This is a genomic window from Microvirga sp. GN3, from assembly GCF_055792825.1.
On record NZ_JBVVAK010000009.1, the window covers coordinates 57,041 to 112,290 of the forward strand.

General features: G+C 61.2%; 59 protein-coding genes (2 of these 59 running past the window's edge). 41 read left to right on the forward strand and 18 right to left on the reverse strand.

Annotated elements, in window-relative coordinates; genetic code table 11:
• On the forward strand, positions 1 to 899 hold the 3' portion of the coding sequence (locus ACS5Q1_RS06935; protein WP_473097476.1) for a M20 aminoacylase family protein. It extends 271 nt beyond the left edge of the window; 899 of the gene's 1,170 nt are visible here — the last part of the coding sequence; its start codon lies beyond the left edge, outside the window; the stop codon is at positions 897 to 899.
• Positions 900 to 958: 59 nt separating this feature from the next.
• Here ACS5Q1_RS06935 and ACS5Q1_RS06940 read toward each other — a convergent pair whose 3' ends face one another.
• Positions 959 to 1,678, reverse strand: a complete 720-nt coding sequence (locus tag ACS5Q1_RS06940) for a DUF4198 domain-containing protein (protein WP_473097477.1) — start codon at positions 1,676 to 1,678, stop codon at positions 959 to 961.
• A 204-nt stretch (positions 1,679 to 1,882) separates the two neighbouring features.
• Entirely contained in the window at positions 1,883 to 2,995 is a 1,113-nt protein-coding gene (gene ribA, locus ACS5Q1_RS06945) for a GTP cyclohydrolase II RibA (protein WP_473097528.1), read from the reverse strand.
• 255 nt (positions 2,996 to 3,250) lie between these two features.
• Here ribA and ACS5Q1_RS06950 point away from each other — a divergent pair, with 255 nt between their 5' ends.
• Positions 3,251 to 4,210, forward strand: a complete 960-nt coding sequence (locus ACS5Q1_RS06950; protein ID WP_473097478.1) for a hypothetical protein — start codon at positions 3,251 to 3,253, stop codon at positions 4,208 to 4,210.
• Here the strand turns inward: ACS5Q1_RS06950 and ACS5Q1_RS06955 are convergent.
• Positions 4,173 to 5,129 (reverse strand): DMT family transporter, encoded by a 957-nt coding sequence (locus ACS5Q1_RS06955; protein WP_473097479.1) that lies wholly within the window; start codon positions 5,127 to 5,129, stop codon positions 4,173 to 4,175. The two genes, ACS5Q1_RS06950 and ACS5Q1_RS06955, sit on opposite strands and share 38 nt — an antisense overlap.
• 153 nt (positions 5,130 to 5,282) lie before the next feature.
• On the reverse strand, positions 5,283 to 6,038 hold the full coding sequence (locus ACS5Q1_RS06960) for a hypothetical protein (protein WP_473097480.1): 756 nt from the start codon (positions 6,036 to 6,038) through the stop codon (positions 5,283 to 5,285).
• Positions 6,039 to 6,246: 208 nt separating this feature from the next.
• Here ACS5Q1_RS06960 and ACS5Q1_RS06965 point away from each other — a divergent pair, with 208 nt between their 5' ends.
• Positions 6,247 to 6,498, forward strand: a complete 252-nt coding sequence (locus ACS5Q1_RS06965; protein ID WP_203441573.1) for a hypothetical protein — start codon at positions 6,247 to 6,249, stop codon at positions 6,496 to 6,498.
• 64 nt (positions 6,499 to 6,562) lie between these two features.
• On the opposite strand, the gene ACS5Q1_RS06970 is transcribed toward ACS5Q1_RS06965, so the two are convergent.
• Both ACS5Q1_RS06970 and ACS5Q1_RS06975 read right to left on the reverse strand, forming a co-directional pair.
• Positions 6,563 to 8,341 carry an SLC13 family permease gene (locus tag ACS5Q1_RS06970; RefSeq protein ID WP_473097481.1) on the reverse strand — a complete coding sequence of 593 codons (1,779 nt, stop codon included), beginning with the start codon at positions 8,339 to 8,341 and terminating at the stop codon, positions 6,563 to 6,565.
• 60 nt (positions 8,342 to 8,401) lie between these two features.
• Positions 8,402 to 8,866 (reverse strand): CAP domain-containing protein, encoded by a 465-nt coding sequence (locus ACS5Q1_RS06975; protein ID WP_203441575.1) that lies wholly within the window; start codon positions 8,864 to 8,866, stop codon positions 8,402 to 8,404.
• A gap of 151 nt (positions 8,867 to 9,017) precedes the next feature.
• Here ACS5Q1_RS06975 and ACS5Q1_RS06980 point away from each other — a divergent pair, with 151 nt between their 5' ends.
• Entirely contained in the window at positions 9,018 to 10,289 is a 1,272-nt protein-coding gene (locus tag ACS5Q1_RS06980; protein WP_473097482.1) for a BaiN/RdsA family NAD(P)/FAD-dependent oxidoreductase, read from the forward strand.
• Positions 10,286 to 12,088, forward strand: a complete 1,803-nt coding sequence (gene recQ, locus ACS5Q1_RS06985; protein ID WP_473097483.1) for a DNA helicase RecQ — start codon at positions 10,286 to 10,288, stop codon at positions 12,086 to 12,088. The genes ACS5Q1_RS06980 and recQ overlap by 4 nt, the downstream gene beginning before the upstream one ends.
• A gap of 8 nt (positions 12,089 to 12,096) precedes the next feature.
• Here the strand turns inward: recQ and ACS5Q1_RS06990 are convergent, their stop codons facing one another.
• From ACS5Q1_RS06990 to ACS5Q1_RS07010, 5 genes are all read right to left on the reverse strand, one after another.
• Entirely contained in the window at positions 12,097 to 12,537 is a 441-nt protein-coding gene (locus ACS5Q1_RS06990) for an SRPBCC family protein (protein ID WP_473097484.1), read from the reverse strand.
• Positions 12,538 to 12,549: 12 nt separating this feature from the next.
• The gene (locus ACS5Q1_RS06995; protein WP_473097485.1) at positions 12,550 to 13,689 is read right to left on the reverse strand and encodes a Gfo/Idh/MocA family protein; all 1,140 of its coding nucleotides are present in this window, start codon (positions 13,687 to 13,689) and stop codon (positions 12,550 to 12,552) included.
• A gap of 146 nt (positions 13,690 to 13,835) precedes the next feature.
• Entirely contained in the window at positions 13,836 to 14,621 is a 786-nt protein-coding gene (locus tag ACS5Q1_RS07000) for an ATP-binding cassette domain-containing protein (protein ID WP_203441580.1), read from the reverse strand.
• Positions 14,621 to 15,763: an ABC transporter permease gene (locus ACS5Q1_RS07005; protein ID WP_246776679.1), complete on the reverse strand. Its 1,143-nt coding sequence runs from the start codon at positions 15,761 to 15,763 to the stop codon at positions 14,621 to 14,623. Before ACS5Q1_RS07005 ends, ACS5Q1_RS07000 begins: the two co-directional genes overlap by 1 nt.
• Positions 15,764 to 15,835: 72 nt before the next feature.
• Positions 15,836 to 16,777 (reverse strand): sugar ABC transporter substrate-binding protein, encoded by a 942-nt coding sequence (locus tag ACS5Q1_RS07010; protein WP_473097486.1) that lies wholly within the window; start codon positions 16,775 to 16,777, stop codon positions 15,836 to 15,838.
• A gap of 280 nt (positions 16,778 to 17,057) precedes the next feature.
• Here ACS5Q1_RS07010 and ACS5Q1_RS07015 point away from each other — a divergent pair, with 280 nt between their 5' ends.
• Positions 17,058 to 17,903, forward strand: a complete 846-nt coding sequence (locus ACS5Q1_RS07015; RefSeq protein WP_246776680.1) for a MurR/RpiR family transcriptional regulator — start codon at positions 17,058 to 17,060, stop codon at positions 17,901 to 17,903.
• A 254-nt stretch (positions 17,904 to 18,157) separates the two neighbouring features.
• Here ACS5Q1_RS07015 and iolG read toward each other — a convergent pair whose 3' ends face one another.
• Positions 18,158 to 19,147 (reverse strand): inositol 2-dehydrogenase, encoded by a 990-nt coding sequence (gene iolG / locus ACS5Q1_RS07020; protein WP_473097487.1) that lies wholly within the window; start codon positions 19,145 to 19,147, stop codon positions 18,158 to 18,160.
• 146 nt (positions 19,148 to 19,293) lie between these two features.
• Between iolG and ACS5Q1_RS07025 the strand changes: the two genes are divergently transcribed.
• From ACS5Q1_RS07025 to ACS5Q1_RS07045, 5 genes are all read left to right on the forward strand, one after another.
• The gene (locus ACS5Q1_RS07025) at positions 19,294 to 21,207 is read left to right on the forward strand and encodes a bifunctional 5-dehydro-2-deoxygluconokinase/5-dehydro-2-deoxyphosphogluconate aldolase (protein WP_473097488.1); all 1,914 of its coding nucleotides are present in this window, start codon (positions 19,294 to 19,296) and stop codon (positions 21,205 to 21,207) included.
• Positions 21,208 to 21,309: 102 nt separating this feature from the next.
• The gene (iolD, locus tag ACS5Q1_RS07030) at positions 21,310 to 23,157 is read left to right on the forward strand and encodes a 3D-(3,5/4)-trihydroxycyclohexane-1,2-dione acylhydrolase (decyclizing) (RefSeq protein ID WP_473097489.1); all 1,848 of its coding nucleotides are present in this window, start codon (positions 21,310 to 21,312) and stop codon (positions 23,155 to 23,157) included.
• A gap of 21 nt (positions 23,158 to 23,178) precedes the next feature.
• Complete coding sequence (gene iolE / locus ACS5Q1_RS07035; protein ID WP_473097490.1) at positions 23,179 to 24,063, forward strand: myo-inosose-2 dehydratase; 885 nt, start codon at positions 23,179 to 23,181, stop codon at positions 24,061 to 24,063.
• A gap of 12 nt (positions 24,064 to 24,075) precedes the next feature.
• Positions 24,076 to 24,879, forward strand: a complete 804-nt coding sequence (gene iolB, locus ACS5Q1_RS07040) for a 5-deoxy-glucuronate isomerase (protein WP_473097491.1) — start codon at positions 24,076 to 24,078, stop codon at positions 24,877 to 24,879.
• A gap of 69 nt (positions 24,880 to 24,948) precedes the next feature.
• Positions 24,949 to 25,146, forward strand: a complete 198-nt coding sequence (locus ACS5Q1_RS07045) for a hypothetical protein (RefSeq protein ID WP_473097492.1) — start codon at positions 24,949 to 24,951, stop codon at positions 25,144 to 25,146.
• Between the two features lie 15 nt (positions 25,147 to 25,161).
• On the opposite strand, the gene ACS5Q1_RS07050 is transcribed toward ACS5Q1_RS07045, so the two are convergent.
• The gene (locus ACS5Q1_RS07050) at positions 25,162 to 25,614 is read right to left on the reverse strand and encodes a baeRF12 domain-containing protein (RefSeq protein WP_246776681.1); all 453 of its coding nucleotides are present in this window, start codon (positions 25,612 to 25,614) and stop codon (positions 25,162 to 25,164) included.
• A gap of 189 nt (positions 25,615 to 25,803) precedes the next feature.
• Here ACS5Q1_RS07050 and ACS5Q1_RS07055 point away from each other — a divergent pair, with 189 nt between their 5' ends.
• The 22 genes from ACS5Q1_RS07055 to ACS5Q1_RS07160 all read left to right on the forward strand — a co-directional run bounded on the left by ACS5Q1_RS07055 (position 25,804) and on the right by ACS5Q1_RS07160 (position 43,170).
• Positions 25,804 to 25,971, forward strand: a complete 168-nt coding sequence (locus ACS5Q1_RS07055; protein ID WP_036371238.1) for a YqaE/Pmp3 family membrane protein — start codon at positions 25,804 to 25,806, stop codon at positions 25,969 to 25,971.
• Positions 25,972 to 26,126: 155 nt separating this feature from the next.
• On the forward strand, positions 26,127 to 26,315 hold the full coding sequence (locus ACS5Q1_RS07060; protein WP_473097493.1) for a hypothetical protein: 189 nt from the start codon (positions 26,127 to 26,129) through the stop codon (positions 26,313 to 26,315).
• A gap of 199 nt (positions 26,316 to 26,514) precedes the next feature.
• A complete protein-coding gene (locus ACS5Q1_RS07065; RefSeq protein WP_473097494.1) occupies positions 26,515 to 27,753 on the forward strand; it encodes a tyrosine-type recombinase/integrase in 1,239 nt (412 codons plus the stop codon).
• Positions 27,754 to 27,857: 104 nt separating this feature from the next.
• Positions 27,858 to 28,721, forward strand: coding sequence for a hypothetical protein (locus tag ACS5Q1_RS07070; protein ID WP_473097495.1), 864 nt, complete (start codon positions 27,858 to 27,860; stop codon positions 28,719 to 28,721).
• Between the two features lie 112 nt (positions 28,722 to 28,833).
• Positions 28,834 to 29,046 (forward strand): helix-turn-helix transcriptional regulator, encoded by a 213-nt coding sequence (locus ACS5Q1_RS07075; protein WP_473097496.1) that lies wholly within the window; start codon positions 28,834 to 28,836, stop codon positions 29,044 to 29,046.
• Positions 29,047 to 29,126: 80 nt separating this feature from the next.
• Complete coding sequence (locus ACS5Q1_RS07080) at positions 29,127 to 29,528, forward strand: hypothetical protein (RefSeq protein WP_473097497.1); 402 nt, start codon at positions 29,127 to 29,129, stop codon at positions 29,526 to 29,528.
• The gene (locus ACS5Q1_RS07085) at positions 29,521 to 29,910 is read left to right on the forward strand and encodes a hypothetical protein (RefSeq protein WP_473097498.1); all 390 of its coding nucleotides are present in this window, start codon (positions 29,521 to 29,523) and stop codon (positions 29,908 to 29,910) included. Before ACS5Q1_RS07080 ends, ACS5Q1_RS07085 begins: the two co-directional genes overlap by 8 nt.
• Positions 29,907 to 30,140, forward strand: coding sequence for a hypothetical protein (locus tag ACS5Q1_RS07090; protein ID WP_473097499.1), 234 nt, complete (start codon positions 29,907 to 29,909; stop codon positions 30,138 to 30,140). Before ACS5Q1_RS07085 ends, ACS5Q1_RS07090 begins: the two co-directional genes overlap by 4 nt.
• Entirely contained in the window at positions 30,137 to 31,939 is a 1,803-nt protein-coding gene (locus tag ACS5Q1_RS07095) for a DUF927 domain-containing protein (protein WP_473097500.1), read from the forward strand. Before ACS5Q1_RS07090 ends, ACS5Q1_RS07095 begins: the two co-directional genes overlap by 4 nt.
• On the forward strand, positions 31,939 to 32,427 hold the full coding sequence (locus tag ACS5Q1_RS07100; RefSeq protein ID WP_473097501.1) for a hypothetical protein: 489 nt from the start codon (positions 31,939 to 31,941) through the stop codon (positions 32,425 to 32,427). The genes ACS5Q1_RS07095 and ACS5Q1_RS07100 overlap by 1 nt, the downstream gene beginning before the upstream one ends.
• 11 nt (positions 32,428 to 32,438) lie before the next feature.
• Complete coding sequence (locus ACS5Q1_RS07105; RefSeq protein WP_473097502.1) at positions 32,439 to 32,750, forward strand: hypothetical protein; 312 nt, start codon at positions 32,439 to 32,441, stop codon at positions 32,748 to 32,750.
• Positions 32,751 to 32,831: 81 nt separating this feature from the next.
• Positions 32,832 to 33,056, forward strand: a complete 225-nt coding sequence (locus ACS5Q1_RS07110; protein WP_473097503.1) for a hypothetical protein — start codon at positions 32,832 to 32,834, stop codon at positions 33,054 to 33,056.
• A 1-nt stretch (position 33,057) separates the two neighbouring features.
• A complete protein-coding gene (locus ACS5Q1_RS07115) occupies positions 33,058 to 33,357 on the forward strand; it encodes a hypothetical protein (protein WP_473097504.1) in 300 nt (99 codons plus the stop codon).
• Complete coding sequence (locus ACS5Q1_RS07120; RefSeq protein WP_473097505.1) at positions 33,354 to 34,478, forward strand: hypothetical protein; 1,125 nt, start codon at positions 33,354 to 33,356, stop codon at positions 34,476 to 34,478. Before ACS5Q1_RS07115 ends, ACS5Q1_RS07120 begins: the two co-directional genes overlap by 4 nt.
• A 9-nt stretch (positions 34,479 to 34,487) precedes the next feature.
• Complete coding sequence (locus ACS5Q1_RS07125; protein ID WP_473097506.1) at positions 34,488 to 37,976, forward strand: hypothetical protein; 3,489 nt, start codon at positions 34,488 to 34,490, stop codon at positions 37,974 to 37,976.
• 26 nt (positions 37,977 to 38,002) lie between these two features.
• A complete protein-coding gene (locus tag ACS5Q1_RS07130) occupies positions 38,003 to 38,521 on the forward strand; it encodes a hypothetical protein (RefSeq protein WP_473097507.1) in 519 nt (172 codons plus the stop codon).
• Positions 38,518 to 38,907: a hypothetical protein gene (locus ACS5Q1_RS07135; protein ID WP_473097508.1), complete on the forward strand. Its 390-nt coding sequence runs from the start codon at positions 38,518 to 38,520 to the stop codon at positions 38,905 to 38,907. The genes ACS5Q1_RS07130 and ACS5Q1_RS07135 overlap by 4 nt, the downstream gene beginning before the upstream one ends.
• A gap of 147 nt (positions 38,908 to 39,054) precedes the next feature.
• Positions 39,055 to 39,390 (forward strand): hypothetical protein, encoded by a 336-nt coding sequence (locus ACS5Q1_RS07140; RefSeq protein WP_473097509.1) that lies wholly within the window; start codon positions 39,055 to 39,057, stop codon positions 39,388 to 39,390.
• Complete coding sequence (locus ACS5Q1_RS07145; protein WP_473097510.1) at positions 39,391 to 41,745, forward strand: hypothetical protein; 2,355 nt, start codon at positions 39,391 to 39,393, stop codon at positions 41,743 to 41,745.
• A gap of 201 nt (positions 41,746 to 41,946) precedes the next feature.
• On the forward strand, positions 41,947 to 42,411 hold the full coding sequence (locus ACS5Q1_RS07150; protein WP_473097511.1) for a DUF5681 domain-containing protein: 465 nt from the start codon (positions 41,947 to 41,949) through the stop codon (positions 42,409 to 42,411).
• A gap of 274 nt (positions 42,412 to 42,685) precedes the next feature.
• Positions 42,686 to 42,967, forward strand: coding sequence for a hypothetical protein (locus ACS5Q1_RS07155; protein WP_473097512.1), 282 nt, complete (start codon positions 42,686 to 42,688; stop codon positions 42,965 to 42,967).
• Positions 42,964 to 43,170, forward strand: coding sequence for a hypothetical protein (locus ACS5Q1_RS07160; RefSeq protein WP_473097513.1), 207 nt, complete (start codon positions 42,964 to 42,966; stop codon positions 43,168 to 43,170). The genes ACS5Q1_RS07155 and ACS5Q1_RS07160 overlap by 4 nt, the downstream gene beginning before the upstream one ends.
• A gap of 438 nt (positions 43,171 to 43,608) precedes the next feature.
• Here ACS5Q1_RS07160 and ACS5Q1_RS07165 read toward each other — a convergent pair whose 3' ends face one another.
• Positions 43,609 to 44,310 (reverse strand): calcium-binding protein, encoded by a 702-nt coding sequence (locus tag ACS5Q1_RS07165; RefSeq protein WP_473097514.1) that lies wholly within the window; start codon positions 44,308 to 44,310, stop codon positions 43,609 to 43,611.
• Between the two features lie 165 nt (positions 44,311 to 44,475).
• Between ACS5Q1_RS07165 and ACS5Q1_RS07170 the strand changes: the two genes are divergently transcribed.
• Together ACS5Q1_RS07170 and ACS5Q1_RS07175 are read left to right on the forward strand one after the other, a co-directional pair.
• The gene (locus ACS5Q1_RS07170) at positions 44,476 to 44,775 is read left to right on the forward strand and encodes a hypothetical protein (protein ID WP_473097515.1); all 300 of its coding nucleotides are present in this window, start codon (positions 44,476 to 44,478) and stop codon (positions 44,773 to 44,775) included.
• A gap of 56 nt (positions 44,776 to 44,831) precedes the next feature.
• The gene (locus ACS5Q1_RS07175) at positions 44,832 to 44,990 is read left to right on the forward strand and encodes a hypothetical protein (protein ID WP_473097516.1); all 159 of its coding nucleotides are present in this window, start codon (positions 44,832 to 44,834) and stop codon (positions 44,988 to 44,990) included.
• A gap of 22 nt (positions 44,991 to 45,012) precedes the next feature.
• Here ACS5Q1_RS07175 and ACS5Q1_RS07180 read toward each other — a convergent pair whose 3' ends face one another.
• Both ACS5Q1_RS07180 and ACS5Q1_RS07185 read right to left on the reverse strand, forming a co-directional pair.
• Positions 45,013 to 45,216 (reverse strand): hypothetical protein, encoded by a 204-nt coding sequence (locus tag ACS5Q1_RS07180; protein WP_473097517.1) that lies wholly within the window; start codon positions 45,214 to 45,216, stop codon positions 45,013 to 45,015.
• A 629-nt stretch (positions 45,217 to 45,845) separates the two neighbouring features.
• Entirely contained in the window at positions 45,846 to 46,070 is a 225-nt protein-coding gene (locus ACS5Q1_RS07185; RefSeq protein ID WP_473097518.1) for a hypothetical protein, read from the reverse strand.
• A 251-nt stretch (positions 46,071 to 46,321) separates the two neighbouring features.
• Between ACS5Q1_RS07185 and ACS5Q1_RS07190 the strand changes: the two genes are divergently transcribed.
• From ACS5Q1_RS07190 to ACS5Q1_RS07215, 6 genes are all read left to right on the forward strand, one after another.
• Entirely contained in the window at positions 46,322 to 47,470 is a 1,149-nt protein-coding gene (locus ACS5Q1_RS07190) for a calcium-binding protein (protein ID WP_473097519.1), read from the forward strand.
• Between the two features lie 1,632 nt (positions 47,471 to 49,102).
• On the forward strand, positions 49,103 to 49,327 hold the full coding sequence (locus ACS5Q1_RS07195; RefSeq protein WP_473097520.1) for a helix-turn-helix transcriptional regulator: 225 nt from the start codon (positions 49,103 to 49,105) through the stop codon (positions 49,325 to 49,327).
• A 326-nt stretch (positions 49,328 to 49,653) separates the two neighbouring features.
• Entirely contained in the window at positions 49,654 to 50,151 is a 498-nt protein-coding gene (locus ACS5Q1_RS07200) for a cupin domain-containing protein (RefSeq protein WP_473097521.1), read from the forward strand.
• Positions 50,152 to 50,274: 123 nt separating this feature from the next.
• Positions 50,275 to 51,756 (forward strand): carboxypeptidase M32, encoded by a 1,482-nt coding sequence (locus ACS5Q1_RS07205; RefSeq protein WP_473097522.1) that lies wholly within the window; start codon positions 50,275 to 50,277, stop codon positions 51,754 to 51,756.
• A 68-nt stretch (positions 51,757 to 51,824) separates the two neighbouring features.
• Entirely contained in the window at positions 51,825 to 52,565 is a 741-nt protein-coding gene (locus ACS5Q1_RS07210) for a phosphodiester glycosidase family protein (protein WP_473097523.1), read from the forward strand.
• A gap of 69 nt (positions 52,566 to 52,634) precedes the next feature.
• Entirely contained in the window at positions 52,635 to 53,708 is a 1,074-nt protein-coding gene (locus ACS5Q1_RS07215) for a synaptic vesicle VAT-1 family membrane protein (protein WP_473097524.1), read from the forward strand.
• A 602-nt stretch (positions 53,709 to 54,310) separates the two neighbouring features.
• Here ACS5Q1_RS07215 and ACS5Q1_RS07220 read toward each other — a convergent pair.
• Together ACS5Q1_RS07220 and ACS5Q1_RS07225 are read right to left on the reverse strand one after the other, a co-directional pair.
• Entirely contained in the window at positions 54,311 to 54,577 is a 267-nt protein-coding gene (locus ACS5Q1_RS07220; protein ID WP_473097525.1) for a hypothetical protein, read from the reverse strand.
• Between the two features lie 522 nt (positions 54,578 to 55,099).
• On the reverse strand, positions 55,100 to 55,250 hold the 3' end of the coding sequence (locus tag ACS5Q1_RS07225) for a protein adenylyltransferase SelO (protein WP_473097526.1). The gene runs 1,328 nt beyond the window's last position; only the last 151 of its 1,479 coding nucleotides appear in the window; the start codon falls outside the window, past its right edge; its stop codon occupies positions 55,100 to 55,102.

The following is a 55,250-nucleotide window of genomic DNA, read 5'->3' on the forward strand; positions in this document are numbered from 1 at the left end:
TTCCCCACAAGTCCAAGGTGCCCGGTAAGATGCACGCCTGCGGCCATGACGGCCACACGGCGATGCTGCTCGGGGCTGCGAAATATCTGGCCGAGACGCGCAATTTCGACGGCACGGCAGTCGTGATCTTCCAGCCGGCCGAGGAAGGCGGCGGCGGCGGCAACGAAATGCTGAAAGACGGCCTGATGGAGCGCTTCGGCGTGCAGGAGGTCTACGGCATGCACAACATGCCGGGCGTCCCCGTGGGCCAGTTCGCCATCCGGCCCGGCGCCATGATGGCAGCAGCCGATCGCTTCACGATCACCATCGAAGGCAAGGGAGGCCACGCGGCGCGTCCGCATGACTGCATCGATCCGGTGGTCATCTCGGCCCATGTGATCACGGCCCTGCAGACCATCGCCTCGCGCAGCGCCGATCCACTCGATTCGGTGGTCGTCTCGGTCTGCACCGTGAAAGCGGGCGAGGCCTTCAACGTCATTCCGCAGACGGCTATGCTGCTCGGCACCGTGCGTACTCTTTCTCCGGACGTGCGCGACCTCGCCGAGACGCGCATCCGCGCCATCGTCGGGAATGTCTGCGCCGCCTTCGGGGCCAAGGCGGAGGTCGATTACGACCGCGGCTATCCGGTGACCATGAACGATCCCGACAAGACCGAGTTCATGGCCAATGTCGCCCGTGCGGTTGCCGGCGAGAACGCCGTCGACACGACGGTGCTTCCACTCATGGGCGCGGAGGATTTCTCCTACATGCTGGAGCAGCGTCCCGGCGCCTACATCTTCCTCGGCAACGGCGACACCGCCGGCGTCCACCATCCGGCCTATGACTTCAACGACGAGGCGAGCCCCTACGGCGTCTCGCTCTGGGCGAAGATCGTCGAGACCGGCATGCCGGCTCGCTAAAACAAAGGCCGGCCTCCACCGCGGCCGACCTTCATTTCAGGATTGATCGGCAGGCCCGATCAATCCTCTTCGTGCGGCAAGGTGAAGGATAACGTCGCGAAATAGCTCACCTGATCGATCTCGGCATTGTCGGGCGTGCTCTTGGCATGAGAGACGCCGATCACGTTGAGGCCGTCGTTGCGGACGAAGAGTATCACCTTTCCATCCGCATCCGTCTTGCTGCTCTTGGCATGCCCGTCGTTGATGTAGTCGACATAGAGCGGAACGCCCGCGAGCGGCTTGCCATCCGCGAAGACCTGAACCGGAAGGTCGTCTCCCATCTTCAAAGTCATCGGATCGACAAGGGCCACGATCTCGAGGCTCTGTCCTGTCGGCTTCGGCGCAGCACCGGTTTTCAGAATCGTCGTGTTAATCTTGATGGAATGGCTCGCCGATTGCGCTCCCGTCACCTGGCTTTTCGGCCTGTTGACCGACTTGCCGTCTGCGCCCTTCGTCCAGATGTCATTGTCGAGGATTACAGTCAGGGCCACCGCATCGGTTGCGGGCTCGACCAGTGCGTTCTTCGCCTGGTGCAAAATCTTGCTGTCCCTCTTCTCTCCCGACTCCAGATGCGAGATGGCACTCTTCACCTTTTCCGGCTTGTAGGCATCGTCCCCGGCGCCATGGCCATAGACGATGGCGAGGTCGCCATGGCGTTGAGCCGTCCAGATTCCATGGGCCTGGGCAGTACTCGTCAGAATTCCGGCGGCGGCCACAGCAAGTGATAATTGTCGCAGCATTCGTTGATGTCTCCCTACATTCATGAACTAGGTATAGTATACTATACGCATACCATTTACGTCGCAAGAATGGGGATGTAGGGGACTCAAATTTCAACGATTGCAGTGGCTTACGTCGACATCGTCGTGCGATACCCGCACAGAATCCACAGGAACCTTCGGATCCTGTGGGCAATCAAACGACGTGTCCGATGAACGGAGGGCTCAATCCTTGTTCGAGCAGGCGAGCATGCCCTCGAGATCGATATAGTGCCCGGCGCGATCGCGCTTGGCGGCAAGGTAGCTGACGTTCTCCGCCGTCGGGCGACCCAGCACGCGATGATCGGAGATCACCTCGAGACCCGCCTTGGTCAGAGCCGCGATCTTTTCCGGGTTGTTGGTCATGAGGCGGACCTTGCTCACGCCCAGTTCCTGCAGCATCACGGCCGCGAAATCGAAGCGGCGCTGATCGGCCTCGAAGCCCAGAACCTCGTCGGCGTCATAGGTGTCGTAACCTTGCGACTGGAGCTTGTAGGCCCGGATCTTGTTGGCGATGCCGTTCCCGCGTCCTTCCTGGTCGAGATAAAGCAGGATGCCGCCCTCGGCTTGCGCCATGAAGCGCACGGTCTCGCGCAGCTGGTCGCCGCAATCGCATTTCAGGCTGCCGAAGAGATCGCCCGTCAGGCACGCCGAATGCAGCCGCACGGTCACCGGCTTGGAGAAATCCGGCTTGCCGACCACGATCGCCACCTGATCGCGCAGGCCCTCGCCACCGCGGAACACCACGAACTCGCTGGTGGGCGCGCCTTCCAGCGGCACCGGCGCCCGGCTGACGATCTTCAGGTCGGCCGCCTTGGCGCGCCGATAGCCGCGAATGGCCTCTCCGGAAACCCGCACGAGCGACGAATCGATCTCGACGCCCTTCGTCAGCGGCACGACAATCACGGCCGGCAGAACGAGCGACAGGCGAGCCAGTTCCAGAGCCTCCCCGTCCAGCGTATCGGTGGGCCGGACCGGCGCATCGATGCGGCTGTCGACCTTGAGGGCCAGAGCCTCCACGCGGCTGCGGTCCACCACGGGCAGAGCCACCCGGCCGGGGACCTCGCGCTCGAGGCCGAGGCGGCGGAGCCTTGCCGCCGGCAGGACGAGATAGGCGTGACCTCCCGCGATGGCCTCGATTTCGGTGCTCATGGCCTCGCCCAGATCCTCGACACCGACCACGAGCGCGCTGCCCTCCGACCCGTCGATCACCACGGGACGGGCGCTGCGGAACTCCATGATCGCCCGCTCGACCGAAGTCGTGGCGGGATTGTCGGACAGGCTCAAGGTCAGGCGCATCATCGAAAACTCAAGAAAAACGGCCTCAAATCCGGCGAGAAGGGGGTTGTTCGAGGGTCATTCGCCCCTGAAGCCACGCTTCAGGGCGCTTTCACCCTATCACAGGCCTCCCCCGATCCCTAATCGCATAGATGCGATGGCAGCCATGTCGAATCAACAGGCTCGCCTGCAAAGGTGTCTTGGCTCGACGGCATAGTCAGGGCGCGCTATCTCTGGCGCTTCCCGCCGCTTTAGCTTCCGTAAAGATTATTGACGATGCCCCAATTCTTGTCCCGGCTCATCGCCCTTGGATTCCTTGGTCTTGCCTCCACGGCAAGCGCCGCCACCCTCGACGGGCTGGCCGTGGATGTGACGAATACCAGCGAGCCGGTGCTCTGCGCGGAAAAGGACAACGTGGCGATCAATTTCGCTTCGCCGGAGGTGAAGCATTTCCAGATCGAGGCCGTGCATCCAGCCTATATGGGCTCCCTCCGCCAGGATCGCTGGGAGCCGGACTGGACCGCCTGCGAGGACATTTCCGAGGAGACCTCGACCAAGCCGCATCCGACCATGTCGACCCTCTATGAGGACGCGAATGTCCGCATCATGGGCTTGTCCTTCACCGAGTTCTGGCGCCCGAGCGACGTCACGGTGACCATCGGCGACAAGGTCACGCACAGGATCCATCTCCTCCAGCTGCTCAAGAAGCGCGGCGACAAGGCGATCGAAGTGCTCGTGATCTATCCGGGCGACGGCTATTGGCGCATCAAGCCGCTTCCGCCCGAGCATCTGGATTGGACTTCTTATGGTTCTTCCTTCCTCGTCGGCCCGGTGGAATTCGACCAGCGGCCGGTGGTCAATCTGAAGGATATCGCCTTCGATCCGAAGACCATGACCTTCACGCTGACACTGGCGAAGGGCGGCAAGACGAGTGTCGCCGTCAAGGCCCTCAACGAGGAGCGCATGACCCTGGACATCGCCTTCGATCAGGGCGTATCCGGCCTGCCCTTCGCAGGGCTGCGTTCCATGTACGTGACCGAATTCAACGCGGATGTGGCGCGCATCGCCGTGCGTGAGGAAAAGGCCCGCTCCTGGCGCGAGGAGATGATCATGAACTTTCAGGGCGCGAAGGCGACCGATGCGTGGATGGGCCGCCTTCTTCCCTCGCGCCACAATACCAGCGCGCCCGACATGATGTTCAACCGTTTCCGCGCGTCACCGGCTCCTTCGCGGTAAATCGCGCCAGCGTGGAGACGAGACGCCCGTCGATCAGGACGAGCCCCGCGCCGATCAGGACCATCCCGACGATGTGACGCGCAGCCAGTGTCTCGCCGAGGATCAGCACGCCGAGAAGGATGGCGCTGACCGGGATGAGGAAGGTCACGAGGCCGACATTGGTGGCGCCGGCCCGCGCAAGCAGGCGGAAGAAGATCAGATAGGCGAAGGCTGTCGAGACGAGGCCGAGGGCTGAGAGTGACAGGATCGCCCCGGTGCTCGGCATCGTGAGCGCCCAGGGCCGGTCGACAATCAGTGCCGTGGGCAAAAGAATCGCGCTCGATACCGTGACCTGCCCGGCGGCGGTGGCGAGCGGCGGAATGCCCATGGTCTTGAAGCGCCGCCCGAACACGCCTGAAAAGGCATAGGACAGGGCAGCGCCCAGAACCGCGATCTGCGCCAGGATGCTCGCATCCAGCGAAGCGAAAGCCGCAGCTCCGATCATCACTGCGACACCGACGAAGCCCACAATGACACCTGCGAATTTCTGCCCCGTCAGGCGCTCGTCGGCTGTCAGGTAATGCGCCACGATCACGGTGAAGAGCGGCGTGGTCGCATTGAGAATGGAGGCAAGGCCGCTCGCGATATGACTCTGTCCCCAAACGATGAGCGTGAAGGGGATGACGTTGTTGAGAATCGACATGCCGAGAAAGGCAGCCCAGACCTGACGGGTGCGCGGCAACTCCACGCCCATGATCCGCAAAACGAGGAGAAGCGCCAAGGCGGCCGTCGCCACCCGCAGCGCCACGATGGTCAAAGGCGGCAGTTCACGCACCGTGACACCGATGAAGAGGAAGGAGCCACCCCAGACGATCGAGAGAATGGTAAGCAGCGCCCAATCGGACGCGGTCATGGTTTTTTGGACGGAGGCTTGTGTCATGTCTGCGCTTTCAGAATCGGCTTACGACATGCCATACGGATGATGATGTGACGACCCGTTTTCTGCTTAAGCATCGGATGTGAAAAGTGGAAAGCACGATTGGACCCGCCCGATGCTTCCTTTTTCAAACCGCGCATCGACCGGGGCGAAGCGCTATGAAAAGGCGTACCATTCACCTTTGTTGCGGCAGGCCAGCATATCGCCTCGGCGCAATGTTGAACCGCTTCTCCATTCCCGCTGAATCGAGCGGCAATCGAGGCCACCGAACATCCTCTTGTCCATGACTTTGAGGGTCACCCTTCCGGACGCGCCGGTGGCGGGGTTCTGCCACGAGGCGCTGGTCCCGGAAGAGCCGCCGAGGATGGACAACACAGCCTGAGCTTCCGAGGGCCGGTCCGCATCCGGGACGAGCTGTTCGGCCCTCTGCTGAGCCTCCGCCCTTGCGACATCGGCACTTGCCTGCGCCCTGGCGCCAGCCATTTGAGCCGCCAGCATGGCGTTGCCGGCGCCCTGCATGGCGAGGCCGTAGCCCGAACCCACAAGGCTCGTCCCGCCGCTCAAGGCCGCGCCCACGGCAGCATCCACGGCTGTGTTGCGGGCGGATTGAGCCATCTTGGCCGATTGCCTGGCCATCGTGAGCGCGATCTGACGGTCGAAGGAAGCCATGTAGTTCGGGCCCGACGTGTTGCCGGCCGCGATATCCGCAAGGCGGGGGGCAAGGGCGCTGAAGTCCACCCCACCGGAAGCCGCTTGGCTGGTCTCGGCGATTTCCATGGCGGCGCCGGAGATCCCTGTCGGATCCAGAGCGGCGGCAATCTCACCGGCGGCCGAACCTGCGTCCGTTTGATTGCACGCGGACAATATCAGCCCCAGCGCAACGATTGCTCCCAAACCCGATACTTTGCCCACGGGCCTCTCCATGACGAATACGATACTACGTAACGCAATCGACGTCCCATGAAAAGCGGGGTCTGAAGCGGACCTGAGCGGCTTTCGGCAGCAGTCCTTCGGAAAGGTTTGGTTTACGACGATGGGAAAAGCTTGGCGCCTTTACCACTCCTTCACGCCTTTGAGGCGAATCTCTCGCTCGCAATCCTGCCCTGTGTAGCGTCCCGCCATGACCCCGCCGCTCTCCCGCGAAACGTCCTACAGCGTCCGCCAACAGACGGTGCGGTCGAGCTTCTGCGTGTTGCCGCACGATCCCCGGCCGGCGCGGAACACCAGCTTCATCTTCGGCCGCTCTGATTCGCGCTATCGCCCCTTGCTCAACCAGGAGGAGCGGGACCGGCTGCACATTTGGGCCATGATCGTGGCTCTCTCGACCTCGATCGCAGGCACCACCCTGCTCCTCACGGCAATCTTCCGCTGACGGGAATGAAGACGCATCGATCGGATCGATCCCAAAAGCGCTGCTCCCTTTTGGGTCTGATGCTCTACTGCAGCGGCCAGACCAGCATGATGAGCGGCACGCCGATCACCACCACCAGGATCGAGAGCGGCAGCCCGAGCCGCCAATAGTCGCCGAATCGGTAACCGCCCGGCCCCATCACCAGCGTGTTGCATTGATGGCCGATAGGGGTGAGGAAGTCGCAGGCAGCGCCGATCGCGACCGCCATGAGGAAAGCATCGGGCCTGAAGCCGAGCTGGGTGGCGAAGCTCGCCGCGATGGGCGCCATCACCAGCACCGTTGCGGCATTGTTGAGGAACGGCGTCACCGCCATCGCGGCCACCATGATGAGCACGAGGGCTCCGGTCGGCGGCAGCATGTTGGCGGCGGATGAGAGCCAGCCTGCGATCAGATCCGTGCCGCCGGTCGTGCGGATCGACTCGCTGACCGGGATCAGCGCGCCGAGCATGACGATGATCGGCCACTCAATGGTCTCGTAGACCTCGCGCAGGGTAAGCGAGCCGAAGATGATGAGGAGGACGCCTGCTCCGAAGAAGGCAATGGCCACGGGCAGGATGTTGAGGGCGACCAGCATCATGGTGACGGCGAGAATCGCCGCGGGAACGAGGCTCCGGCGCGCGCTGCCGAGGCGAATCTCGCGGGCCGCCAGGGGAAGGCAGCCGAGTTCGCGCAAGGTATCCGGCAGCTTCTTGAGATTGCCCTGGAGCACGATGACATCGCCCGAACGCAGGGCAATCTTGCGCAGCCTCTCCTTGAAACGCTCGCCGCTGCGGCTGACGGCGATGAGATTGACGCCGTATCGCTCATAGAGGCCGATCTCCTCCGCCGAAACGCCTGCAAGCGCGGAGTTCGGCCCGACGATGGCCTCGATGACGCCGATCTCGTCCGTGGCCTCGTCCGTTTCGGGCTGGCGATGCTCCCGACTGAGCTTCAGTCCGGCCCGGGCGACAGTGCTCTCGAGCGCATCCGGCTCGCCTTCGAGCATGAGCAGGTCGTTCTCGCGGATGGCCGCATCCGGGAGCGGACGTGAGCTGCGAGTTTCATTGCGGATGATGGCCGCGACCTTCACCTCGCCATTGGCGAGCCTGTGCAGATCCGCCACGGTTTTCCCGACCACGTCGGAATTGGACGTCACGCGCGCCTCGGTCACGTAGTCCTTGATGTTGAGCGCTTCATCCAGCGATGCAGCGCCCTTCCGGCCTTGTGGGAGCAGGCGATAGCCGAAGGCGAGGAAGACGACGCCCGCCAACGCGATGCCGAGCCCGACCGGCGTGAAATCGAACATCCCGAAGGGTTCGCCCAGAAGCTCCTCTCGGACCCGCGACACGATGATGTTGGGTGAGGTGCCGATCAGGGTCACGATGCCGCCGAGTAGGGAGCCGAAGGCCATCGGCATGAGGAAGCTCGAAGGCGGCGTGTTCGTGCGCCGGGCGATCTGGAATGCGACGGGAATCATCATCGCCAGCGCGCCGATGTTCTTCACGAAGGCGGAGAGAACCGTCACCACGGCGACGAGCACGACGACCTGAATCTGCGTAGTGCGCAAATAGGGCCCGACCCGGTTCAGCCCGGCCTCGAGCACCCCCGATTTCGCCATGGCCGCACTGACCAGGAGCGCGCTCGCCACGATGATGACGATGTCGTCGCTGAAGCCCTCAAAAGCCTTGTCGGCTGGAACGATGCCGACCAGCACCGCGGCAAGGAGCGACAGAACCGCGACGAGATCGTAGCGGAAGCGACCCCATACGAAGAGTGCCATCATCCCGGTGACGATGGCAAAGGCGAGCATTTGCTGATGGGTCATGCGGGCCGCGAGCGAGAGGAACTCGATTCCTAACGCTCCAGGCCTCTATGAGTGCCACGCTTACTGACCGAGAACGAGCGCCCAGTAGCGGCCGTAGCGGTTGTTCGCGTCCGCGCGGGCGAGCCCGATCTTGCGGGCCTGGGGCATCAGGAGATTGCTGTTGTGGCCGGGCGAGGCCTTCCAGCGCCCGATGGCGCCGTCAACCGAGTCCGAGCCGGCCGAAAGGTTTTCCGCGGAATAGCCGATGATGCCGTATTCATCCATGCGGCTGGCGAAGCTGCCATGGCTGAGCCGGCCCGCCGCCGCCACTGCCCGGGCCTGATGCTCCGCCGCCTTGTTGAGAGAGGAATCCACCGTCACCGGGCTCAGGCCCTTCGAGACGCGGTAAGCCGAGATCAGCCTGGCAGCCTCGGCGGCATCGTTCGTGGAACTCGCCAGGACGGCATCCTTGGGGGTCAGCGCCCAGTCGCCGGCGCAGCCGGCCAGCCCCAGGGCCACCAAGCCCACAATGAAAAGAACCCGCATGAAAAATCCCCTTCGGGCGGCGTTGAGCGCCGCTCCCCTTGCAAAAATAGCCCGTGGCGTTCATGTGCAAAAGCCATGAACCCGATGACGCTGCATGCCATGCTGAAGCGTGGGGGTCCAGAATTCACCTTCTCCCGCGTCAGCTGACCGCATGTCCTCAAGTCCCTCCTCTTCTGATGTCGCCATCGTCGGCGGCGGCCCCGCCGGCCTGATCGCCGCGGAGGTTCTGGGACGTGCGGGCCTCAAGGTCACTCTCTACGACCAGATGCCGTCCGTCGGACGGAAGCTCCTCATGGCGGGAAGGGGCGGGCTGAACCTGACGCATTCGGAGGAATTCGAGCGCTTCGTCACTCGCTATGCCGAGGCCGAGCCGCAGCTGCGCCCCCTGATCGAGGCCTTCCGTCCGGACGATCTGCGCGCCTGGAGCGAGGGATTGGGACAGGAGACCTTCGTAGGCTCCAGCGGACGCGTGTTTCCAAAAGCCTTCAAGGCCTCGCCCCTTCTGCGCGCCTGGCTTTCGCGCCTGGAGGGCCTCGGAATCCGCCTCAGTCTGCGCCATCGCTGGCAGGGCTGGGACGAGGACGGCCATCTGGTCTTCACCGATGCGGCCGGCCAGAAAGTCCAGGTCAAGCCCTCGGCTACCATCCTGGCGCTCGGCGGCGCAAGCTGGCCCCGCCTCGGTTCCGATGGAACCTGGGTGGCGCTTCTGTCCCGACGCGGTATCCAGGTCTCGCCCCTCCGGCCGGCCAATATGGGCTTCACCCTTCCCTGGTCCGACATCATGCGCAGCCGCTTCGAGGGTGAGCCCCTGAAGCGAATCGCCCTGACCTTCGAGGACAGAACCGTGAAGGGCGAGGCCATCCTCACAGCGAACGGGATCGAGGGCGGCGCGGTCTATGCCCTCTCGGCCAGGCTCCGCGATGCCATCGAACAGCTGGGCAGCGCCACCCTGCACCTCGACCTGCGACCCGACCTGTCCGAGGAGGCTCTCGCCAAGCGCCTGAGTGCGCCACGAAAGGGCCAGTCCGCCTCCACCTTCCTGCGGAAAAGCGCCGGCCTCAGCCCGGTCGGGATCGCGCTGCTGCGAGAGCTGTCCCCTGCCCTGCCGTCGGACCCCTATTCGCTCGCCCGCCTGATCAAGGCCGCGCCCCTGACACTGACGGGCACGAAGCCTCTTGACCGCGCCATTTCCAGCGCCGGCGGCGTGCCGTTCGACGAGGTGGACGAGCACCTGATGCTGCGCCTGATTCCGGGCACCTTCGTGGCCGGCGAGATGCTGGACTGGGAGGCGCCGACCGGCGGCTACCTGCTCCAGGCCAGTTTCGCCACCGGCTTTGCCGCTGCGAAAGGCGTCCTAGCCCGCTTAGGGATTCCCGATGACGCATTGACCTTGAATCCGTCATCGGCCACACGGCTTTTGTGATCGATCCCGCCAAGATTCTCCACGACGTTTTCGGCTTTCCCTCCTTCCGCGAAGGACAGGAGGAGATCGTGCGCGCCGTGCTGGCCGGCGAGGACGTTCTCGCCATCATGCCGACCGGTGCAGGAAAATCCCTGTGCTACCAGTTGCCGACGCTCGCCCGCGAGGGCCTGACCCTGGTCGTCTCGCCGCTCATCGCCCTCATGCGCGATCAGGTGGCCGCACTTCGGCATTTCGGCATCGAGGCGGGCAGCCTCAACTCCGCCAACGACCCGGCCGAGAACCGCCGCGTGGTCGATGCGGTGCGCGACCGCAGCATGCGCATTCTCTACGCCTCGCCGGAACGCCTCGCGAATACCGGCACCACGGAATGGCTCGGACGCGCCGGCGTGAACCTGCTTGCCATCGACGAAGCACACTGCGTCTCGCAATGGGGCCACGACTTCCGGCCGGAATACGCCATGCTCGGCGAAGTGCGCCAGCGCCTCGGCAACGTGCAGACCATCGCGCTCACCGCCACCGCCGACGTGGCGACGCGCGGCGACATCATGCATCGCCTGTTCGAGGAGGAGCCGCGCCTCTTCATTCACGGCTTCGACCGGCCGAACCTGCGTCTTGCCATGCAGGCGAAGGAACATTCGAGGCGTCAGCTCTTTGCCTTCCTCGACAAGCACCGGCATGAGAGCGGCATCGTCTATTGCTCGTCCCGCGATGCCACCGAGAAGCTCGCCGATTCCCTGAGCCAGGCCGGCTACCGCGCCCTGCCCTACCACGCCGGCATGCCGCAAGCCGACCGCGCCAAGAATCAGGACATCTTCCTGCAGGAGGATGGCGTGGTGATGGTGGCGACCGTGGCCTTCGGCATGGGCATCGACAAGCCCGACGTTCGCTTCGTCGCCCATGCGGCTTTGCCGAAATCCATCGAGGCCTATTACCAGGAAATCGGCCGCGCAGGCCGCGACGGCGCACCCGCCGACACGCTCACCCTCTACGGCCTCGACGACATGCGCCTGCGCCGGCTGCAGATCGAGGAGAGCGACGCGGCAGACGAGCAGAAGCGTGTGGAACGTCAGCGCCTCAACGCACTCGTCGCCTTATGCGAAGCGCCGCGCTGCCGCCGCCAGACCCTGCTCGCCTATTTCGGTGAGAGCACCGAACCGTGCGGCAATTGCGATCTGTGCATCGATGGCGTGATGTCTTTTGATGGCACCATCGAGGCGCAAAAGATTCTCTCCGCCATCGTGCGCACGGGCGAGCGCTTCGGCACCGAGCATCTCATCAGCATCCTCGTGGGCGAGGAGACGGATTCGATCCGTCGCTTCGGCCACGACAAGCTGAAAACCTTTGGAGTCGGCAACGACCGTTCGAAAACCGAATGGCGCTCGCTGCTGCGACAGATCTATGCGGCGGGATTGATCGGACTCGAACTCGCCGAATACGGCCGCTGGACGCTGACCGACAAGGGCGTCGCGGTGCTCAAAAGTCAGGAGCGGATCGAGTTGCGCTCCGACGTGCTCATGAAGCCCGCCGAGCGCCGCCGCAGACGCTCGCGGATGGAAGCGGAATCCGTCGTGCCCTCCGACGATCCGCTGCTCCTCGATCTGAAGGCCCTGCGCACGCGGCTTGCCAAGGAAGAGGGCGTACCGGCCTACGTGATCTTCTCCGACCGCAGCCTGATCGACATGGTGGCCAAGCGGCCGACAACCGTGCGCGCCTTCGGTGAAATTCATGGCGTCGGACAGGCCAAGCTCGACCGCTATGCGGATGCCTTCCTTGAGGTGGTGAAGGCGCACGCGGCCTAAAGAGAATCTCAACGGCCCAGATAAGCCTCGAGATCCCGCAAGTGATGATGCCAGCCCGCTGCATGCTGCTCGATCAGCCGCTGCCTCTTGTCTGCGGGCAATACCGACCAGCCGCGATGCTCAAGCCGCAGGAGCGTTTTTGTCTCCGCGACGGGATCGAGAACCATGGACACCTGGGTGGGCTGAGGCCAATCCTCGTCAGCCCAGGTGAGTTCGAGGAATTCCGGCGGCTCGAATCGGCTCACGGTTCCGGTGGTGACCACTCTCCGTCCGGTTTCGTCGGTCCATTCTTCACGGAAAGCACCGCCGGCTTTCGCATCCAGGCTCACGTGGTTACCCCACCAGGCCGTAATCGCTTCCGGCGCGGTCAATGCGGCCCAGATCTGCTGCGGCGCCTGCCTGATATCGTACTCGATGATGATCCGATCCGCTGTTGTCCCGACTTTCATGGTCGAACCTCCTTAAGCGGCTTGTCTATCCTCACTCGCTGGGACATCTACCCAGACGCCCGAATGCGCGCTCCTCGCGATCGCATCCACGACCCGCTCGATGCGGATGCCATCCTCGAACGTAATCAGATGGGCGGCCTTCCCATCGATGCGGCGGATCAGTTCCCGGCACTCGACGATCTTCAGGTCGTTGAAGCCGAGTCCATGTCCCGGCGCGGGAATGAATTTATCATAAGGCGGATGATGCGGGGAGGTCAGGATGGTGCGAAAGCCTTGGCGATCCTTCGCTCCATCGGCCGTATAAAGCTGCACCTCGTTCATCCGCTCCTGGTCATAGACGATGGTGCCTTTCGAGCCGAAGAGCTGGACGAAGATGCGCCCCTTGCGGCCCCAGGCTGAGCGGTTGAGCGCGATTATGCTGGAAGCGCCATTGTTAAGCTCGATCAGGGTCGTGGCGATGTCGTAGGTCTCGACGGCGCGACGACCACCATCCTTCACCGGGCGGTCCGCGTAAGGCTTGGCCATATGCCCGCAGACACGGCGCACGCCGCCGAACAGAACCCAGATCAGGCTCAGCGCATGGACGCCGAAATCGTCGAGCGCACCGTGGCCGGAACTCGCCTCGCTCTTCCAGAAGAAGAGCTCCCCCGGATCGGCCATGAAATCCTCGTCCATCTCGAGACGCACATGATTGACCTCGCCGATTTCTCCCTCGTCGAGGAGGAGGCGGATCAGGCGCATGATCGGATTCTGGATGTAGTTATAGCCAAGCACCGCAACCTTGCCCGAGGCGCGCGCAGCAGCCAGCATCCGCTCCGCATCAACCAGCTTCGTCGCCATCGGCTTCTCGCACCAGACATGCTTGCCCGCCTCCAGCGCCGCAATCGCCATCTCGGGATGGAAGGCGTTGGGCGTGGTGATCGACACCACATCGACGTCAGGATCGGCAACCAGCGTGCGCCAATCGCCGGTGGCACGCGCAAAGCCGAGCTCGCGCGCTTTTCTCTCGGCAAGTTCCTGAGACGTTTCAGCCAGCACCGCGAGACGCGGCCGATCCACATCGCCGAAGACGGCAGCAACGGCATTCCAGGCAAGCGCATGGCACTTGCCCATATAGCCCGTGCCGATGAGACCGATGCCGAGTGTTGTCATGCGTCATGCTCCAGTGTTGATGAACTATTCTCCGCACTCATCCCGAGAGTCAGGTCCACAAATGAAAGATGGCGCCCGATGCCCTCCTCCGCCTTGTGGGGAGGGAAAAGCGCCTACATCCTATGGGAAATCGCCAGTGATCGCGACTACACCATCCCACCCAGTTCCTCTGACACCGCCTGCAATTCCTTGCCGCCGGCCATGAGATTCTGCAGCTCATCGATCTGGATCTCGGATTTCTTGTAGGTGCCGAGCGTCTTGCCGCGATTGAGCACGGTGAAACGGTCACCCACCGCATAGGCATGGCGCACATTGTGCGTGATGAAGATCACGCCAAGGCCCTTACTCCGCACCTGGTGGATGTATTTCAGCACCATGGAGGTCTGTGCCACGCCGAGCGCCGATGTCGGCTCGTCGAGGATCAGCACCTTGGCGCCGAAATAAACCGCGCGGGCAATCGCCACGCATTGCCGCTCGCCGCCGGACAGAGTACCGACGGCCTGGTGCGGATCGCGCACGTCGATGCCGATCTTGTGCATCTCCTCGCGGGTGACCTCGTCACAATGGTCGAAATCCACATTGCGGAACGGCCAGATGCCCTTCACCGGCTCGCGACCCATGAAGAAGTTGCGCGTGACCGACATGAGCGGAATCATCGCAAGGTCCTGATAGACCGTCGCAATGCCCGCATCGAGTGCATCGCGCGGGCTGGTGAAGGTCACCGGCTGGCCTTCGACGAAGAACTCGCCCGAGGTCGGCTTGTGGACGCCGGCGAGCGTCTTGATCAGCGTCGACTTGCCGGCGCCGTTGTCGCCGAGCAGACACATGACCTCGCCGCGATGGACGGTGAGCGACACGCCGGAGAGTGCGATCACCGAGCCGAAATGCTTGACGAGATTACGGATATCGATGAGCGGAGCTTGCTTGTCCATCAGCGCTCTCCCGTCACTTTGCGGCGGATGAAGTTGTTGAACAGCACGGCCAGCAGCAGCATGGCGCCGAGGAAGACCTGGAACCAGTCGGAATCGAACCGCGTATAGGTGAGGCCGATGGACACCATGCCGAAGATGATGGCGCCGAAGAACGCCCCGATGGCCGAGCCGTAGCCGCCGGTGAGCAGGCAGCCGCCGATCACTGCGGCGATGATGGCCTCGAACTCCTTCTGGAAACCGCGCCGCGCATCGGTCGATCCGGCATCGAGCACGGTGAGGATGGCGACAAGGGCGGCGGCGGCGGCGGTGAGCATGAAGAGCGCCGTTTTCACCCGGTCGACCGGCACGCCGGAATTGCGCGCCGCATTGGCATCGCCGCCGGCGGCAAAGATCCAGTTGCCGGCGCGTGTGCGCAGAAGAAGCCATGTGGCTGCCAGCGCGAAGAGAATGAACCAGACGATGGAGACTGGCATTCCCGTCACGGTCGGCGTGCCATTCGGGAACTTGGCGATGATGTCATTCGCCGCGAGCCAGGAGAACACGCCCTCGAAGGCGACGCCCGAGAAGAGTTCGCGGATGAGGCCCTCGCCCGCCTGATCGCCGATGCCGCGCATCTGGGTCGATCCGCCGGTTGCCCATTTCAAGCCGACGAGCGAGAGGCCGCGCAGGATGAACAGGAAGGCGAGCGTGACGATGAAGGAAGGAAGCCGTGTGCGGATCACCATCTGGCCGTTGAGCCCACCGAGCACCGCCGCCACGACGAAGGTCGCAGCGATCGCGACAAGGAGCGGCCAGCCGCTCAGCGTGATGAAAGCGCCGAAGACGAGGCCAGTGAAGGCCACCATGGAACCTATGGAGAGATCGAACTCGCCGCCGATCATCAGGAGAGCAGCCGCGATGGCGAGGATGCCGAGCTGCGAGGCAGGCGAGAGAATGTTCATGATGCCCGCAAGGGTGAACATCGAGGCATCGGCGGTCGACAGAAAGAAGATCGTGACGAGGATGAGACCGGCCAATGCGCCGAGCTCGGGCCGCCGCATGATCTTCGTGAGGAGGGAGACCTCCCGCAGGCGCTCGTCCTGAATTTTCTTGACGGCCGCGGCCGGTGCGAGATTGGCGGTCGGCTGGGTGGTGTCGACCATGAGCGCCTCCCCAAATGAATCCAAAAATGGAGGAGCCTGCGGTCGCTGCAACCGCAGGCTCCGATCGATGTGTTAGCGAATGCCCTTGGCGGACAGATCGATCACCTGGCTGGCCTTGTCCTTCGTGATCAGGTTCGGGCCGGAGGGCACATTGCCGCCGGGCATCAGGCCGTATTTGGCGTAATTCGCCAGGAACACCACCGGCAGATAACCCTGCAGATATTGCTGCTGGTCGATGGCGAAGAGCGCCTCGCCGCTCGCCACCGACTTGAGGAAGCCGGCCGACATGTCGAACGTGGCGACGCGGATGGCGCCGGTCTTGCCGGCCTCCTTCACGGCCGCCACCGACGGCTCGCCCGCCGTGCCGGCGCCGAGCGCGAGGATGGTATCAATCGAGGCATCGGCAGCAACCGCCGCCTTCACCTTGGCACGTACATCCGCCGGATCGTTCGTGACGGGAAGCACCGTCACCTTGCCGCCGAAGCCTTCCATGAAGCCCTTGCAGCGCAGATCGAGCGACACGTTGCCGACCTCCTGGTTCACGCACAAGCCGACCTTGCCGCCCAGCTCCTTCAGCTTCGCGCCGGCGATGCGCCCGGCCTCGACCTCGTCCTGGCCCACATGGAGCAACGCGCCGAGCTTCTTCGATACGTCGGAGCCCGAATTCATCGAGATCACCGGAATGCCGGCGGCGACCGCCTTCTGGATCGCCGGGCCGAGCGCCGAAGAATCCGGGATCGAGACGATCAGGCCCGCCGGCTTCTGATTCACTGCCGCATCGATGAGCTGGGCCATGGCGACCATGTCGAAGGTCTCAGGTGCCCGATAATCGACCTGGATCTTCATATCCTGGCCACCCGCCGTCACGCCGTTTTTGACCACCGACCAGAACGGATCGTTGGCCTGGCCGTGGCTGACGACGATGATGCGGGTATTCTGCTGCGCCGCGACCGGGGCAGCAGTGGCAAAGGTCAGAGCCGCTGCGGCGGCCAGACCGGTAACGAGTGATTTCATACTCTTCCTCCCAGATGGTTCTCATGCGAGCACCGCAACGCCTGTGCGCTGCGGCGACCGCCGCGGCCTTGCCGCTTGCCTCACCGGGCAGAGAGAAAACAAATGAGCCGAAGGGCGAATCACCGTCCGTACAGCGTTCCCTCTGCCGGTCCGATCGTCCGTCAAAACGGAACGTCAGAACCTTTTTGTTTCTATATTGGAATTTTTATTCCATTTTTGTAGGATTGGGTCAAGGCCCGATCTGGAGCCCAGGGTCGAGCACATGGAGCAACGGAACAGCATGGGTGGTGCAGAAGCGGTCACGACAGAGGTTCCTGACGATTTCGACGGGTTGCGGACACTGCTGCTTAGCCGCCGCGAATCGATGCCGAAGCGCCTGAAGCAGCTCGCGGCCTTTGCGCTGGAGCATCCCGAAGACATGGCCTTCGGAACGGTGGCGGGCATCGCCGAACATGCCGGCGTGCAGCCCTCCACACTGGTGCGCTTCGCCAAGAGCCTCGGCTATGACGGCTTCTCCCATCTGCAGCAGATCTTTCGCGATCGCCTGCGCGAGCGCTTTCCCGATTACCGCGAGCGCCTCAAGGGATTGCGCGACGCGGAAGGGCATCACGTGCATGCGGCCTCCCTGCTCGAGGGCTTCACCCATGCCGCGGCCGTCTCCCTCGATCGGATGCAGGCCTCGGTGCGCCCGGAAGAGCTGTCCCGCGCCATCGAGACCCTGGCCAAGGCCGATACGGTCTATCTCCTCGGCGCCCGCCGGGTGTTCCCGGTCATCGCCTATTGCGCCTATGCGTTCGGCAAGCTCGGAGTGCGGGCGATCCTCATCGATCATGTCGGCCAGCTTGGCCCCGAACAGCTCGCCATTGCGACGAAGCGTGACGCGGTGCTCGCCATCAGCTTCACGCCCTACGCGCCTGTCACGGCCGACCTCGCCGCAGCGGCCGCGCAGCGCGATGTGCCGGTGGTGGCGATCACGGATTCCGCCTTCAGCCCGCTGGTGACGAATGCCGATGTCTGGCTCGAAGTCGCAGAAGCCGATTTCGGCGCCTTCCGGTCGCTCTCCGCCTCCTTTGCGTTGGCGATGGCGCTGGCTGTGGGAACGGCAGAGAAGCGGGCGGAAGGTTAGCCCGTCATCCCGGACGCCTCGGGCGATCCGGGATCGTCGGCAGAATAAAGCACTGGAACCTCGACACCATCATCCCCGCGCAGGCGGGAATCCATAACCACGACGGTGGGAGAAAGGTGCAGCGGCCTCCCCTTCGCTTGCTCCGGAGCGTCAGCGTTTATGGATCCCGGGCTCCGCTGCGCGGCCCCGGAATGGCAGCGCTTCAATGATTCAACGCTCCCGGATCGGCTTACGCCGTCCGGGATGACGTCTGCTTACACCCGTACCGGCTTACCGCTCTGCGCTGATTCCGCCGCCGCATCAGCGAGACGCTGGGCCATCAGCCCATCGCGGCCGGTCGGGTTGCATGGCTTGCCGTCGCGGATGGCGTTCAGGAACGTGGTGAGTTCGTCGCGATAGGCTTCGGCATAGCGCTCCAGGAAGAAGTCCTGCACCGGATCGGCGGTAATGCCGGAGGCATTCGCCACCTCCACCGTCGTGCGGTGGATATTGCCGGCGCGGATCATGCCCTTGGAGCCGTGTACCTCGACACGCTGGTCGTAGCCGTAAGTGGCGCGGCGGGAATTGGAGATCTGCACGATCTTGCCCTTGGCGGTCTTCAGCATCACGGCGGCGGTGTCCACATCGCCGGCCTGGCCGATGGCCGGGTCGACGAGAGACGAGCCCACCGCATGCACTTCCACCGGCTCGTCGCCGAGCAGCAGGAAGCGGGCCATGTCGAGATCGTGGATCATCATATCCCGGAAGAGACCACCGGAGGTGGCGATGTAGCTCACCGGCGGCGGACCGGGATCGCGCGACAGAATGGTGACGAGTTCGACCTCGCCGACCTCGCCGTCGGCAAGGCGACGGCGCAAGGATGCGAAATTCGGATCGAAGCGGCGGTTGAAACCGATCATCAGCGGCGTACCGGCCTTCTCGACCGCCGCAAGGCAGGTCTCGATGCGCGCGCTCGACAGATCGACCGGCTTCTCGCAGAACACCGCCTTGCCGGCGCGCGCGCCACGCTCGATCAGATCGGCGTGGGTCGTAGTCGGCGTGCAGACAAGGATGGCATCCACGTCGGAGCGCTCGACGATCTCATCCAGCGACGCGACCTCGGCGCCTGTCGCCCCTGCCAGCTCCTGTGCGGAGGGGGCATGCGGATCGGCCACCGCCACGAGGCGGGCACCCGAATGGTTGGCGGCGTTGCGCCCGTGAATGCGGCCGATTCGGCCCGCGCCCAGAACGGCGATCCTGATCATGTTTCCTCTCTGATTCTTTGCCGGCTACGGTGAAATTTAGAATTGATATTCCAACGTAAGCTGCTAATAGAATAAACGTTCTATAACTGCAAGGGCCGACGCGGCTCTCACACGGTCCGACGAAGACCGGCAGCGGGAGGAATAGCATGAAGCCAGCCCTGGATGTCATCACCATCGGTCGCTCCTCGGTCGATCTCTACGGCCAGCAGGTGGGCGGGCGATTGGAAGACATGGCCTCCTTTTCCAAGGCGGTGGGCGGATGCCCGGCCAATATCGCCATCGGCACCGCGCGGCTCGGTTTGAAATCGGGTCTGGTCACCCGCGTCGGCGATGAGGCCATGGGCCGTTTCATCCGCGAGCAGATGGAGCGCGAGGGCGTTTCGACGAAAGGCATCGTCACCGACGGGGAACGGCTTACCGCGCTGGTGATCCTCGGTGTGCGGGACGAGGATTCCTTTCCGCTAATCTTCTATCGCGACAATTGCGCCGACATGGCGCTGACCGAGGACGATATCGACGAGAGCTTCATCGCGTCGGCCGCCGCCATCGTCGTCACGGGCACGCATTTCTCGCGCGAGAACACGGCCGCCGCGCAGAGGAAGGCGATCCGCATCGCTAAAGAGCACGGCCGCAAGGTCGTATTCGATGTCGATTATCGTCCCAACCTCTGGGGCTTGCTCGGCCACGGTGCGGGCGAGTCGCGCTATGTGCGCTCCGATGCGGTGACGGAGCATTTGAAGCCGATCCTCGTCGATTGCGATCTCGTCGTCGGCACGGAGGAGGAGTTGCACATCGCGGGTGGATCGGAAGATACGCTCGCTGCCATCCGGGCCATCCGGGCCATCTCGAAGGCGACCATCGTGTGCAAGCGCGGCCCCATGGGCTGCGTGGTGTTTCCCAGTGAGATCCCCGCCTCGCTCGACGACGGCGTGAAGGGGCCCGGTTTCCCGGTCGAGGTCTACAACGTGCTCGGCGCGGGCGATGCCTTTCTCTCCGGCTTCCTGCGCGGATGGCTGCGGGATGAGCCGTTCGAAACCTGCTGCGCCTATGCCAATGCGAGCGGGGCGTTTGCGGTCTCGCGCCTGCTCTGCTCGCCCGAGATTCCGACCTTCCCCGAGCTGCAGCATTTCCTCAAAACCGGCAGCCGCCACAAGGCCCTGCGCTTCGACGAGGATATCAACCACATCCACTGGGCAACGACGCGCCGGCCGCAAAGCAACACGCTCATGGCGCTTGCCATCGATCACCGCATGCAGTTGGAAGCATTGGCGAAGGAGATCGGGGCGCCGATCGAGCGCATTCCCGATTTCAAGGTGCTGGCCGTCGAGGCGGCCGCAAAGGTGGCGGGTGGCCGCCCCGGCTTCGGCATGCTGATCGACGGCACCTACGGACGCGAGGCCCTGTTCCGCGCGGCCGATCATCCGTTCTGGATCGGCCGGCCGGTCGAGCTGCCGGGCTCGCGCCCGCTCGATTTCGAAGGCGGCGGCTCGCTTGGCGCGAAGCTCGTGGAATGGCCTGTCGGGCATACGATCAAGTGCCTGTGCTTCTATCATCCGGACGATCCGCCGGAGTTGAAGGAGCGCCAGGAACGCGACCTGCTTCGCCTGCATGACGCTGCACGCCGCATCGGCCGCGAATTGCTGGTGGAGATCATTGCGGGAAAGCATGGGGTACTGAAGACCGATACGGTGGCGAGTATCCTGCAACACCTCTACGACCTCGGCATCAAGCCCGATTGGTGGAAGCTCGAGCCGCAGCGGGAGGAAGCGGCCTGGCATGCCATCGGGGCGGTGATCACGAAAAATGATCCCTATTGCCGTGGCATCGTGCTGCTCGGCCTCGAAGCGCCCGAGAACGAGTTGGAGGCCGCTTTCGCGGCCGCCGCCAAGGAGCCGCAGGTGAAGGGCTTCGCGGTCGGCCGCACGATCTTCAACGATGCCGCGCGGCGCTGGCTGAAAAGTGAGATATCGGACGAGGCGGCCGTCGATGACATGGCCTCACGCTTCCAGCGCCTTGTCGATTCATGGCAAAAGATGTCCGGACGCGCGAAAGCTGCTTAATACCAAGGGTGGAGCTCGGTTTGGCTCCGCCCTCTTTTCATGAACGAGAAAACCTGAGAACGCTGCTGCCTCTGTTGCCGGCGCCATTCGAGAGGAAACCGTATGAGCACGATCCGCCTGACCATGGCGCAAGCCGTCGCCCGCTTCCTGACGGCGCAGAAAACCGACATCGACGGGCAAATCCTGCCGCTCTTCGGCGGTGTCTGGGCGATCTTCGGCCACGGCAACGTGGCGGGCATGGGCGAGGCGCTGCATGGTGTGCGCGACCAGCTTCCCACCTACCGCGCCCATAACGAGCAGGGCATGGCCCATGCGGCGATTGCCTTCGCTAAAGCGTCCCGCCGCCGCCGCATGATGGCCTGCACCACCTCCATCGGACCCGGCGCCACCAACATGGTGACCGCCGCCGCGGTCGCCCAAGTGAACCGCCTGCCCGTGCTGCTTCTTCCCGGTGACGTCTTCGCCAACCACAAGCCCGATCCGGTGCTGCAACAGGTTGAGAGTTTTTCCGACGGCACGGTCTCGGCGAATGATTGCTTCCGCCCCGTCTCCCGCTATTTCGACCGCATCACGCGCCCTGAACAGATCATCCCCGCGCTCCAGCGGGCGATGACCGTGCTCACCGATCCTGCCGAGTGCGGACCGGTGACGCTGGCGCTCTGCCAGGACACGCAGGCCGAGGCCTATGATTATCCCGAAAGCTTCTTTACAGAAAAGATCTGGACGCCACGCCGCATCCGTCCGGACGAGACAGAGCTCGCGGAAGCAGCCGATCTCATTCGCAAGGCGAAAAAGCCCTTCATCGTCGCAGGTGGCGGCGTGCTCTATTCCGGCGCAGAGAAGATGCTAGCGGAGTTTGCAGAAAAACACGGCGTCTTCGTCGGCGAAACGCAAGCAGGAAAGTCGAGCCTGCCTCACGATCATGCAGCCTGCCTCGGCGCTGTCGGCGTGACCGGCACGGGCGCCGCCAACGCGCTCGCTGAAGAGGCCGATGTGGTGATCGCGGTCGGCACGCGCCTGCAGGACTTCACCACCGGTTCCTGGGCCCTGTTCAAGAACCCGAACCGGCGCATCGTCGGCCTCAATGTGCAGACCTTTGACGCGACCAAGCATAATGCGGCTCCGCTCGTCGCCGATGCGCGTGTGGGTCTTGAGGAACTGAGCCGCGCGCTCGGCGCCTGGAAAGCGCCGGAGGCCTGGACAGCGAAGGCTCGAGACGAAAAGGTGCGCTGGTTCGACACCGCCGCCCGCTACACGGATCCGACCAATGCGGAGCTGCCTTCCGATGCGCAGGTGATCGGCGCGGTGCAGCGCACCTCGCAGCCGACAGACGTGGTGGTCTGCGCGGCCGGCGGCCTGCCGGGCGAATTGCATAAGCATTGGAAGGCTCTGCAACCGCTCGGCTACCACATGGAATATGGCTATTCCTGCATGGGCTACGAGATCGCCGGCGGGCTCGGCGTGAAGATGGCCGATCCCTCCCGCGAAGTGATCGTGATGGTGGGTGACGGTTCCTATCTCATGATGAATTCGGAACTCGCCACATCAGTCATGCTGGGCAAGAAGCTGATCGTCGTGCTCCTCGACAATCGCGGCTATGGCTGCATCAACCGCCTGCAACGCGCCACCGGCGGCGAAAGCTTCAACAACCTTTTACAGCATACGAACTATGTGACGCTCCCCGATATCGACTTTGCCGCCCATGCGGCGAGCCTCGGCGCTCAGGCGATCAAGGTGAAGGGAATCGGCGAATTGGAAGACGCGCTGAAGAAGGCACGTAGCGCGGAGCGCAGCACCGTCATCGTCATCGATACCGATCCTCTCGTCTCAACCGATGCCGGCGGTCATTGGTGGGACGTCGCAGTGCCGGAAGTCTCGGTGCGCGAGCAGGTGAAGACGGCTCGCAAGGATTATGAGAATGCCCTCGCTGCGCAGCGGGTGGGCGATTGATCAAGATAGAAGGATGAGAACATGACGATCCGCATCGGGGCCAATCCCATCGGCTGGTCCAACGACGATATGCTGGAACTTGGTGGCGAGACGCCGCTGGAGGTCTGCCTGGCCGAGGCCAAGGAAGCAGGCTTCGAGGGCATGGAGCTCGGCAACAAGTTTCCGCGCGAACCGGAAGCGTTGAAGAAAGCGCTGGCACCCTTTGGACTCGCCTGCGTGTCCGGCTGGTATTCCGCCGAGCTGTTGAAGCACGATGCGAATGCGGAGATGAAGGCTTTGCGGCCGCATCTCGATCTCTTGAAGGCCATGGGATCGAACGTGCTCGTCTTTGCCGAGACCTCGAATGCCATTCACGGTGATCGCTCCAAGCCGCTGTCGCAGCGTCCCATCATGAAAGACGGCGATTGGGCCGAGTTCGGCCGCCGCATCACGCAAGTGGCCGAACGCACCCTGCAGGAAGGCGTGCGCGTGGTCTATCACCACCACATGGGCACCATCGTGGAATCCGAGGCCGATATCGACGCCTTCATGCGCTCGACCGGCGAAGCGGTTCATCTCCTGCTCGATACCGGTCACGCCACCTGGGGCGGCGCCAACCCGGCTGCGCTCGCCCGCCGCTATCGCAACCGCATCAGCCATGTGCACACCAAGGATGTACGCAAGGACGTGATGGAAAAGTCGAAGGCTGAAGGCTGGAGCTTCCTCGATTCCGTCATCGAAGGCGTCTACACCGTGCCGGGTGATGGCATGGTGGATTTCGTCTCGGTGTTTAAGGAACTGCCGGGCTATAACGGCTGGGTAGTGATCGAGGCGGAGCAGGATCCGAAGAAGGCTCATCCGCTGACCTACGCCAAGATGGGCTATGCCAATCTCACCCGCTCCCTCAAGGAAGCCGGCCTGCGTTAAGGGAGAGTTGCGATGTCGAAGCTCCTGGTCAAACCGTCGAAGCCCGACAGCCAAGGCCGCGTCCACGCCATCACGCCGGAATCCGCCGGATGGACTTATGTGGGATTCGAGGTCTACCAGCTGAAAGCCGGGCAGAACCTGCGCCAGGCGACAGGCGACCGGGAAGCCTGCATCGTCATGCTCTCAGGCAAAGCGCATGTGGGCGCAGGGGGCAGCGATTTTGGCGTGATTGGCGGGCGCGCCTCGCCGTTCGAGCCGGATCCGTGGTCGCTCTATGTACCGGCTAAATCCGGCTGGTCGCTCAACGCCGAGACGGATTGCGAGATCGCCGTGTGCACTGCGCCGGCCGAGGGCAAGCTCCCGGCCCGCGTGATCGGCCCGGATCAGGTCGGGCAGGAAACCCGCGGCCAGGGCACCAACACGCGCCATGTGCGCAACATCCTGCCCGAGACCGAAGCCGCGGAGAGCCTGCTCGTGGTCGAGGTCATCACGCCCTCCGGCCATTGGTCGAGCTATCCTCCCCACAAGCATGATCGGGACATGCTGCCCAACGAGTCGCTTCTGGAAGAGACCTATTACCACCGTCTCAACCCTCCTTCGGGCTTCGCCCTGCAGCGGGTCTATACGGATGACCGTTCGCTGGACGAGACGCTGGCGGCGGCGAATGGCGACGTGGTGCTGGTGCCGAAGGGCTATCACCCCGTCGGCGCGCCACACGGCTACGAGCTCTATTATCTCAACGTGATGGCCGGTCCGAAGCGGATCTGGAAGTTCCGCAACGATCCGGACCACGAATGGATGCTCAAACAGGCCTGAGGCCGTCTGTCTCTTGATCCTGCCAAGCCTTTCGGGCATGAGGCGAACAACGTTTCCCTGAGAGGTCCCATGGTCTGGTCGGATCTTGCCTCACGCGCCTTCAAGACCACGATCGCGCTCATCAGCGCGATCGTGATGGATTATGCGTTTCTGAATGGGCGCATGACGCGCCAGGCGGTAACGGGAATCGAGCGCATGGCGGCCGACGCGCCGGTTCTCATCGACCGGCTGGTGACGAGCGCGCTGAACATCAAATGGGACCGCTGAGGACGCCCAGAGACCTTAGGCGCTTGCCACCAGGTGCTGCTCGATTTCGTAGACCGGATGCTTGGTCAGATCCTTGTTCACCTCGGCCATGATCCGCTGCTTTGCGGCATCGGAAAACCGAGTCCGCAACTCGGCCAGCGTCCGTGGGGGCGCTGCCACGATGATGTGCTTCACACCGCCATTGAGGCAGGCGGCATTGACCGCCTCAGCCACTTCCCCGGCAAATTTCCGTTCGGCGAGATCGTGCCAATCGGTCTGCTCGATCGCGCTCCGTTGGCCGAGCATCGCAGCCTGGCCCTGCTTGTCCGTGCCCTGAAGGCGTGTCGGCAGATTATCCGGAGCCTCCAGAACGCGTTCGACCTGGAGGTTCGGATAGAGGCCATCGCCCTTGTTCTTCAAGAACAGGGCTTTCCGGCCGTCGCTGACGAGAACCAATCCATCGTGGGGAAGCCTGAAAATTTTGTTCACGGCTATGCTCCTTGTTACGGGAGACATTCTTCGGCACCTCAGTCGGCGGTGCTTTGATCCAGATCATATCACAATCTTCAGTGCGCCGCTCGGCGGACCGAGATCATCTCTGGCGTCCTCTCAGCGATCATCGGAACGGAATGGCTACGGTGTCGTTCCCTTCACGGCCTCAGCTCTCATCGCAATCCCATGGCAAATCTCTTACGCATCCTGCTCGCCATCCTGCTTCCGCCCGTCGGCGTGTTCTTCACGGTCGGCCTCGGCGGGCAGTTCTGGCTCAACATTCTCCTGACGATTCTCGGCTACATCCCAGGCATCGTCCACGCGGTCTGGATCATCGCGCGTCGGACGCGATAAGGCGCAGCCGAATGCAGGCAGGTCGTGCGGACGAAGGCTGCATCCGAGAAAACCAGCCCTGCGCACCTTCTGGTGCTCAAACGCACATCGCAGGAATGGCGGCATGAACGGGATGCCGGGAGAGTCGTTTCTTCCTGTGTATCTCGCAGGACCCCATGCCGCTTTCAAAGAAAAAGAAAACGATGATCATTTTCGACCCCATTTCTGGAAATCGCATCATCCTCTCCCCGCCGGACAAGCCGCGCAGCCGTCACCTTTCGAACTTGCTTTGCGCCCCGAACGAGACCGATCCGTCAGGCAAGACGGAATCGCGCCCTTCCGGCGCTGACAAGGTCAGAAACTGATCATGGAAGGAAATGGCGCACCCGACACGATTCGAACGTGTGACCTTTGCCTTCGGAGGGCAAGGCACAGGGATTTCCTCATGTTTCCTGATGTAGCCTTGCCTTTCCTAGCGCCTTGTATCATAAGGGAATTCATAGGTGTTTCATCTCTTGATGTCTCCCCTAGTTTCCCCGTTTCTGCTTACCCCCTGCTTACCCAATGCCGAAACTCACCAAAAGGACGGTCGATGCTACGGCCCTAGATGCGGCTCGGGACGTATTCGTTTGGGATGATGACCTGCCAGGCTTTGGGCTCCGAGTGAAGCCGAGCGGGGCTAAGTCATTCCTAGTGCAATACCGCAACAAGAATGGGCGAAGCCGCCGCGTCACCGTTGGCCGCTACGGAATCCTGACTCCAGACGAGGCCCGCAATGAGGCGCGAGCAATGCTCGCCAGAGTGGCAAAGGGGGAAGATCCTGCCGAAACCAAAGTGGCAGATCGGAAAGCCGCAACCGTGGCTGAGTTGTGCCGGGAGTACCTAGAGAAGGCGGAGCGGGGTCTGATCATCACGCGGCGGGGCAAGAGCAAAAAAGCCTCGACCCTTTACACGGACAAGGGCCGCATTGAACGTCACATTATTCCACTTATTGGGCACCGCACCGTCAAGGATTTGACCGCGGCGGACGTTCGGGCCTTCCTACGGGATGTTATAGCTGGGAAGAGCAAGGCGGACATTAAGACTGGCAAGAGAGGCCGCGCTATTGTGGAGGGCGGACGTGGTACGGCAGCCCGAACCATGGGGCTTCTGGGTGGCATCCTCTCTTATGCTGTCGAGGAAGGTTACAGAACCGACAATCCAGCCAAGGGCATAAAGCGCCCGGCCGATGAGCGTCGCACGATTCGCTTAGACGCTGATGGCTATAAGACACTTGGGACAAAGCTCAAGGAAGCCGAGGAAGCAGGCGAATCCTGGCAGGCTGTGGATGCGGTCCGCCTTATCGCTCTGACCGGCTGCCGACGTGGTGAGATCGAAAACCTGAGAAAGGTAGAAGTTGACTTAGCGGGGCAGGCTTTGCGCCTTGGCGACAGCAAGACTGGCAAGAGCATCCGCCCAATTGGGCGGGAGGCTACAGAGCTTCTTGAAGCCGCTATGAAGCGGTCAAAGAGCACCTTTGTATTTCCCGGAATTCGTGGCGAGAAAATCCCTTTTAGGGGTCTGCCTCGCGCATGGGACCGGATCATAGGGGACAGCCTGCCCAACGTGACGCCGCACGGGCTGCGGCATGCCTTCGCTTCCACGGCGGAAGACCTGGGCTTTACCCTGCCGACCATCAAGGCCCTGATCGGCCACGCCGGGAGCGGGATAACCGAAGGCTATATTCACAAATTGGACAGCGCATTGATTGCCGCTGCCGACCGCGTATCCAGCCACATCGTGGAGCTGATGCGCAAGGAATAGACATTCGAGACGGCACACGGCTAGGACGGCCATCCGAAAACCCCGACCGCACCGGGGCTGCCGTGTGTCACTTTTCATGGTGCGGGCAATGCATGTGCGGTGCGATGGCTAACTGGTATGATGAAACAGCCGAAGAATTGAGCAACGCTGAAGCCCACCAGCTACTTAGCGAGATAGGTTATGGATACATCAATGATAGAGTTAATAAAGTAGGCGGTCGTAAATTTCATGAGTCAGTTAGATACTTCCGTGATCAATCTAGGAAGAATGATTATAAGCACGTCTGGTTAGCGCCAGATGAGATGCACATATTAGCCGTTGATGATATTATTAAAGACCTAATTCAAAGAAACTCTTCCCCTCGAATTGAGGCAATGCGCGACGGCATCAACATTTCATTGAAATTATGGGGGCCTTACAATTTTGTTAGGTCTCATCTTGAGCATTGTGCTCAGATGTTTCCTGATTTCGATGCGGAAGCCTCTGCTGCGGAGGCGGCGAAACAACGCGCCGAAATCTTTGACGATGCATGTGATAGATTGTTGACTGTTCTCGACATGCCGTTTTGGGAAATTGGGCATAGACAGGCGAGAGAAGAAAGATGGCTGAACACCTCGGAAGAGGGCAGCGAACCCAAACTTGCGAAAGTTCAGGAAGAAATCATAAGGCACCAAGATAAGATTGCGGAAGCAGCTCTTAGTTTAATCGAACTAGGCAAGATAGCACGGGCCGAGATCCCTCTATTATGGGTCAATGACGATAAACCGGGACGCAAGCGTCAATTATGGAAGGCGTATTTCGTTCGGAACATGGCCCACCTTTGGATACTTCTAACTGGCGCCAGGCCATCCATTAGTGCGGATAGTCCCTTCGCGGCATTTGTTCGCGAGTGCTGGAACAGCTACGGCGAGAATATGCCTCGTGTGTCCTTTGACCGAGCAATTAGAAACCTCGTGATATTGGGGTGACGAAATCACCCCAATATATGCGCTAGTTACGTCATACCGCCTCCCAGCGTTTCCCTTCATTGTCCAGTCATTCCCGGCGTGACCGGGTGGTTCCATCAAACAAGGATGGACGATGGACAAAGACGAATACGTAGACGTTCGCAGGCTCGCAGAGATTACCGGCATTAGTGCGAGCACATGGAATAAGCGCCGCTTGACCGGCGATACGCCCCCTTTCTCCAAAATCGGAAAAGCCGTTCGCTATCACGTTCCGACAGTGAAGGAATGGATGACAAGCCACGAGCGCCGCTCGACATCCGAAAGCACCGCGACCGTCGCGGCGTAAGCCCAACTAATGGCCAACGCCCCGACCGCAAAAGAAGAGCCCCGACACAGGGGCTGCGCGGGGCTCAAGGAATTCATTTCATGCAAAACATTTCTAACACGATGCTCATTCAGAGCAAGGATAAATCGCGCCCGCTGGACACTGGATACAGGCCACGTGTCCACACAATTTCCGAAGAGTTCGGCGCTCCCGGCTCTGCCCTAGCTCGGGCTCGGATCGCGGGCATCATTGACAACCGCGAATTTCAGGCGGGTCAGCGTATGGCAGCTCTCTGGCAGGCTGCCGGACGACTTGAACAGCAAGCTCGCATTTCGGCGGGCCGCTCCCTTCTCGCCCTTGGTGAGAACGTCGCCTATGCCGTGGTTTCGGTCTGCCGCGACAACTGTGGTGTAGGGAACCCGCAACGGGCCTCTCTCCTGAAGCAGGGCCTCTCTCGCCTGGCTCAGCACTTCGCTCAGACAGGAGGCTTCGCCAATGTCTGATATGGCGGTTGTTGCCCCGAAGCTCTCAAAGCTCATTCCGATGCTTTCCACGGACCATGACGGCGAAGTCGTCGCAACCGTCCGCGCTATCAGCAGAACGCTCAAAGGTGCAGGCATGGACTTCCACAACCTCGTGGAGGCCCTGTGTGCCGCCAAGCCCCAAGTCTATGCGCCTACTCCGCCACCTGAAAAAGAGCCGGAGACCTGGGGCGAGATAGCTATCTGGTGTCGGAACCATGACGGTGGCGACCTCTCCTACAAGGAACGCAAGTTCGTCCTGGACATGATCCGCCGCACCGCAACGGGCTACGAGCCAACTGAGAAGCAGGCTGCTTGGCTTCGCGCCATCCGCGTCAAACTCCAGTGGGGGTACGTGCCTTGAGCAACCCCACTTCAACGCAGGGCGCTCCTCACGGGTCGCCCTGGGCCTACCGGGAGTTCATCGAAGAAACTCTCGCCATGGCCCGCATCCAGGCAGAACTCGGCGTCACCTACGCATCCATCGGGGATGACGCTGGCCTTGAATACGCTGTGCGCAGGCTTGTGGCCTACACCCGCGCAGCTCTCGGAACCCTCAACGACCTTCGCACGACCAAGGAGCAGCGCTCTTGAACGCTCTCGACAATGATCCTTTTGCTGACGAAATGGAACGCCTCGGGACACCTGATTTAGAACCCGAGAATCCGCGCAGATCCAATACGATCCAATGGCCACACGGCTATGTCCTGGATAGCAAGGGGCTCTGGTTTGATCCCGGTGAGGACAAACCACGAAGTCGCCTTTCTGGCCCGTTCACGGTGTTGGGCCTTGCCCGCGATCCGAACAGCGATGGATGGTCCATTGCCCTCGAATGGCACGACCGCGACCACATCCAGCACCGCCATTTCCTGCCCTTGGCGGATCTGATCGGAGACGGAACGGAAGTCCTGAAGCCTCTGGCGGCTGGCGGCCTGGAATTGTCTCCACATTCCGACCGTCTGAAAAAGTTCAAAGCCGCCTTGGTTGGCCTGAACTGCGGCTCGCGCGTTCGTCTTGTCCGTCGCAGTGGATGGCATGGTGACGTGTTCGTCCTGCCCCATGCCACAATCGGGCAGTCAGCCGGGGAAAGCGTGGTCTACGACGGAAAGGCTGATGCCGCCCGCTACGGCGAGAAAGGCACTCTTGCTGATTGGATCGAGAAGGTTGCAAAGCCTTCTGCCGGGAACTCACGTCTGGTGTTGGCTCTCTCGACTGCCTTTGCCGGGCCACTCACCGACCTCCTCAATGATGAGGGCGGTGGGGTTCATCTTGTCGGCGGATCATCCCTCGGCAAGAGCACGGCCCTAATTGTTGCTGGAAGCGTCTGGGGCGGCGGTGGGCGCGGCGGCTTCACTCAGACATGGCGAGCCACAGGAAACGCGCTAGAGGCCATCGCTCGGGCTCATTCGGGCACTCTGTTGGCTCTTGATGAGCTTGGCGAGTTGGATGCTAAGGAAGCAGGCTCAACCGCCTATCTTCTTGTCAACGGACAGGGCAAGGCCCGTGCCACTCGGGACGCTGAAGTAAGAGCCCGCTCGGAATGGCGTATCATGCTCCTGTCATCCGGCGAAATCGGACTTGGCGACAAGATTGCTGAAACAGGCAAGCGGGCGAAGGCCGGGCAGCTCATCCGCCTTGTCGATGTGCCTGCTGATGCTGGCAAGGGTCTTGGCCTCTTTGAAGACACCAAGGGTCACGATCCGGCTGAGTTCTCGAAGGAGATCAAAGCCGCAGCACTGCGCACCTACGGAACGGCAGGTCAATCCTTCGTGGAGTATCTTGCGGACGACCCAGAGGCGACAGCGGATGCAGCTCGCCAGCGCATTGCCGACATTCAGCGGACCTTGCTTGAGGGCATAGGCGAAACCAGTGGACAGGCGTACCGGGTTGCCCACAGGTTCGCATTGATTGCCACCGCTGGCGAGTTCGCCCGCGTGGCTCTTGACCTTCCATGGACTGAAGGCGAGGCGGAACGCGCAGCGGCTGTCTGCTTCGATGCATGGCGCGGCACTCTGGGCGGCGAGGGACCGGGTGAGCTGGTCTCCGCCGTGGAAGCCATCAAGGCAGCCGTCGAGAAGCATGGCGAGAGCCGCTTCCGCAAGATCTATGATGATGGATTGTCTTCGCCGGACAGCGCCCCGATCCGCGACCTGTTGGGCTACCGCCTGTCTCGTGATGGTGAGGTGCTCTGGGGCTTCACATCGACGGGCTGGAGGGAGGTTCTGGCCGGAATTGCAGAGGCCAAGGGCATTGCCCGCATGATGGCCGAACGTGGCGCTCTGGTTGGCTCCAAGAACGACAAGGCCAACCGTCTCCACCAGCGGGTGGATGGCCGCACAGTTCCTGTCTATGCGGTCAAAGCCTCGGCTCTTGAGCAATGGGGAGGGCTCTGATGCGACCCAATCGTGAAGCCTTCCGCGCCTTCCTTAAATCCAGCTCCACCCAAAAAACAGGTGTGATGGGTGTGACAGGTGTGATGCCCAACAAAATCAACAACTTAGCGCGTCACACGAATGAAAATAAAAGTGTGACAGGTGTGATGGGCGTTGCCGGGAGTTTCCCCGCGTCTCCCGACCTGGAGGAGAGGCAAGCCATGGCGGAGATCGAGGGGGGAATTCTTCCTCTCTACTCGGCTGGTTTCGCTCGCCTTCAACTGACGCCACCACCTGGATTGTCGGTCTCTCGATGGCTTCAGGCCGTCGATGATGCTGGGCGCTTTCTCGATGTTTTCGGACGGCAGGCCCAAGCGATGGGCTGGGGGGCAGATGACCTGTTCCGTCCTGATGGACTCGTGCGAACGCTCCAAGGCGCACACGTCATCACCCTCACCTCAACGACTGCGGCGCTCTCCGATGGCCGCATCTTCAAGCGCATTGTGTAGGAGTAGCGCCAATGATGATGAGCGAACGGCAGATCCTGAAGCCGTGGAACGTAAAAGAGGCTATCCCGCTCAAGCAAGCTGGCGAGATTGCCGGGCGCTGTGCCGAGACCATGCGTATGTGGGCTGAGGATGGCATTGGCCGCAAGATTGCAGGCGGACGCTGGGCCATATCTCACCCAGCGCTTCTGATGCGGCTTGAGGGCAATGTATCTGCTCTGAAAGCATACTGGAAGGGCGACAGAACGAGCCCTGAAGTAAAGCACTATTTCGAGATGGCAGGCGTCCCGATAATCTCCTCCTCGGCGCAAGCACAAGCTAAATAGAACAAGCTCCAAATACTCCAAGAAACTCCATTCTGTTGTGTGCCTCCACCGTTTACAATTCGTGAAACGGTGGAGATTTCTATGCTGAATAGTGCAGAAAAAGAAAGTACACAGAACGAGGCACAATACCCTGATGCGATCCGCTTCCGTATGCCACGTGGATTACGGGCTGTTGTGAAGCAAGCCGCACAGGCGGAGAGCGTCCCCGCCTCGGAGTTCATTCGCCGCGCCATCGGTGAGCGGGTAGAGCGTCTGTCTGCCGACAGGTACAAGCATAGTGCCCTCGCCTACGTGGTTGGGGCCTAACATGCTGGCGAACTTATCCCAGGAGCAGCGCGAGGAACTCGGCGCCTTCTATCAGGCCGCATACAGCAGCCCCAAGGCTGTGGCTTTGCGTGAAGAATTCCGGCCGCTCATTCGTGAGCAGATGCAGCAAGCCCATGAAAAGCTCGGGTTCGTAATTGCATCATTCGAGCTTCATAGCGGCTGTGCTGAATTCGCTGAGACTTGGTTCCAGCAGCACACCGACCACATGGCCGAGGCGCTTGAGCTGATCAAGCAGCTCATGACGCGCACCATCGAAATTCTCCAGGAGGATGCGCAATGAGTGCCGGCATTCTCGGAGGAGGAATTCTCGCAAGCGACGTGCCGCAGGGCACAGGCATTCTCGGGGGCTTCGATCAGTTCGCACGGGACAACCAAGCGGCCATGTTGATGGCTGCCGGAGCCTTGATGGATGGACAGGGCTTTGGCGGCGCGGCCCGAGGCTTTGCACAGGGCATGCAGCAGGATGAATACACGCGGCGGCTCCAGCAGGCTGAGGCTGAGAAGGAACAGAAGCGGGTTCAATACCAGCAACTCGCCCAGAAGCTCGGGCGCCCTGAGCTGGCCGGCATGCCGGAGGTGCTGAACTCCCTGGCCCTGGACCGCTACAAGTCTCGTGAACCCACAGAATGGGATCGCCTGACGCAAGGCCTTTCTCCTGAAGAGTTGAACCAGGCCAAGCGGTACAAGCTCGGGCTCGAAACAAAGCCGGCGAGCACTGACGACATCCGCGAGTATGAATACGCGAAGCAGGGAGGCTATCAGGGCACGTTCCCGCAGTTCCTCCAGACCAAGCGGGGAGGCGCGACTAATGCCCCGTCTGGCTATGCCTATGGCCCTGACGGCAAGCTGGCTCCAATCCCTGGCGGCCCGCAAGATCCTGACCGGGATATTAACGAGCCTTTGCCGGGTGAACTGGCGGCGCGTTTCGGTCTCGCTAATCAGTACTTCAAGCGGTTCGACGGGATCGAGAAAGACCTTACGTCGAAAGACCCGAAGGCGGTTGGTCCGATTGATAGTTGGGGCTTCGGTCAGAGCGGCGCCATCCAACGAGATATGAAGCTTGGTTCAGAGGCCATGGTCCGCATGCTGACCGGTGCCGGCATGAACAAGGAAGAGGCCGAAAACGAGGTTAAGCAGTACCTCCCTGGCCCTTATGACGGCCCGGCAACTGTTCTCGACAAGCAGAAGCGTCTGCGGGCGGCTCTCCGCGATATGCAGCGTGAAGCCCTCCAGGGCCGTCGCTCCAGGCGTCAGATTGAAGCCGAGTATCCAGCGTTCCCGGTGGAGCCCTACAGCCCGAATGTGCGGAAGGGGCCGATTGGTCATAACCGGGCGACCACGGGGGCACAGGCAGCCACACAGGGACAGACCCGCTCGGGCGTCACCTGGTCGGCACGGTGAGGTAGCGACATGGCAACTCTCACCATCGGCAACCGGGACGTGGAAGTCAGCGATGACTTCCTGAAGCTCTCGCCGGAGCAGCAGAACGCAACCGTTGAGGAAATCGCGCAGTCGCTCGGGATTACGGGCGGCGGATCTGCTGCACCTGAAGAGCCGGAGCTGACAGCAGGCCGTGCGGCAGGTCTTGCGGGTCGAACGGGCGTCCAGGCAATCCCCGGTGCCATCGCAGGCCTGCCGGCGCTCGCCTATGACGGGACCATTGGCTTTCTGGAGAACATGACGCGTCAGGCCTACAACGCCGGCGCCCGTGCTCTCGGAGCCGAGGAAGTTCCGTACCGCGATCCCTTCAAGATGACCAATGCCGTCACTTCTCTTGGAGAGGCTGGGGCTGATGCTCTTGGCCTTCCCAAGCCGGAGACGGAAGGCGAACGCATTGCGGTTTCAGGCGGACAGACGGCCCTTGAGGCTCTCTCCGGTGCTGGCCTCGCCAAAGTCGGCGCAAAGGCCACGGAGGGAGCTACGCGACGGATTCTGACGGAGCTGGCCGAGGCTCCTATCACTCAAAGCGTGATTGGCGGCCTTGCGGGTACTGGCGCACAGACGGCAGCCGAAAACGACATCAACCCGCTGATTGGCACGGGTGCGGGCTTGGCTCTCGGCATCACCGGGGCCGCTGTCCCCGCTCTGGCGCGGCAAGGCTATCGATCCGCGACCGAAGCCCTAGACAAGGCTCTCCTGCGGTCTCCTGAAGCACAGGAGGCGGCGGCACGGGCTCGGATTTATGGCGCGGCGTCGAACCCTGATGCAGCCTGGCGTGAACTCGATGAAGGCGCGGGGGCTGAACTCGTCCCTGGATCGAAGCCGACCACATTCCAGGCTACGGGTGACATGGGCCTCGGCTCCCTTGAGAGGGAGATGCAGACCAATAACCCGGAGGTGTTCGCCCAACGTCGTGCGGAGCAGAATTCCGCCCGTGTCGAGCATCTGCGCTCCGTCCAGGGTGAAGGCAATGCGGAGGAGATTGTCTCCTTCCTGAAGCAGCAGCTCAAAGACATCGATGATGTCACATCGGGATATGAAGCCCGTGCCCGCTCTGCGGCTGAAGAGGCCACAGATGGTGTCCGTCCTGGCGAGGATGCTGACGGCATCGGGAATTCCATCCGCAGCACCATGAGAGACGCAGAGGACGAAGCCCGCAAGCGGGAAACGGCCCTGTGGAAAGCGGTCGATCCTGACGGCTCCCTGACGGTCCCCACGCAGGGCGCCCGTGAGGCTGCGCACCGTGTCTATGGAAACATGACCCGGGCGGCTGAAATCGGCCTCACGCCGGAAGAGAAAAGCATTCGGGAACTCATTGCGGCTTACAGGCCCGTTGAGGCATTCCGCGAACTCAATGACCTTGCGTCCCAGATCAAAGCGGCGATGCGGGCGGAGCTGAACTCGCCTGGACGTGGACGGACCCCTGCCTATGGCCGGCTGGTTCAATTGAACGACGCCCTTCGCTCTGCTATCACGAAGTCAGCGGCGGAACGGATTTCTTCTGATCCTGTTGCTCTAGGCGCAGTGTCTCGGTGGGCTGATGAATTTGACGCTAGAACAGCGAGTGGCTCAACTGGAAGAGAGGTTGGCCAAGTTCGATCCGTACAAGCGGGAAGAGTTCCTGGCTTGGGCGGAGCGGAGAGCTCGCAGCGAGGCCAATCTGGAAGCAATGCGCGAACTCAAGGCGTACAAGGCCAAGCGGGACGCGGAAAGGCGCTCTCCCTTACCCAATTCATAGCCAGGAACGGCGGCCTCCCGCTCGATGCTGAAAGCACCGCACGGGATTGGGGCAACGTGTCTGTCGGCCGCTTCGGCAAGCTGGCACGTCCTGAAGGTCGATCGATTGACGGATACTGGCGCAATAAGCTGATTGATGCCGGCTATCTGCCTCCTGATGCCGATGGCTACGCAAGCCGCGACATCACGAAAGAGCTCTTTGACCTCATTGAGCAGGAGCGGGCGGGCCGCAAGACCTATACGGCTGCGGACGAAATGCGGGGCGCTGGCGCTTCGGATCTCGACGGCCGAGAGGCTGAATTTCAATCCGCCTCGAAACTCCTTCGGGAGGAGCTGCAAAGCGTCGGCATTGCTCCGGAGGAGATGAGCCCTCGCGCCTTCAACGACGCGGTTGAGCGCCTGGCAAGTGGTGAAGAAAGGGACGCTGTGACGGCCTATGAACGGGCTGTGATGGCGCTCGATGATGACGGGCCTGTGCGGGCGACCTATGCCCCGCGCGAGGGTGCCTCTGCCGGATCCATCCTCGATGGCTACAGGGACGACCCGCAGGCCGGTGCTCGCTATGACGCGGCGACCAAGGCCACGCGGGAGCGTATCGGCACCTATAACAAGGGCTATGCCGGGCAGATCCTGCGCAAGGAAGGCGACAGGGACACGTTCCGCATGGGTCCGGGCTCTGTGACCAAGAACGCCTTCATGCCCGGCGCTACGGGCGGGGAGCGTATCAAGGCGCTGGTTAAGGCAGGTGCCAAGCACTCCGACATTGCAGAGGCTGCGGCTCTCTCCCTGTCCAAGCACATCAAGGACGGTGTTCTCGATCCGAAGGGCTTCCAGCGGTGGCGGCAGCAGTATGATGCAGCCTTGCGGGAACTGCCCCAGGACGTGCGGGCACGGTTCGCTAGTGCCTCTCTGGCCTCCGAAACCCTCAACCGTGTGGCGGCGCTCCGCAAGTCGAAGCTCGATGCCTTCAACAAGTCGGTTCTTGGCAAGCTGGCCAAGGTCGATCCGGCTGACCTGCCGAAGGAGATTGCCGGCATTCTGAATGGCCGGGATGCTGCCGCGAAGATGCGGACCCTTTCACAGGCCGCCAAGAGCAACCCTGCGGCTCGGGATGGACTCAAGCGGGCCGTGGCTGAGTACATCGAAGCCAAGTTCATCTCCAACAAGGAGGTTGCGGCCTCCGGAGAGAACGGGATCAAGGCCGATGCATTCGCCTCCTTCGTGAAGGACAAGGCTGGGGCGCTTCGCCAGGTGTTCAGTGGCGAGGACCTGCTACGGATGCAGGCCATTGCCGATGACATCAAGCGGGCTGAACGCTCGCTCCAGGCTATCAAGATCCCGGGGAACTCCAACTCTCCCCAGGACATCGGCGCGGCTTTCGACAAGCACGCTGAAAAGGCAGGCAAGCAAAGCCTGTTCTCTCAGATCCTCGTGGCTGCGGGTGGCGGTGCCCTCATTGGTGACTTTACGGGCGCTGCGGCTGGTGCTGCCGGCGCTGGCGTGAAGCATGTCCTTGGCTCCATGCGGGCGGCCGGGATGAAGAAGGTTGATGACCTGGTGCTTGAGATGATGCTCGATCCGCAACTTGCGAAAGCGGCCCTGATGAAGGCGCCGATTTCCAGCAAGGGCTCGCAGCAGCTTCTCAGGCAAAACCTTGAGCGGATCGGTAAGAGTGCCGCCACAGGTACGGCTTACGCAGCCCCCTCCTGGAACAATCAGTAATTTCAGTAACGTAAAGGATTTCGATAATGCCAATTTCTAACTGGTCGACCACTCCAAGTGCGAACGGCATCGCTGATGCAGCCAGTGGCGTTAGCTGGCCTGAGGGCATGGCTCCGGGTCAGATCAATGACTCGGCTCGCGCGATGATGGCGGTAATCAAGGGCGATTGGGACACCAACAACCTAGGGGATCTGTCTACAGCATGGACCTCTGCGTCAACGGGGGCTTCGTCCAGTAGCGGTGCGCTGGGGTCGGCCACGGGCACCCGGCGACATAAGAAAATCGGGCGCCTAGTCTTCATCGAGATCGACCTGACCGTCAGCTCTGTGGGAACAGCAACAGGGAGCATCATCGTGAACCTGCCGTTTGCTGCTGCGGCAGATTTCACGCTCGTCGGTCGTGACCGTGGCATGACGGGCAAGGCGCTCACTGGGCAAATAAGTTCGGGCGCGACCACGGTCGGTATCTTCAATTACGACAATACATTCCCTGCTGTGAACGGCAGCCGTCTCATTATGACCGGCATCTATGAGGCCAATTCATGAGCTATACCTACCTTCTGGATTTTGATGGCAACCAGCGGGATGACCTTGTGTTGCGTTCGGATGGTGTGTTCGTCCTCACGAGTGGCGATGACCTCGATGCGATGGCCTTCCGCGAATGGCTTGCGGCAGGCAATAGCCCCGCTCCTGCCGTGCCTGCCCCTAGGGTCGGCCGCACCTACAAGGCCGACATCTGGCGCAAAGCAACGGATGAAGAGGCGGAAATCATTGACGCTCAAATCAATGCGCAACCGATCAAGCTCCGCAACCTGTTCCGCGACTGCGACCACCTCAGCCACGCAGACCCGTACTTCATTCAGTTGAAGGCGGGATTTGTGGCTGCCTTTGGTTGGGCCAGAGCTGACGACCTTCTGGCTCCGAGCAAGTAGGTGGATCAATGAACGGCAAGTCCCCCAAGCTCCAATCAAAGGCGGACAGCTTTGTCCGGTCTCTGGGTCATCTTCTCTTGATGAAGGTCGATCCGGAGGCCGCAAGGCGTCTTAATCTGCCGGGAATATCCTTGAAGGAAATAACCCATGACACGCCTAGCCGCTCTCATCCTAGCAATTCTGGCGCTGGGGAGTCCCGTCATGGCGCGTGATACCAACTACCAACCCGAGCAGGCACCACTCCATGGGGAGAAATCCCCCATGGATGTCCTTCAGGAAACCGAACGTGGACGGGATCTGAAGAACATCGTCGACATGACCCTTGCGGGGGACAAAGAGGGTGCGGAGAAGGCCTATGAGGCCTACCGCAAGAAGTACAATCCGCCTCCGATGGGGTCTTACCCTGGAGCACAGGAACAGGCGCGTCCCCGCACTCAGCAGGAATTCGGCACTCCGATGACGCTGCCTCCGGAGGCGCGATAGATGCCTAATCCGCTTTCCGCATACGGTGTGAGCGATACCGACTACGCAATGACCATCGGCATGACCATGGGCGAGGCCATGCATGAAGGCCTCGTTGGCATGGGCATTATCGCCGCTACAGCCCTCAACCGTGCACAGAACCCCAGCGCGTACCTTGCCCGCTCGGCAGCCCTTGGCGACGTCTTCGCGGCTCCCTTCAGCGCGGGGACGATGATTGACGCCACTCGGCAAGGACGGTCTCTGCCTGGCGCTGGTCGCCAGTTCAGTCCGACCTTCAACAGCAACATCCGGGGCGCTTCGACAGCAGGCCATCAGAACTTCAAGGCTGGCCTCGAGGCGGCTCTTGCGGCCGCATACGATCCATCCCTGTCTCCTTCTCTTGGCATTCGTCAGGAAGGATACATGCGAGCTCAGAAGGCCGTTGAAGTGGCCGTCAAAGCCCGCGACATGGGGATTGATATTGGCTTGGGCGTTGAGCACTTCTCCGCCCCCGGCTTCGAGCGTCAGGCAGGTGTTGGGCGCAATCGATCGAGCTTCGGAGGCCATAGCCTTTCCCCGACAGGCGGATGGCCTGCGGGTGTGAAATCTCCGACTGAAAAGGAGTTCGCGTCTCGGTTCGCCGCGGCTGCCGCTCTCACAGGCGTCGACATCCCTGACGATATGGTTTCCGACATCACGGCGCACGTGAACCGCGGGGACATCATGGCCGCTGCCTCCGTCGTGCAGCGTGAGGCTCAAGACTACCTGTCGAAGGAGCTTGAACAGGATGTGATGCCGGGTCTGAACTACAGTGACCTGGTGCAGAGGACGGGGCTTGAGGCCATTGACGTTCCCGACGTCACAGAACAACTCGGGATTGGTCCTATAGGGCCAACAGGGTTCGCGGATAACTTCGGCATCACGCCGGATGACGGGGTTAGCTCTTTCGCGGCTGATCCGATTGGGGTGGTGGAATTTGGCGGCTACCTCGATCCGGTGGGGCCGAGCCCGCTGGATGGTCCGACAGACTTCACGGGTCCAGGCTCCCTTGCTCCTGCCGGGGCATTCAGCAATCAATCCCTTGGGCCGTCGCAAGGCTTCACCTCACCTGATGCCGCCTCCCTGTTCGACGGTGTACCCATGGGCTCGCCCCAAGCCTTCGAGCAAGGATGGACGCCGGGTTTCGAGGGCTTCAACGCTCCTGGCTTGATTGACCAAGCGTCCTTTGATGCGCGCTTCAACGGCGCCATTCCGGAACGTGCCATTGAGACAGGCTATCCGGAGACGGATCTAGGCATCACCTCGCCCGGCGCTCTCGGGATGGGTGAAACCTTCGGGATCGAGGCGGATGCATGGGGGCCTGGGACGGGCTTCTCGGCCGGCGTGGATGCTGGACCTTGGGGAAATACCCCCGATTTCTCGGCTCCATCTCTTGAGGCCCGCAATGCAATGGACCGGGCCCAAGGTGTAGTCGAAGGTTTCAACGGTAACTCGTGGAACTCCTCGGATCTGAACCAGGCTGCGATTGCTGACCGGGTAATGACGGAGCTGGCACCCAAGGCGCCGGAAACACCACAGGCTCCGATTGCTCCGGCACCGGTGGCGAGTGCATCTCCTTCGTTCGACATGCAGGCCATGTATGCGGACGATATGGCGGATAAGTTGGGCGTGTCTGGGCTCTCTACCCCGTCTGTCTCGACACAGACAGCCAAGGCCTCGCCTAACACGTCCACAAGACCGGCAACACAAGGCCCCGCTCCTACAGTGGCCGGTCCTGTTTCGCGTTCTTACAACTCGTCTGTCTCATTGCCGGAAACGGCGCCCTTACCTCCCACTCGGCCGCAGGAACAGAGCCTGTTCTCTGGCCTATCGTCGTTCGACCTTCCATCATTCGACCTGCCGGATATGTCTATCCGCGGCTTTGGCTCTGCTCTCGGCGTCATGGACCCGATTGAAAAGACATCCTTCATGGATGCGATGGCCAACCCTGAAATCGCGAAGGGTTGGAGTCCTGGCCTCTTTGATGGCTGGACAGGGAAGGCACTTACTGGTGCTGCATTGGGTGGCCTGACGGGCGGGCCTATCGGTGCCGTGATGGGTGGCGTCTGGGGTGCTGCTGATCCATTCGGCCGGATCACTGACAGGCTCGGAAATGCCTTCGGCGGGTGGATCGATGGCCGCGGCTTTGATCTGGGCTTCGGGCCTGCCGCCTCTTGGGATACGTGGGACCCGTCAACTTATGGCTTCGGTCCTGGCTACAACAGCAGGGGCGAACGCTCGCACACGGGACAGCGCAGCGAAGGCGCTACGGTTGGCGATGGCTCCTATTCGGAGCGGTCGGGCGAGAACCCGAATTCTCCGCAAGGAATCCTCTGATGAGCACAACGGCTATGGAAGTACCCGCGAACGTGAAAACGGCGCCACGGGCCGCCGCATCGCATTTCTTGGGGGATCTGGACAAGCAGGCAAGGCTCACTGTCGAGGGGCGTGGTCATGATGGCCATGTCTCCGACATCGAGACCGTACTTTGTACGCGGTGGGCCTTGATGATGGAGACACGAAACGAGGAGAAGCCGCATGGACACTGAGACCATGGCAGAGGCTAAGACCTCCCGAAAAAACGAGAAGAAAACGAGGGGCGGACGCTTGTTCGGTCCCGGTAATCCTGGGCGTCCTAAAGGCTCCCGGAACAAGACGACGCTGGCCCTGGAAGCCCTCTTGGATGGTGAGGCAGAGGCTATCACGCGGAAGGCTGTCGAGATGGCACTTGCAGGGGACGGCGCGGCGCTCCGGATGGTGATGGATCGCATCCTGCCGCCTCGTAAGGATCGACCCGTGTTGTTCACCCTCCCGAAGCTGGAGACGGCTGGAGATGCGGTGAAGGCGACGGCAGCACTAGCGGAAGCGGTGGCCAACGGAGACATCACCCCCGGAGAGGCCGGCGAACTGTCGAAGCTCGTGGACGGGTTCACGAAGGCTGTGGAACTGCACGAGATCCAACAACGTCTTGAGAAGCTGGAAGCAGCACAGGGGGCGAAATGAGCAGAGCCATCATGCGACGCCTAGAGAAGCTGGAGGATGCAAGCAATCCGATCCTTGAGCGCATGCACATAATCTACGCCAGGGACACGGCGGACTTTGAGGCCCAGCGAGCGGATCTGATTGCCGCTGGGATAGCTCGGAAGTCAGACACCTTCGTGGATTGGAACCATGGGCGGCCTGCTGATGAGCATGAGGCTGCTGAGCCCGAGTCCTTTCCTGTCACACAGACCCATGAGGAATGGGTGGACATCCTCGCACGCCCGGAGTGTCAACAATGAAGCGAACGACACTCAGTCGCCTGGCGAAGCTGGAGGCCTCCGTCTCCTACCGTGACGGCGTGGTGCATGTCATCCCGGCGCACACAGACGAGGAATTCGAGGAGAAGCATGTGGCCTTCCTCGAGGAGTATGGCGCTCACCCCGGGGACATCTTCGTGCAGGTCCACAAGTTCACCCAGGCGGAGCCCTTCACCACAAGCAAGACGATATCGGATTTGCTGGCCCATGTCGCCATGAACGGGCGCCGGGTCCATGACCATAGAAGGATTCCCCGATGAACCGCAGCACACTTCGACGCCTCGAGGCCCTGGAGCAGAAGGCTCCGCAGGATACAGGCAAGTGGCATACCATCCTCGTGGCCAGTGACGAGGAAGAGGAAGAGAAGACCGCGGAACTGAAAGCCTCCCCGAAGTGGGTCGAAGGCGACAACCTGATGGTCATTCGGCTAGTGGGGGTTGAAGTTCCCGAGGTGGCGCAATGAGCCGAGGGACGCTAGCCCGCCTTCGCAAGCTAGAGGTGAAGGCCCGTCTGGGTAGCTCCATTCAGAACCTGACGGATGGGCAGTTATTCGGAGCCTATCGGGATCTGATTGAACGCGGTGGGGGAGATGACGTCTTCTCCGCCTTCCTTGAGGCAGAGGGAGAAGAGCAATTGGCCCGGACTGTCCTGACGCTATCCGCATATCAGACCGCTTCCGAGTTCATCGCTGTTGGGTGCTGATGGCCAAGCAGCGTTCTCTCCCTCTCTTCCCTTCACGTGGCAAACTCCGGGCATGTCGAGAGCCCAAGGCTCCAACCCCGAAGGAGTTCGTCCTTCATCGATCAATTGCCGATTCCCTATTCGCCAAACGACGTTGTCGATCCACCGTCAATCCTTATCCTACTTCTGGAACGGCGGTGACACCTCTGCGACCTGCCCGCTACGCCAAGTAGATGCTTTCGATGGCGTCGTAGCCGAACTCGCCCGGCTGGCCATTGCCCACCAGTGTGACGCCGAACTCGAAGTCGCCATTGCCATCCTGATCCGCCAGCAGATAGCCGGTGTCCGCCTGCTCGTTGGCAAGGTAGACGTAGGTCAGACCACTGTTTGCATAGGTCTGGTTCGCCTCCTGGGCTGCGGCATCCATCGACGCCGCCGTGGTGCCGGCCGAGCCGTAATTGTCAGCGGTTCCGTCAACCTCAAGACGGATCTTGTCGGTGCCGTACTGGAAATCGAGGATTTGATCCGCGCCCGTCGTGGTCGCTGGGCTCTCGGCCGCAGCATCCCACCAGTAGGCGAAATGGTCCTGGCCTTCGCCGCCGGTGAGCTGATCCGCGCCAAGGCCTCCTTCCAAGTTATCGTTGCCGGCCCCACCGTTCAAACGGTCATCGCCCTCATTGCCAGAGAGGACGTCATGGCCGCCTTCGCCCCAGAGGCTGTCCTTGCCCTCACCGCCCCACAACCAGTCTCTGTCCTCACTGCCTCGGATCACTGTGTCCGGGCCGTCGCGTTCCGTGTTCAGATCAGGGGAGTATGGGGTGCTGCCGTCATCGCCCGAGGGGCCGTCAGTCCCCCCAGAGGTGTCGGGGCTTTCGCGTTCCGTGTTTAGGTCGTTTGAAAAGGGTCTGCTGCCGAACGACATGGTCATCTCCTCCAGGCGTGAGCCGGCTTCTGGTTTGCGAGGACGATGCCAGATGTGAGGCCGAACTTCTGTGACGCAGTTCACACCTTCTCGCACCGGTACTCCTTGCATGTAATTTGCCGCCAGTTGTCAGACCTGCCCGACCGCTAGGATGAAGGAGAACCCGTGAAGCCCCAAGAACGCGACGAACTCGCCAAGCACCAGAAGCTGGAGGCGATCAACGCCGAACTGGAGCAGCACAAGAGAATGGCTCGTATCGCGCTGCTCTTTGTCGTCGTCCTGAATGTCGTGATCCTCGCCTTTGGCCTACCAATTCCTCGGCCGCGACTAAGGCTGGACAGTCTTCACGGTCACACTCCAGGAGTAACCTTTACCCTTACCTGCGAGCGTTCGCCCATCCTGATTGGCGGTGGACCCGCTTCCCGGCTGGAGAGAAGCGAGACCCGCGCACGGCTGTGCAACTGAAGGCCATGGGATTGCAATGAGGCTGGCCTGACTTCCTTCTCGGCGCTCCGGGAGGCTTGCTGTACGCCCTGGAGCTGAAGCGCCAGGGTGAGACCATAGCTGAGGAACAGGAATCCTTTGCGGCCTGGTGCCGGGAGCAAGGAATTCCCTTCGTGTGTACGGATGACCTGCGGGAGGCGATTGTCACCCTCTCAGGCTGGGGTGCCCTGCGGTAATTGTTAGCAGGAGGCTGAGGTCCTATTGGGTGGTCCGGAGTTCGCCGCTGATTTCCGCAGGCGTGATTACGACAGTCGCTGCAATCCCGGTTTGGCTGGCATCGGCCGCTAATGCGAGAGCGGCCAAGCGAGCCTCTTCCTCGGTAGAGTACACATAGAGAGTTCGCCCCTGGTGTGATACCGACCAAAGGCCTTCGCCGTCATGTGTGACCAAAAATCGTTCCATGCCACTGGCTCCCCCTAGGACCGATAGTCAGCTTAATTGCTGGCTTTCGCACCCGCAGCAAACCAAAGGGGGTAGGTGGCCATTAGGAAGTCTGAGTCCTCACAGATCAAAGCTTCTCTCCCCATTACTACGGGTTTTTATAACGAGTGCACGTGGCTTTGAATCGTTTGCTCAGAGTGTGAGGGGTGGCCTCATGTGCACCCTAGACATTTTATTCAAACATCAACGCACTCGTTTCGAGGCCGAGGGCAAACGATTCATGCAGCGCAGAATTCAATACGGCGAGCGTTGGCAGGGATTGGGTGTCTTGACCGTGGGAAGGCACCCTGGAGCAGGAAACCCCGTCAGCGGCCTCCTAATGCGATTTCCTCCGGACTCTACATCCATGGGGAGATAGCCAATGATTGTCGTTTTGAGCAACAGCTCGAACCTGTTGCGGAGGCAAAGAAGCCAATGGCAACAGTCCCGTTAAGAATACCTTCGAGGTGCCGTAGGAAAGGTGGGTCTTCATCGTTCAGCCTGCTAAAGGGTGATAGTGAAGACTATTTCCGTCCCTAGCCCAGGACAGTGCGCTTGGTCACACATACTTGGGGCAAAGCCTGGGTCGTCAACCGGATGCCCGGGCTCTACTATGCGGATTGGAATGCTCGGCGTGCTCTCTCGCGGATCTCGTCCAGTTCGTCTTGCAGGGAATTGATCTGCCCTTCCAGCTCCTCGAGGGAGTTGCACTCCGGCGTGATGAACAGGCGCCCGTCCTCGCCCCGGACATATCGCAGAAGGGCAACCCTGATAGATGCTGGGTTGTCGGGTGTGCCGGGCTGAACGTCCAACTCAAAGGCGCCGAAGACATGCATGAATGGGTCTCCTATCCGTTGGCGGCTGATTATAGGGCGCGACTCCTGCGTTGATGGAACGCCAGGGCGATTTCCGGAACTAGAGTCTGGTCGAGAATACAAAATTCGTATGCTTCCCAACGCTAAGCAATAATTGCTCAACGTGTAGCGGTTATAGATAGCTAGCTGTGAGACAGTATAACTATCGTGTCGGCTCAATTGTTGTATATGTCAAAATACAAGCCTGAACTGGCTTGATTGTGGGGAGAAGTATGGCGGTTTTCCAGATATCTAACCTTGCTGGGCAAGGCATTGACATGCGCTATGCCGCATTCGGTTTATCCTACCAAGGCGAGTCAACATTTCCTGTTGATGACCAATACGACCCTATTTCGGGCTATGGCACTGCAACATTCGGTGTCAGCAACAACCCGGTAGTTGATCAGTACGACATTCACTACCAACAACTCGGAGTCGACTGGTTTCGGGTCGATGAAATCCGTGCCGGTAAGTTCGGGGTTAACGTATTCCAGGCGTCTTACCTCGACCTTGTGGGAACAAGCTCCGCCGTCATCAGTCTCAACGTCAGCTATGATGAGATAACAAAAGCGAGTGATCAGTTTTACGGGAACGACTACACAGATCATATCTTCGCAGGCACAGGGGACGACGCAATCTTTGGCTACGGCGGCGACGATGACATCGCTGGCGCGAGCGGGAATGACTACATTGACGGCGGCTGGGGCACAGACACTGCGAGTTTCTTCGGGAACAGCGGCAACTATGTGTTTGCTCTCAACCCAGACGGTAGCATCCAGGTCACCGACCTAACTGGATTCATGGGGTCTGACACTGTTGTCAATGTCGAGTGGTTTTCGTTCTCCAATGGAATTCTTAGCTTGAATGACCTTTTCCCGGTCACGCCTCCGCCCCCACCCCCAACACCCGATGAGACCTATGCGGGCGCTGACACCCTAAACGGGACATCGGGGAGCAACACACTCAAGGGCTATGGCGGCAACGACAAGCTCTATGGGCAGGGTGGCAACGATTTCCTTTATGGCGGAGCCGGGAATGACACCCTCTACGGCGGTAAGGGGAAGGACGCGTTTGTGTTCGACACGAAGGCGAACAGCCGCACGAACAAGGATGCCATCAAAGATTTCAAGGTCGTTGACGATACCGTTCGTTTGGACAACGCGGTGTTCACGAAGGCTGGCGCGAACGGCACCCTCAAGTCATCGGCGTTCTGGACGAACAACACGGGCAAAGCGCACGACAAGAACGACCGGGTTATCTACGACAAGGATAGTGGCGTTCTCTACTACGATGCTGATGGATCCGGGAAAGGTGCAGCAGTGGCTTTTGCGACCATCTCAAAGAACCTTGGAATGACGAACAAGGACTTCTACGTCATCTAAGCGCCGGAATCGTTCCTTAACCTTAGCCGTTCTATGCACGAGCCACGGGCGCGTTGCGTATCAGCCCAAGGCGGTGCACTCAGTCATCACAGCGCCCTAGCCGAGGAATAGCCCCTCCCCGGCTGGGGCGTTTTTCTTTGGATCTCCTTGTCTAGGGAACCGGGTACTGTGTTGGAGCTTCCCTTGGGGTAACTCTGCACGGAGTGCGAGATGGCCGGAACATCAAAGCCCGAAGATCCGAAACCGGATGACCCTGAGTTGCCGGCTCCATTGCCTGAGCTTCCGGAGCTTGACCCCGTTCCGGAAGATGGCACTCCATCGGATCATGGGGAGCCCTCGCCCGACGATGTGCCCTATGTTCCGCCTCCAGGAACTCAATGAGGGAATTACCTGACATGTCTGATATTCCGTACCCAGCTACGCCGCAGCCGGACATTCCTGTGCCTCCGCTGCCTGACATACCGATGCCAGTCCCAGAGGTAGAGCCTGATCCTGGCGAGGAGCCAGACCTGCCGCCCGAGCCCTCCGAGCCGCCAGGGGGAAGACGTTCCGACGGCCCGACTAGCGCAGCCTCATCCCCGCCCGCGTCAGCGGTAGGAGGGATGTAGTGGAGCGCTGTTGACTGTTAGTGAACCTGCCCGGGGCGGAACAGGATCTTCCAGGGGTAGAGCAGGATTTTGCTCAGCATAGTGCGATGGTCCTGTTCGGCTTCCCAGGTCCACCTGGACTGCACCACAATTAACTCACTCCAGCGTTTGCACGACGTGAGTTCGTCAATGGCTCGTGCGTCCCTCTGCCAACAATGAGCTAGAAATTCAACGATATCCCGTTGGTACTCATGTTCGGTCGACCAGCCGATCGCTGTTTCGATGCCTCTAGTTCCCACGGGCGAGCTTGCGTTGCTACTTGCTACATTCCTCTTAGGGCGGCTGACTGGCTCCACGAGCATTTCGGCCTCCAATAATTCAGAGCAACAGATATTATTTTATGCCAGAACTCCCCTTTCGATTAAGATATTGGCGGCTAGTCCAAAGCAACTAGGTTAGGCGAACGAGGATTAATCCTCTTGGGCACAAGAAGGCACGCAGCATAAGCTGGTGGTTTTTCTTTCTGAATGTTCACAGCCGTATTCCCGCCGCGTCAGCGGAAGGCGGCGTGTGACGAGCGTTTGGCTACTGGGAGAGTAAAGCCCCACCGCCTCATCGCTCGAGCAAGCGCTTCAAGGGCCGTTCCGACCGAGAACTCATCAGGTATTCTCAGCCCTCTCTTGGCTCTCGCTTGATCTCCTTCCGCCGACATAGGCGAACGCTCCTGATGTAGAGCTATGTAAAGCCGGCTATCGTTTGCCTGCCTGGAGATGCGGTGGCTCCGACTGGTGATCGGGACCAGGCTGGGAGAGGCCGGAGATCGTGCCATTTCCGGCCTCTCCTTTCTCACGAAAACGCTCCCTCGCCAGTGGGGGATCTGGGAGGGAGCGTAGTCTCCGAGGGAGAGAAAGTTGCCAGGCGGAACTTCCGGCAACAGGCGGGATCTTCGGGCTTGAATGCGGCGGATTTTAGCGGCGACCCAAACTGTCAAGAGAGTGACCCACTCGATCAAGCACGGGTGCTTTGATTAGGCTAGACCGATGCGATGGGAAAGCTACTCACCGATGAGATGCGGCGCATGCTTCGGGTCGAGCTCATCCGGGATCCCTGTACGGCTGACACGGTCGCCAGCCGCTACGCGGTATCCCGCCGGACCCTGCACCGGCATCTGAAAGCCGAAGGCCACACGTTCCGGCAGGTGGCCAGCGAGGTCCGCTGCGAGATCGCCTGTACGCTGCTCGCCAAATCGGACTTGTCGCTCCTAAGGTGAGCACTCCGACCTGCTATGTCAACTTGGTAAACATCGGAAACTAGGGAAAGGTTCGATCGTAGCCTGTATGCTGTTTCGCGGGTTCGTGGAGGAGGCGCCTGTCTTGTTGCCTATCTTACTCGGCAAGTTTACGAGATAACATTTCGCATAAAGCTTTGTTTTGACAAGAAGTCTGTGGCGAGACGGACCCCACGTCGCCTGATGGAGCATGTGACTGGCGAGCCGTACAGCGGCACACGGAAGGCTTGCGCTCACCTCTTCACTCCTGGTCTCCATGCTCATAATCTTCAGTAAGGACACACGCCAAAACCGTGGCGGAGAGTGCCATGACAGACCACAGCCATGACAACGCCCATGATCAGCACGAGCACTGGAAGAATCATGGCGTCCAAGTGATAAAAGGCGACCGCCTCGATCCGAACACGGCCCAGACTCCGGGCATGTTTCGGCAGGCCGCGATCAATCATGCGCGGGTGGGCGCACAGAAGATCTGGGCGGGCACGGTTTCGATCCAGCCGAATGCTAAGACCGGAGTGCACCACCACGGTGAGCTGGAAAGCGTCATCTACGTGGTGCGGGGCAAGGCTCGCATGCGCTGGGGCGAACGGCTGGAATTCGTCGCGGAGGCCGGACCAGGAGATTTCATCTATGTGCCGCCCTTCGTGCCCCATCAGGAGATCAACGCTAGTCCCGACGAGTCTCTCGAATGCGTCCTGGTGCGCAGTGACAACGAAGCCGTCGTGGTGAACATCACCGATGTGGACCCGGTCGAACGGCCGGAGGAGGTCTACTGGGTCGATCCGATCCACAAGCAGCCGGAATAGGCGCGGAACAGCGCCTCAGAGACAGGCTCAAATGCAGCCGGTGCTTTCAGCCGTGCCGGCTGAGGATTTACTCCACCCACACAGCAGCCCGCGAGATCAACCCGAAACGGAATTCACGCCCCCATGCAAGCCTACAAGACGCTGGAAGAACGCTTTGCCCGCATCAGCTCGATCGAGGATGCGATCGGCATTCTGCAATGGGATGCCGAAACCCTGATGCCGGACGGAGCTGCTGACGGTCGCTCGGATCAGCTTGCGACCCTCAAGGGCATTGCCCACGAGCTCCTCTCCGCACTCGACACGGGCGACCTCCTGGATCAGGCGGATCAGGACAGCGACTGTCTCGACGAGTGGCAGCGCGCTAACCTGCGTGAGATGCGGCGCATCTACCTCCATGCCGCCGCGGTTCCGGCGGACCTCGTCGAGGCCAGCTCCAGAGCCGTCTCCCGGGCGGAGCTGGTGTGGCGCGAGGCCCGGCAGAACGGCGACTTCACCCTGCTCCTGCCGCACCTGTCGCAGGTGCTCGCCTTCCAGCAGCAAATCGGCCAGGCCAAGGGCGAGGCGTTGGGGCTGTCCCCTTACGACGCCCTCCTTGACAGCTACGACCCTGGTCTTCGCCAAGCTGCCATTGACCCCCTCTTTGCCGAACTCGGTGCCGAGTTGCCGGCCCTGATCCAGGAGGCACAGGAGCGCCAGAAGGGGCTTCCTGCCATCCAGCCGCTCGACGGCCCCTTCCCTGTCGATGATCAAAGACGCATCGGCGAGCGGTTGATGAAGGCCGCCGGGTTCGATTTTAGCCGGGGGCGGCTCGATGTGAGCCTGCATCCGTTCTGCGGCGGATCCACGGGCGATGTCCGGATCACCACCCGCTACAGCGAGGCCAACTTCATGGGCGCACTTCACGAGACCGGGCACGCGCTCTATGAGCAGGGCCGCCCGGAGACGTGGCGCCGTCAGCCGGTCGGGCTTGCGCGCGGCATGAGCTTGCATGAGAGCCAGTCCCTGCTCATCGAGATGCAGGCCTGCCGGAGCTGGGAGTTCGTCACCGATCTCGCTCCGCTCGTGCGGGAGACTTTCCAGGGAGAGGGCCCGGCCTGGAGTCCGGAGAATCTCCATCGCATCCTGACCAAGGTGGAGCCGGGCTTCATCCGCGTGGATGCGGACGAGATCACCTATCCGGCTCACATCCTGGTCCGGTACACGCTCGAGAAGGCGCTGATTGCCGGCGACCTCCAGATCCAGGATCTACCTTCCGTCTTCAACGACGAGGTCAGAAGACTCCTTGGTCTCACGGTGCCCAACGACAGCCTGGGCTGCCTGCAGGACATCCACTGGCCCGGCGGGGCATGGGGCTACTTCCCGACCTACACGCTTGGCGCCATGACGGCGGCCCAACTTTTCAGGGCGGCGTGTCAGACCGATGCGGAGATCCTTCCGGGTTTGGCGAAGGGCGATTTCACGCCGCTTCGGACCTGGCTGCGCTCCAACGTTCATGGGAAGGGAAGCCTGATGAGCACCGATCAGCTTCTGGTTGCCGCAACCGGGCGTCCGCTCACTGCAGAGATCTTCCGCGCTCACCTGCGGGAACGGTATCTCGGATGCTGAAAGGACCTCGGCAGCAAATGATATCGATCAGACTCACTCCGGGTCGGTCGCTTTCCTGGACGGCCATCATGTTGGTTGCAATCCTCGGTTCGGTTGGACTGCTGACCGGACGAGCGGCGGCTCAGCCTGATGGAGAACCATGTCGGCCAATCCAATATGCCGACAGCACCTTCGTGATCTGCACGGCGGATCTCCGAAAATACGAGGTGAGGCTGTTCTGGCGCGGGCCGGACGGGAATGTGCTGGGCTCATTCGATCGGCTGAAAGAGACACCGGAGGGTTCACGCGTCGCTTTCGCGATGAACGCCGGCATGTACCGTGAGGATCGCTCGCCCGTGGGACTTTACGTCGAGGATGGAAAGGAGCTGAAGGCGGCCAACACAAGGAGCGGTCCCGGAAACTTCCATCTCAAACCGAACGGCATCTTCTATGTCAAAGGCCGTCAGGCAGGCGTCCTCGAGACAGGCGCTTTTCTGAAGCAGAATATCAGGCCAGATTTTGCCACCCAATCGGGTCCGATGCTCGTCATCAACGGGCAAATCCACCCTCAGTTTTCAGAACAAAGTACTTCGCGCAAGATCCGAAATGGCATTGGTGTGAGAGGCCAAGGCACGGTCGTGTTCGCGATTTCGGAAGATCCGGTCACGTTCAGCACCTTCGCTCGCTTGTTCCGGGATGAGTTGGACTGTGACAATGCTCTGTTCCTGGACGGAAGTGTCTCCAGCCTCTATGCCCCCTCATTGGAGCGGATGGGCTCGCTCATGCCCATAGGACCAATCGTCGGAGCCTTGCGCCGACACACAAGATAAATGGCTCCAGGGGCAGCACAGGAACTCCAGGCCGAAACTGTAGGCGGAACGATGATGCCGTCAGAACCCATGTACAAAGTGGTCATTCACAAGGCTGGCGGTTACGAGCAGCTTCGGCTCGAAAGTCATCCAGTGCCGAAACCTGGCGATCGGCAGGTTCTGATCCGCACCGAGGCAGTGGGGGTGAACTACGCCGACATCTGTGTGCGGTGGGGCGTGTACGAGTCGGCGCGCCGATTTGTGGGCTGGCCGATCACGCCCGGCTTCGAATACTCAGGTTGGGTGGAAGAGGTTGGCCATGAGGTCGAGCATGTGAAGCCCGGCGACCCGGTGTTTGGCGTCACTCTCTTCAACGGGTATTCCACGCATGTGTGTGCCCCGGCAGACCTGGTGTGGCCTAAGCCTCAGGCTCTGGATTTCGAGGCAGCCGCCGGTTTCCTGGCCGTATACCTGACTGCATATCATGGGCTGTTGCAGAACGTGGTGATCCGGCCCGGCATGAGGGTGCTTGTGCATTCGGCTGGCGGCGGAGTGGGTTCGGCGCTCATACAACTGTGCAAGTTGCACAATCTGCACGTAACCGGCGTAGTGGGAGGAAGTCACAAGGTCGAATATGTGCGACAGCTTGGCGCAAACGCCGTGATCGACAAATCCACTCAGCCGCTCTGGCTGGAAGCCAAGCGCCTCTGCCCTGACGGATACGACTTGGTCTTTGATGCAAACGGCCCTGAAACCCTGGCGCAAAGCTATGCGCATCTGAAGCCCACGGGGAAGCTATTGGTTTATGGCTTTCATACTTTGCTGCCCAAACAGGGTGGGCGCTTCAACTACCTCAAGGCCGTCCTTGGAATGCTGCGGATGCCGCGCTTCAATCCACTGGTGATGACAAGCGAGAACAAAGGCGTGGTGGCGTTCAACTTGTCATTTCTCTTTGGCCGCACCGACCTGCTGCACACTGCTGTGAATGATCTCACCGCCTGGATAGAAGCAGGGAGCATTCAAGCGCCAAAGGTACGTTCTTTTATCTTGAACGATGTGGCTCAAGCGCATCGAACTCTGGAGGCGGGCGAGACCACGGGCAAGTTGGTGTTGCGAACAGCGTCACCCTCGGGACGGACCTCCGCCCCGACCCATCGGAGTTGAACCAGTCGAGCAGACCTTCGCCAAGCTGAAACAGCTTCTGCGCAAGGCTGCTATCTGCGCTCGCAACATACTCCGGAACGTGATCAATAGCGAAGCCAGTACCTCTATGCTGTGAGCGCAGGCGATCCTAGAGAGCGGCGCCATACAAACATCTCGAGATAGTATAAGCATGGACCATGCCGCTGCTCGCCTACACCCACTCAGGAGAACCTCTTGTAGCTCCCTTAATGACCGATCACGACTGGGAGTGCCTGAGGTCAGCACGAAACCGCGATGCGTGGATGCCTCATGGGAAAGGACGAGCCATCCCTAAGGTCTCCCGCCTGGGAACACGGTTCTTCGCTCATCCTCCTGGACAGACTTTTGTAGGGGCAAAGGAAAGCGACCTTCATCTTCACATCAAAGCACAGAGCCTGATGGGAGCCCGAGCCGCAGGTTGGGACGCGCTCCCAGAGCAATCGGGGAGGACGCCGGATGGTCAGGACTGGCGGGCTGACGTCCTGTGCCGCCGGCCCGGCAAGTCATGGAGTATCGCCCTTGAGGCCCAGGTCCAGCTGCAGGGGGAGGAAACCTACCGTCAGCGGCAGGAGCGCTATGCAGCCTCAGGCATCCGTGCCCTTTGGCTGGTTGCTCACGAGCCCGCAGCCTTGCATCGCTACTGGCTTAAGCCCGATCCGTCTCTGCCGGCCTTCAGGACCGCGATCGGGAAAGATCAGGATGGTCAGCCAGACGCGCAGGTGCATATCGATGGCTTGTCGCTGAGCATCCCTGAATTTGTCTCTGGTGCGCTCAGCGGTCAGCTCCACTGGTATGGGAATGGCCGACATGGGATCGTCACGCTCGTGCTTCGTGAAGACCAGTGTTGGCATCGCACCTGCCGGAAGAGGGTCCTCCTCGCCTACAGGGCCGAAACGCCCCAGAGAAAGTTAATCGACGTTGAGGCGATCCAGGCAATGCCGGGTTATGCGACAGCGTATGCCAGGGCTCAAGTGGCTCTTTCTGACCTCGCAGACAGTCCATGGCCCTTCAGAAAGGTTCTCGCGTCACGCTGCCCCCACTGCCGACGGGAGATCCGGTACCAACGTCACGAATGGGAGCACCAGAGCGTCACTCGTGTGCCAATCGGCGTTGATATTGGGGCGCAGGGCCACCGCCTTGGTTTGACCCCGCATGGGCAATGGCACTGGGGACCGGAAACGCGGTGGACCCATTGGGCTCCTCTGGGTAGCATCGGTCTGATCTCCCGCCGTCATCTCGAGGTGCGCCCGAGACGCCTGGGCCCAAAGACAGGCTGATGGGGATCAAAGGCTGGGGTTGATTGCCAAAAGCGCAGGCGTTCTCGATCCTGAGCTGCCAATAATCAAGTCTGGGGGCTTGTAGTTTGTCCCGCCTCACGTTCCACAGAACGTCCGATAGACGCGCTCGCTCGGCTCCGGCGGGTCGGCGTAGTGAGCAAACGTCGGCTGATCCTCATAGGGCTGCGAGAGGACCATCAGAAGTTCCTCGAAGGGAGCAAAGTCGTTCCGTTCCACCGCAGCTTGA

Bases quoted from the DNA above. Each gene is read 5' to 3' on its own strand.
- ACS5Q1_RS06940 (WP_473097477.1), bottom strand. From the start codon at position 1,678: ATGCTGCGACAATTATCACTTGCTGTGGCCGCCGCCGGAATTCTGACG.
- ribA (WP_473097528.1), bottom strand. From the start codon at position 2,995: ATGCGCCTGACCTTGAGCCTGTCCGACAATCCCGCCACGACTTCGGTC.
- ACS5Q1_RS06950 (WP_473097478.1), top strand. From the start codon at position 3,251: ATGCCCCAATTCTTGTCCCGGCTCATCGCCCTTGGATTCCTTGGTCTT.
- ACS5Q1_RS06955 (WP_473097479.1), bottom strand. From the start codon at position 5,129: ATGACACAAGCCTCCGTCCAAAAAACCATGACCGCGTCCGATTGGGCG.
- ACS5Q1_RS06965 (WP_203441573.1), top strand. From the start codon at position 6,247: ATGACCCCGCCGCTCTCCCGCGAAACGTCCTACAGCGTCCGCCAACAG.
- ACS5Q1_RS06970 (WP_473097481.1), bottom strand. From the start codon at position 8,341: ATGACCCATCAGCAAATGCTCGCCTTTGCCATCGTCACCGGGATGATG.
- ACS5Q1_RS06975 (WP_203441575.1), bottom strand. From the start codon at position 8,866: ATGCGGGTTCTTTTCATTGTGGGCTTGGTGGCCCTGGGGCTGGCCGGC.
- ACS5Q1_RS06980 (WP_473097482.1), top strand. From the start codon at position 9,018: ATGTCCTCAAGTCCCTCCTCTTCTGATGTCGCCATCGTCGGCGGCGGC.
- ACS5Q1_RS06990 (WP_473097484.1), bottom strand. From the start codon at position 12,537: ATGAAAGTCGGGACAACAGCGGATCGGATCATCATCGAGTACGATATC.
- ACS5Q1_RS06995 (WP_473097485.1), bottom strand. From the start codon at position 13,689: ATGACAACACTCGGCATCGGTCTCATCGGCACGGGCTATATGGGCAAG.
- ACS5Q1_RS07000 (WP_203441580.1), bottom strand. From the start codon at position 14,621: ATGGACAAGCAAGCTCCGCTCATCGATATCCGTAATCTCGTCAAGCAT.
- ACS5Q1_RS07005 (WP_246776679.1), bottom strand. From the start codon at position 15,763: ATGGTCGACACCACCCAGCCGACCGCCAATCTCGCACCGGCCGCGGCC.
- ACS5Q1_RS07010 (WP_473097486.1), bottom strand. From the start codon at position 16,777: ATGAAATCACTCGTTACCGGTCTGGCCGCCGCAGCGGCTCTGACCTTT.
- ACS5Q1_RS07015 (WP_246776680.1), top strand. From the start codon at position 17,058: ATGGGTGGTGCAGAAGCGGTCACGACAGAGGTTCCTGACGATTTCGAC.
- iolG (WP_473097487.1), bottom strand. From the start codon at position 19,147: ATGATCAGGATCGCCGTTCTGGGCGCGGGCCGAATCGGCCGCATTCAC.
- ACS5Q1_RS07025 (WP_473097488.1), top strand. From the start codon at position 19,294: ATGAAGCCAGCCCTGGATGTCATCACCATCGGTCGCTCCTCGGTCGAT.
- iolD (WP_473097489.1), top strand. From the start codon at position 21,310: ATGAGCACGATCCGCCTGACCATGGCGCAAGCCGTCGCCCGCTTCCTG.
- iolE (WP_473097490.1), top strand. From the start codon at position 23,179: ATGACGATCCGCATCGGGGCCAATCCCATCGGCTGGTCCAACGACGAT.
- iolB (WP_473097491.1), top strand. From the start codon at position 24,076: ATGTCGAAGCTCCTGGTCAAACCGTCGAAGCCCGACAGCCAAGGCCGC.
- ACS5Q1_RS07045 (WP_473097492.1), top strand. From the start codon at position 24,949: ATGGTCTGGTCGGATCTTGCCTCACGCGCCTTCAAGACCACGATCGCG.
- ACS5Q1_RS07055 (WP_036371238.1), top strand. From the start codon at position 25,804: ATGGCAAATCTCTTACGCATCCTGCTCGCCATCCTGCTTCCGCCCGTC.
- ACS5Q1_RS07060 (WP_473097493.1), top strand. From the start codon at position 26,127: ATGCCGCTTTCAAAGAAAAAGAAAACGATGATCATTTTCGACCCCATT.
- ACS5Q1_RS07065 (WP_473097494.1), top strand. From the start codon at position 26,515: ATGCCGAAACTCACCAAAAGGACGGTCGATGCTACGGCCCTAGATGCG.
- ACS5Q1_RS07070 (WP_473097495.1), top strand. From the start codon at position 27,858: ATGGCTAACTGGTATGATGAAACAGCCGAAGAATTGAGCAACGCTGAA.
- ACS5Q1_RS07075 (WP_473097496.1), top strand. From the start codon at position 28,834: ATGGACAAAGACGAATACGTAGACGTTCGCAGGCTCGCAGAGATTACC.
- ACS5Q1_RS07080 (WP_473097497.1), top strand. From the start codon at position 29,127: ATGCAAAACATTTCTAACACGATGCTCATTCAGAGCAAGGATAAATCG.
- ACS5Q1_RS07085 (WP_473097498.1), top strand. From the start codon at position 29,521: ATGTCTGATATGGCGGTTGTTGCCCCGAAGCTCTCAAAGCTCATTCCG.
- ACS5Q1_RS07100 (WP_473097501.1), top strand. From the start codon at position 31,939: ATGCGACCCAATCGTGAAGCCTTCCGCGCCTTCCTTAAATCCAGCTCC.
- ACS5Q1_RS07105 (WP_473097502.1), top strand. From the start codon at position 32,439: ATGATGATGAGCGAACGGCAGATCCTGAAGCCGTGGAACGTAAAAGAG.
- ACS5Q1_RS07110 (WP_473097503.1), top strand. From the start codon at position 32,832: ATGCTGAATAGTGCAGAAAAAGAAAGTACACAGAACGAGGCACAATAC.
- ACS5Q1_RS07115 (WP_473097504.1), top strand. From the start codon at position 33,058: ATGCTGGCGAACTTATCCCAGGAGCAGCGCGAGGAACTCGGCGCCTTC.
- ACS5Q1_RS07120 (WP_473097505.1), top strand. From the start codon at position 33,354: ATGAGTGCCGGCATTCTCGGAGGAGGAATTCTCGCAAGCGACGTGCCG.
- ACS5Q1_RS07125 (WP_473097506.1), top strand. From the start codon at position 34,488: ATGGCAACTCTCACCATCGGCAACCGGGACGTGGAAGTCAGCGATGAC.
- ACS5Q1_RS07130 (WP_473097507.1), top strand. From the start codon at position 38,003: ATGCCAATTTCTAACTGGTCGACCACTCCAAGTGCGAACGGCATCGCT.
- ACS5Q1_RS07135 (WP_473097508.1), top strand. From the start codon at position 38,518: ATGAGCTATACCTACCTTCTGGATTTTGATGGCAACCAGCGGGATGAC.
- ACS5Q1_RS07140 (WP_473097509.1), top strand. From the start codon at position 39,055: ATGACACGCCTAGCCGCTCTCATCCTAGCAATTCTGGCGCTGGGGAGT.
- ACS5Q1_RS07145 (WP_473097510.1), top strand. From the start codon at position 39,391: ATGCCTAATCCGCTTTCCGCATACGGTGTGAGCGATACCGACTACGCA.
- ACS5Q1_RS07150 (WP_473097511.1), top strand. From the start codon at position 41,947: ATGGACACTGAGACCATGGCAGAGGCTAAGACCTCCCGAAAAAACGAG.
- ACS5Q1_RS07155 (WP_473097512.1), top strand. From the start codon at position 42,686: ATGAAGCGAACGACACTCAGTCGCCTGGCGAAGCTGGAGGCCTCCGTC.
- ACS5Q1_RS07160 (WP_473097513.1), top strand. From the start codon at position 42,964: ATGAACCGCAGCACACTTCGACGCCTCGAGGCCCTGGAGCAGAAGGCT.
- ACS5Q1_RS07165 (WP_473097514.1), bottom strand. From the start codon at position 44,310: ATGTCGTTCGGCAGCAGACCCTTTTCAAACGACCTAAACACGGAACGC.
- ACS5Q1_RS07180 (WP_473097517.1), bottom strand. From the start codon at position 45,216: ATGGAACGATTTTTGGTCACACATGACGGCGAAGGCCTTTGGTCGGTA.
- ACS5Q1_RS07185 (WP_473097518.1), bottom strand. From the start codon at position 46,070: ATGCATGTCTTCGGCGCCTTTGAGTTGGACGTTCAGCCCGGCACACCC.
- ACS5Q1_RS07190 (WP_473097519.1), top strand. From the start codon at position 46,322: ATGGCGGTTTTCCAGATATCTAACCTTGCTGGGCAAGGCATTGACATG.
- ACS5Q1_RS07195 (WP_473097520.1), top strand. From the start codon at position 49,103: ATGGGAAAGCTACTCACCGATGAGATGCGGCGCATGCTTCGGGTCGAG.
- ACS5Q1_RS07200 (WP_473097521.1), top strand. From the start codon at position 49,654: ATGACAGACCACAGCCATGACAACGCCCATGATCAGCACGAGCACTGG.
- ACS5Q1_RS07205 (WP_473097522.1), top strand. From the start codon at position 50,275: ATGCAAGCCTACAAGACGCTGGAAGAACGCTTTGCCCGCATCAGCTCG.
- ACS5Q1_RS07210 (WP_473097523.1), top strand. From the start codon at position 51,825: ATGTTGGTTGCAATCCTCGGTTCGGTTGGACTGCTGACCGGACGAGCG.
- ACS5Q1_RS07215 (WP_473097524.1), top strand. From the start codon at position 52,635: ATGTACAAAGTGGTCATTCACAAGGCTGGCGGTTACGAGCAGCTTCGG.
- ACS5Q1_RS07220 (WP_473097525.1), bottom strand. From the start codon at position 54,577: ATGCCAACACTGGTCTTCACGAAGCACGAGCGTGACGATCCCATGTCG.